Below are 53402 nucleotides of genomic sequence, written 5' to 3' on the forward strand. Positions count from 1 at the left end.
CCCGAACAGGAGCCCATGCCTTGAACACCGCCCAGCAGGTGGGCATAGCCCCCGAGTTCATCATTCTGCAAACCGACCATTGGGTGCTCAATCATCACCTGTCGTCCGCCCTGCCCGGCTACCTGATGCTGGGCTCGCGATCCCGGGTCAATTCACTGGCCGAGCTGCCCGAGAGCGCCCTGACGGAGTTGGGGGGCCTGCTCGCCAGGGTGCAGAAAAACCTGGAGCTGCAGCTCAAACCCAAGTGGCTGTACATCAGCCGGTTCGGCCATGCCCCCGGCTACCCCATCCATTTCCACTTTATTCCGGTGTACCCCTGGGTCGAGGAGCTGTTCTGGAGTGATCAGCGCTACCGGCTGCTTGAAACTTTCGCCCATGAGGAAAACGCCCTGTCACTGACTGACGGGGCGGAACTGACCCTGTTCATCTGGCGCGAATTCGGCGAAAACCCGCAACCGCCGGCCATTCAAGGGCCCTCCATCGAACAGGTCATCAAAGGCTTGCGCAGCGCCTTCAACTAGCAATGGCCCGTGGCGCTGCGCGCTGTTCTCCGCGCCCCAAGGCAAGCCCCCTTACCTGGCGGTTTTCTTCAGGGAAACCGGGATGCCCCACACCAGGTCTTCCATGCCGGTGTCCCCTTGCAGGCGGGTTTTCATCGGTTCGATACGCGCCAGCACCCGGCGGCCTGTGTCGTTGACATTCGCCAGCTCCTTGTCGCTGAACTTCTTGACCAGTTCCACGGGGGCCGGCCTCACGTAGACCTGGATATCCCGCAGTGCGCATTTGATGTTCTGCGGGTCGATAGCCTTGCAAGTCTTCTTGTCGTAGCTCACGGCCGGGGTTTTCAGGTGGAAGCGGTCGCTGAGCAGTATCTGGCCGGGCTGGATACTGAAGGCCAGGGGCGCGTAGGCGTCGGGGATCTGTGCCTTCAACTTGACGGACTGGACATCACGGATCTTGGTGCCTTCGGTCCAACCGCCTTCCGACACCTGCCGGCGCGTGTTGTATTGCTGCTCTTGCCAGGCCACGCACTGGCCGGAGGCGACATGCACGGTACTGCAGACATTCTGGGTGTGGGTGGTATCCGCGTAGGAAGCGTCGCGCCAGTATTGTTCCTTGACGAACTGGCGATACAGCACCGCAGACATGTCCACCGAACCACGGGCACTGCTGGCCGGCTGGCCCTTCGCGGCGCCTACCTGGGCCAGGCTGCTGTCGATCCTGTAATCAATGCCGCCGGACATCAGGTAGGTTCCCGGCGGGACGATGTGCACTTCAAGGAAGTCCCAGAGAAATACGGTTTCCTTGATTTTCTCCAGGTCGTTATTGGCGAAGGACTGCATGTAGCCCTGGCCCGGCTGGTCCTTGTTGCTGAAGATCACGCGATGGGAATAGCTGGAGAGGTCGGTCACGCTCTTGTTGGGCATGAGCGCCGGCACCAGCACCACGGACATACCGTCCCGGGTCGCGCCATCGATGGTTTCCAGGAGCTGGTTGGTCGGGTTCTGCGTGGCGCTGCCATTGAGGTCGGAACTGCCCAGCGGGGCACAGGCACTCAAGAGCGTGACTGAAACCAGAACAGCCAGGGGGCGGAGACGCTTTACCAGGGTCTTCATTGGATATCCTTATCTGTAACGCAGCGAGGGCCAGATCCCTTTGGCAATACCGCTCAGGTCAGGGGCGAGTGCCGGCCAATGGGGGCGAAAGCGGCCTACTTTACTGCGTCGACCCGCCGCAGTAAAAGGCCGGTGCGGCAAGGCCGCACCTTGCTGCCTGGTCCGGAGAAGGCCGCCCGCATCCTAGAACTTCGCCTGCATCCCCACCCGCAGCGTGCGCCCCGGTGCCGGCATGAAGCTCTGCGCCAGCGGGTCCAGGTAGTAGCGGTCGGTGAGGTTCTGCAGCGACACGTTGAGGCTGGCGTCTTCCTTCAGTTTGTAGTTGAGGAACAGATCGAACAGCGCCACTTCGCGGTAGTTCAGTTGCGGCGTGGTGGCGCCGGTCTGCCAGGGCTTGTCGGCGGTAACCGTGGGGCCGGAGGTGTAGGTGATGCGCGTACCGAGGGTCAGGCTCTGGTCGAAGAAGCGCAGGCCAGTGGTCAGGTTGCCGGCAAAGCGTGGCGGGTTCTGGGTGTTGGTGTAGGAGCCCATGAAGCTGCCCGGGGTGCAGTCCGGGGTGTCGGCGGTTTTCTGGTAGGGATTGCTGGTGGCGCGCAGGGTGGCCGCGAAAGCCGCGTCGCAGGTTTCGGTCTTCAGGTAGTAGGTGGACGACAGGTCGGCAAACACCCGCCCGGCATCGTAGCGGGTCTGCAGTTCCAGGCCGCTGGTTTTGTAGCTGTCGGTGTTGCTGAAGCGCATCAGGCCCCACAGGCCCGGGCTCGGGTCGTAGTAGCGGGTGATGTAGTTCTTGATGGTGTTGTTGAAGTAGGCCAGCTTGAACGCCGCCGAGTCGTCATCCACCAGCAGGCCCTTTTGCAGGGTGCTGGCGCCGATCTCCCAGTTGCTCGAACGCTCGGGCTTGAGGCCCTTGCCGGGCATCGTCTGCTGTACGCCCTGGCTGGTTTCGAACAGCGACGGCATGCGAAAGCCCTGGGTGTACGAGGCATACACGAAGGTGTCCGGCAGCACTTCGATATTGATACCGAAGGCCGGGGCAAAGGCGCCACCGCTGTTGCTGTTCTTGCCGGAGTAGTTGTAGCCGGTGACCACCTCGCCGACCTGGGACGGATAGACCGTGGAGTCGGTGGCGCCAAAGTCGTTGTAGCGCACGCCCTCGAAGGGGAAGTTGGTGTTCTGGAAGACGATGCCGTTGTTCAGGCGCGGGTCGGTGGCGTCGGTGTACTGGCCGTTCTGGTCGGGGAACCACATCATGTTGCCGGAATTGTCGCCGTTGGAAACCCGCAGGTAGCGCAGGTCACGTTCCTCGCGACGCGCCGTGGCCGTGGGCACGTGATCCTTGCTGCGATAGTGGGTGTAGCGCCCGCCGCCCCACAGGGTGAGGCTGTCCACCGGCTTGTACTCCAGCTTGCCGTTGAAACTGAACTCCTGCCGCGAACCTTCGCGCAGCATGCGGTTGGCGTTGATATCGTCCTGGGTGGTGGCCACGCTTTTCTGCGGACGCAGTTCCTCCAGCTGGAACGAGCTGCCCAGGTCCAGCTTCAAGTCGCCGTAGCGGGTCTCGAAACGCGAGGTATTGGCCAGGCCACCGCCCACCCGGCGATCGGCCTGGCGGCTCCAGTTGCGGTCCGAACGGTAGGCCTGGGATGCCGGCGCCGAGACGGCGGTCAACTGGCTGGTCTGCGCATCGGTCATCCACAGGTCGGCGCTCAGGTCCACCAGCGGGTTGCCTGCAGGCAGGTAGTTGTAGCGCGCGGTGTAGGTGTCGATCTGGGTGTGGCCCAGGGGGTACTGGTAGATGCCACCAGTGCCGAAACGGAAGATGTCCGAGGGCATGATCTCGCCGATACGTCCGTCGTAGCGCCGGTAGCCCAGGTCGAACGTGTGGCCGTCCGCCGGGCGCAGGGTGGTCTTGAGCAGCCAGGATTCGGTCTTCGACGAGGAGTTCAGCACCTCTTCCCCGGCGTTGTAGGTGGTGGCGACGCTGGTCTCTTCATCGCCGTAACGGTCATAGGTGCGGTAGCGATCCTGGCCCTTCTTGCCGGCGAAATAGTTGCCCTGGTTGCGATGGGCGTAGGCCGCCACCACATCGAAGAATTCATGGGAATAGGCGAACGCGGCACTGCCGGCCTCGGCCTCCGAGCCGAACAGCCCGCCGCGGCTCTGATGCGGCTCCGAGTACAGGTCCTGGGTCTTGGAGTGCGGATCGCGGGAGGCCGGGGCCACACCGTTGTTCCAGACATCACCCTTGAGGCGCAGGCCGATATTCTGACCGTCCTTGAGGATGTCGCCGACCCCGAGGGTGCGCATCTTCACCGTGCCGCCTATGGCACTGGAGGTCAGGCTCGGGCCCTTGTCGATGGCGATGTCGCTGATCATGTCCGGGTCGATGTAGCTGCGTTGCTGGGTCCCGGCATAACCGCGATAGACATCCAGCGCCTGCTGCGAACCGTCCACCGTCACCGCCACCCGGCTCTGGCCCTGGATGCCGCGGATGTTCACATCCAGGCCGCCGCCATTGCGGCTGTCACCGACCTGGACCCCGGGCTGGCCCTTGAGCATGTCGCCCACCGACACCACGCCAAAGCGCTGCATGTCGTCGGCAGAGATGTACACCGATGAACGCGGTGCCCGGTACACCTCTTCCTCGTCAGGATTTTCGCCCTTGACCTTCTGGGTCGGCAGCGACACCGCATCAAGGCGCAGGCGCAAGGCATAGCCGCCGTCGGCCTGGCGCACGTAGCCCAGGCCAGTGCCCGCCAGCAGCTGGTTCAAGCCCGCCTCGGTATTGAAATCCCCTTGCAGGCCCTGGCTGGTCTTGCCTGCGGTGAGCAGCGCACTGCCGGCCATGCTGATGCCCGCCTCGGCGCCAAAGCGCGACAGCACCTGGTCCAGGGGACCGGCGCCGATGCTGTAGTGGCGCTCGCCGGCAGCCAACACCACTTCACTACAGAGCGGCTGCAAACCGAGCAACAGCAGGCCGAAGGTATGGGTACGCAAGACACGAGCAGGGAAAATCATGCAGGGCTCCTAGGGATCGAAACCCACCTGTGCCGGTGGGTAATACCTGAAGGCCAAGCCAGATCGAAAAAACTATCGCGCCGGTGAAAAAAAAGTTTCAGGCCGGCACCACGGTCACCCAGTAACGGGTTCTTCGCTCGATGCGCACCGGCAAGGTATTGGCTACCAGGGCCAGGGCGGCATCGGTGTCGTCCAACTGGAAACTGCCGGTTACGCGCAGGCCCGCCACGGCTTCGCTGCAACGCAAGAAGCCCGGGCGATAGCGCGACAGCTCTGCCAGCAACTGATCCAGGCGCATGCGCTCGGCGGGCAGGATGCCGCGCATCCAGGCCTGGGCCAGAAACGTATCGATGGGGCTTGGCCGCCCTGCTCCCCGGCCATCGACTCGGGTTTGCCAGCCGGCCTGCAACGCCAGCGGTGCTGGGTGCTGCCGTGCGCTCACCTGCACCAGCCCGCGCAACACCGTCACCTGGGTGCCCAGGCGATCGTGACGCACCAGCAGGTTGGCACCACGGCTATAGAGCACCGCATCCGGGGTCGACAGTTGCAGGGATGCAGAGCCCGCCGGGGTGTCCAGGGCCAGTTCGCCCTCGATCAATTGCAGGCTGCGCTGCCGGGCGCTCAGGTCCAGGTTCACCGCACTGGCGGTGTTCAGCCATAGCGAGCCACCGTCGGCCAGGGCCCAATGGCGTCGCTCGCCGACGCCGGTGCGATAACTGGCCAGGGCTGAGCGCACCAGGGTGGAATCCGCCCCCTGCCAGGAAATGCCCCCCAACAGCCCCAGGGCCAGCAGGCACTTGAGCACCTGTCGCCGTCGCTGCGGATCGGCGCCCGCCGCTTGCAATGCCCGGCGCGCCGTGGCATCGGCCAACAGATTGGCCCCTGGCTGCAACATCAGCGGCAGGCTGCTGACCCGCTGCCACGCGTATTCATGCTCGACGCTGGCTTGCCGCCACTGCTGCAGGGCCTGATGGTCCGCGGCGCTCATCAGCCCGGACTGCATCCGCACCAGCCAGTCGATGGCGTTGTCCCGCACTCGGGGATCGACCGCAGCGCCACTCATTCAAAACGGCTCGCGTAACAGACACTGAAGGCCTTGCCCATGGCCCGCTGCACCTGGGCCACGGTCAAGCCCAACTGCGCGGCGATCTGCGGATAGGTCAGGCCATCGAGCTGGGACAGAAAGAAAATCTGCCGCACCCGCGACGACAACCCCACCAGCAGCGAATCCAGCTGCAACAGGGTCTCGATCATCAGATGCCGCTCCTCCGGCGAAGGCTCCTCCCCCACCGGCCGCGCCGTCAGGGCTTCCAGATAAGCCCGCTCGATCGCCTGGCGGCGCCAGCGATTGATCAGCAGGCCGTTGGCAATGGTGGCCAGGAACGCCATGGGCTGGCGCAACTCACGCACATCCTCCTGGGAGCGCAGCACCCGGATAAAGGTGTCATGGGCCAGGTCCTCGGCATCGGCACTGTGCCCGAGGCGCCGGTGCAGCCAGCCCCGCAGCCAGCCGTGATGGTTCGCATACAACTGGGCGACGGGCGAAGAGAGGCTGTGGTTGTGCATGGCAGATTCGCATTAATGATAATGCTTCTCATTTTATGGTTTTGCGATGCACGTTGTACAGGGTGGGAAGCCGGCGATTGCCGCAAGGGAATGGGCCCACCCTCCCACATCCGGCTGCCGGGGACGGGCGCCAAGCGAGCATTTCAGAGCTTTTGCGGGTGCGCCCGGCACTTCTCGCAGGCACATCCCGCCCGCTCTTCGCGTCGCAGAATCAGGAAGTCTGCCGGTCGATGTCGCGCCGAAGCACCACAGCCGTGGTGATGTCCTCGACGGACTCGTGACTGGCTACGGCATCCCGGACTCGGTTCAGATCATCAATGGTGCGTGATTCGATCTCGATCACCAGGTCGAGCTGGCCACTGACCGAAGAGATGCGTCGCACCTGGGAGTGCTGGGCCAGCATGTCCAGCAGGCTGATGGCCGGCGTGCGTTTCAGGCACACCAGAAACATGGCGCGAATCACGTTGGCGTCGATTTCGCCAATATCCGCCCGGTAGCCCCTGATCACGCCATTGCGCTCAAGGTTGAGGACACGCTCGCTGGTGGCGCTTCTGGACAGTCCGATTCTCGCGGCCAGGGCCTTCAGGGCAATCCGCGCTTCTTTAGACAGAATGTCCAGTATTTCGCGATCTTTCACGTCCAGGTCGCGCATCAAGACTCCTCACTTTGACTACCGAATTTGTGCCGGTCGATTCCGACAATATGCAGGCCAACGCCGACCGCATACCTACTGCCGTCAAGGATTTCGCATGCCAAGCTAACTGAAAACAATAACTTGGAAAACCATTACCATGACCAACCTTTCCCATCCCGCCCCGCAGTTCTCGCCCCGCGAGGCCGAACAACTGGCCGAGCAGCTTTTCAATGTCGTCGCCACGGCCTCGCCCCTGGATGGCGAGCGCGACTGCAACTACCGGTTGAACACTGCAAGCGATGCGGGGTGGATTCTGAAGGTGGTCAATTCGAGTGAACCGCGTACTGAAAGCGAGCTGCAGACGGCCATCCTCAGCCACCTCGCCAGCTACAACCCCGAGCTTGCCGTGCCGCAGCTGAAGAAGAGCCTTGCCGGTGGCTTCCTCGCCTCGGCCGTGGCGCCCTCCGGTGAAACCCATGCGGTGCGCCTGGTGAGCTGGCTGCACGGCACTCCCCTGGCCGAGGTCAAGCGCACCTTCGCCCTCATGCGCAGCCTGGGCCAATCGTTCGCCGACATGGATCGTGCGTTGCAGGGCTTCATGCATCCCGGTGCGGTGCGCGACCTGGACTGGGACCTGCGGCACGCCGCGCGCTCCAGATCGCGCCTGCATTTCGTCAAGGACCCTGGCCGACGAGCCATTCTGGAGCGCTTCATTTCCGCGTTCGAAAACACGGTGCAACCCAGGCTTGCGCGGTTGCGCACGCAGGTCATTCACAATGACGGCAATGACTGGAACATCCTCGTCGACCCGCAGACTCATCAGCAGGTCTCGGGCATCATCGACTTTGGCGATGCCGTGCATACGGTGCTGATTGCCGAAGTCGCCATCACCTGCGCCTACTCCATTCTCGACATGGAGGACCCCATCGGCGCGGCCGCCGCCCTCACCGCCGGCTTCCACGAGCGCTACCCGCTGCAGCCGCAAGAACTGGACGTGCTGTTCAACCTGATCGCCATGCGCCTGGTCATCAGCGTCACCTTGTCGGCCTCGCGCCACGAGCAGACCCAGGACAACCCTTACCTGGCCATCAGCGAAGCCCCGGCCTGGCGCCTGCTGGAAAAAATGGACCGCATGAACCCGCGCCTGGCGACGGCGATCCTGCGCAAGGCCTGCGGCTATGACGCGATAGAAGGCGCCGGGGCGGTTCGCCGCTGGGTGGATGAAAACCGCCACGCCTTCGCGGACATCGTGCATCCGGCGGCGGCGACCCTGAACAAGGCCATTGTGCCGTTCGCCGATGCCGCCCATGTGCTGACGGTCGCCTCCGCCGAGCAGCGTCCGGCAGAGGCGGCGAAATGGTGGAACGATTTCGCGGCTGAACATCAAGTGCCACTGGGCATCGGCCCCTGGGGCGAAGAACGGACCATCTACACCGATGCGGCATTTGAATCGCGCTTCATTGCAGGGCAACGTCGGATCATTCACCTGGGCGTCGACTTGATCATGCCGGCCGGAACGCCGCTGTACACACCGCTTGCCGGCGTAGTGCGCAGCGTCGAGGTCGAGCGTGAACCGCTGGGCTATGGCGGCTTGATCATGCTTGAGCATTCGCCTGAGGGCTGCCCGCCGTTCCTGACCCTGTGGGGGCACATGGCCCACGAAGCGCTGACCCGCCTCAAGCCCGGGGACCGTCTTGAGGCGGGTGCCCTGGTGGGCCACATGGGCGCGGACACGGAAAACGGCGGCTGGCTGCCCCATGTGCACTTCCAGATGTCCACCGATACCCAGCTGCAAGCGAGCGAGTTCATCGGCGTCGGTGAGCGCGCCTACCTTGAGGTGTGGGCCGACCTGTTCCCGGATGCATCGACCCTGGCCGGAATCCCTGCGGAAACCTACAGCCAGGAAGGCAGAAGCAAAGCAGAGATCGTGGCCAAGCGTAAACAACTGCTGCTGCCCAACTTGTCGATTTCCTACTCGGACCCGATCAAGTTCGTACGCGGTGATGGGGTCTGGTTGATAGACAACTTTGGCCGGGCCTACCTGGACTGCTTCAACAACGTCTGCCACCTGGGCCACTCCCATCCCGACGTGGTGCAGGCCCTGGCGCGCCAGGCTTCACGCCTGAACACCAACACCCGCTACCTGCACGACAACATCGTGGAGTACGCCGAGCGGCTCACCGCGACCTTGCCCGAAGGCCTGGCGGTGGCCTCCTTCGGCTGTTCGGGCAGCGAAGCCAATAGCCTGATGCTGCGCATGGCGCGCAATCACACCGGGCGCAACGATGCCATCGTGCTGGACTGGGCCTACCACGGCACCACCCAGGAGCTGATCGACCTCAGCCCCTACAAGTACAAGCGAAAGGCCGGCAAAGGCCGTGCAGAACACGTATTCGAGGCGGCCGTGCCGGATGCCTACCGCGCTGCGGATCACTGGCCGGTCGAGGAGCTGGGCAAGCGTTTCGCGCAAAGTGTCGCCGAGCAGATCGATAGCATGCGCAAGCAGGGCCGGGCCCCGGCGTTCTTTCTCGCGGAGTCCATTCCCAGCGTCGCCGGGCAACTGTTTTTCCCGGAAAACTACTTGCAGGAAGTCTATGCAATGGTGCGTGCCGAGGGCGGCCTGTGCCTGGCCGATGAAGTCCAGGTCGGCTTTGGTCGAGTGGGCAGCCACTGGTGGGCCTTTGAAACCCAGGGCGTGGTGCCCGATGCGGTGTCCATGGGCAAACCCATTGGCAACGGGCACCCGATGTCGGCAGTGGTGACCACCCGCGAGATCGCCGACAGCTTCAACAATGGCATGGAATACTTCAACACCTTCGCCGGCAACCCGGTTTCCTGTGCCGTGGGGCTCAGCGTTCTCGATGTGATTGAACGCGACAACCTGAAACTCAACGCACTGACGGTGGGCAACTATTTGCTCGATGGCTTTCGCACGCTGCAGCAGCGCTACGATGCCATTGGCGACGTACGCGGCCTGGGGCTGTTCCTCGGGATTGAACTGGTCACCGATCGCAAGAGCAAGGCTCCCGCTACGCAACTGGCCAGGAAGGTCGCCGATGGTGCCCGGGAGCGCGGAATTCTGATCGGCACCGAAGGCCCCTACGACAACGTACTGAAAATGCGCCCCTCGATGATTTTCAGCCAGAAGAATGCCGACTTCCTGCTTGAGGTCCTGGACGAAAGCTTCAAGGCGGCACTGCGCTAGAGCATCAGGATCGAGGCCGCAGCGCCCCAAACCGGGCTGGCCGACATAGTGTCGGCCAACTCCGGCAATGTGTCCGGCACGCGGACACCTTGCCGGGTGCTTTGCGCAATGACCTGTGCAAAGCTTTTCCCGAGGCCAGGGTGAAGAGCCCACAACAAAAAATAATAATTCTTCAAAGGTGCCATCCCATGCTAACCAGAACGCTCAAGGGTCTGCTTGCCGCATCCACCGTCGCCGCCGCGGCGCTCCTCTGCCCCGCAGCCGCTCAGGCTGATGACTTGCAATCGATCCGGGAATCCAGAGAGATCCGCATCGCCATGAGCGGGCAATACTCGCCCTTCAGCTTTGCCAACGAGCAGAACCAGATCGTCGGCTTCGACGCCTCCATCAGCGAAGCCCTGGCCCAGCGGCTTGGGGTGAAGGTCAGCATTGTCACCACGCCCTTCGACGGGATCATTGCCGGGCTCCTGGCCAAGAAATACGACGCCATCATCGCCTCCATGACCATCACCCCTGAACGCCTGAGGGCCGTGGATTTCGTCGGCCCCTACTACCATGCCGGCCGCACCATCGTGGTGAAGGAAGACTCGCCGATCAACAGCCTGGCTGACCTGAAGGATGTGACGGTGGGCGTCACCCTCGGCGATGCCCACGACAAATGGGCCAGGGCGCGCGGCAACCTGAAGGTCAAGACCTACAAAGGGCTTCCCGAGATGCTGGTCGACCTGGAAGCCGGGCGCCTCGACGCGCTGGTGATGGACAGCGCTCCGGTACTGGTGGCCGTCAAGGAAACCGGGCAGAAAGTGCGCATCATCACGCCACCCGACAGTGACGGTGGGGTTGAAGGCATGGGCATTGCGCTGCGCAAGAACAACCCCGAGCTCAAGGCAGCGATGCAGCAGGCACTGAACGAGATGCTCGCCGATGGCAGCTACGAAAAGATCTCGATGAAGTGGATCGGCAAGGACATTCGCTGACTCCTCTTCAGCCTGGCTCGACCTGGGGTCGGGCCAGTCAACCTGACCTTTTCGAGCCTGCCCATGGATCTGACACTCATACAGCGCACCCTGCCGTTTTTTCTGGAGGCGGCCTGGGTCACGGTGCACGTTTCGCTACTGGCACTGCTGCTGGGCCTGCTGGTCGCCATCGTGCTGGTGGCGGCCCGGCTGTCCGGCTTTTTCCTGCTTCGCTGCCTGGCCAGGGTCTACATCAGCGTTTTTCGCGGCACGCCCTGCCTGGTCCAACTCTTCCTCCTCTACTTTGGCGGCCCGCAGATCGGCCTTGAGCTGGAGCCGTTTTCCGCTGGCGTCATCGGCCTGGGCCTGAACATCGCGGCCTACATGGCCGAATCCATTCGCGGCGCCATCAGCAACGTCGATCCCGGCCAGGTCGAAGCGGCCCGCTCAATCGGTTTCGGCAAGGGCCAGACCCTGTGGCTGATCACCCTGCCGCAAACCGCCAAGCTGATGATCAGGCCACTGGGGGTCAATGCGGTCGCGCTGATCAAGGGCTCGGCCCTGGTGTCGACCATCTCGGTGGTGGAGCTCTCCTATACAGCGCAGCGCTTTATCAGCTCCACCTACAAGCCATTCGAGATCTTCATGGTGTCGGCCATTTTGTATATCGCCATGGTCTACACGGTCAGATTGCTGGTTGACCACCTCGACAAACGCTTCGCGGCAAAGTGAGACGCGTCAATGCAAAGCCTCGATCTCAGTATCCTCACCCCCTATTCCGAGCTGCTGGCAACCGGACTCTGGTGGACCATCGTCTTGTTCCTCTGCTCCAGCGTATTGAGCCTGATAGCGGGCATAGCCTTCGCCCTTATCGTGCTCTACACCCCCAAACTGGTATCCCTTCCCATACGCTTCATGACCTGGCTGCTGATGGGCACGCCCCTGCTGCTTCAGCTGTACCTGATCTATTACGGCCTGGTGCAAGTGGGGATCGATATCCCGGCATTGATGGCTGGCATCATCGGCCTGAGCCTGCACTTCGCCGTCTACAACGCCGACGTCATTCGTGCCGGGGTCCTGTCGGTCGATCCGGGGCAGATTGAAGGCGCGCGCTCCATTGGCCTGAGCCGCAGCCAGGCTCAGCGCTACGTGATTGTGCCGCAAGCCCTGCGCAGTACCCTGGCGCCCCTGGGCAACAACCTGATCGTGCTGCTCAAGGACACCTCCCTGGTGTCGATCATCGGCATTGCCGAACTGGTCTACAGCGCCCAGCGCGCCGTGAGCGAAACCTACAGCCCGTTCGAGTTCTATCTGGCCGTCGCGGTGATTTATTACGCGGTCAATCTTGTCCTGGAAGCCGGCCTGCACCTTCTTGAAACCAAGGTAGAGATGTCACGATGACCACCGAAAAGCTCATGGTTGAAGTCAAGGGCGCGCGCAAGGCGTATGGCGCACTTGAAGTGCTCAAAGGCATCGATCTGTCTGTCTCGCGCGGGCAGATCATCGCCATCATCGGCCCCAGTGGTTCGGGCAAAAGCACCCTGCTGCGCTCGATCAACCACCTGGAAGTGCTGAACGAGGGGGAGATCTGGCTGGAAGGCGAACACGTCAACCGCCCCTTGAAAGGTCGAGCCTTTGAACAGCACATCAATAGCGTGCGCCAGCAGATGGGCATGGTGTTCCAGCACTTCAACCTGTTCCCGCACCTGACCGTGCATGAAAACATCGCCCTCGGCCCGGTCAAGCTCAAAGGGCTGACCAGGCCAGCCGCTCGCGAGCTGGCCATGGAGTACCTGTCGAAGGTCGGCCTGGCCAACAAGTTCGACGAGTACCCTTCTCGCCTGTCCGGCGGGCAGAAACAGCGCGTGGCCATTGCCCGGGCCCTGGCGATGCGCCCCAAGGTCATGCTGTTCGATGAAGCCACCTCGGCGCTGGACCCCGAGCTGGTGGAAGAGGTCAACCAGGTCATGAAGCAACTCGCCGCCGAACACATGACCATGTTGATCGTCACCCATGAAATGCGCTTTGCCGGCGAAGTGGCGGACCGGATCATCTTCATGGACGGTGGCGTGGTGGTCGAGGAAGGCGCGCCACAAGAGATCCTGCAAAACCCCACTCACGAACGAACCCGGTCGTTCCTGAAAAAGCATTTGCATGCATAGATAAGTTGCACGCCCAATTCGCGAACAGGCTGTTGTGCCAAACGAGTACGCTTGGAGTACTTGTTTGGCACCGTAGCAGGCTGGAACCTGCACGCAGCGGCTTGAGCGCTCCCACGGGATGGAAACCATATCTCTTGTACAAAGTCACGGCTGGCATCTGTGCATAGGTGAACCCCAGCCGAATCCTCCCCGTCCCTCGCCCCTCACCCAAGCGATCAATTGCTCGATCAAGGCAGCGCCGACCCCGGTGATTTTTTTGTCCGCGATGGCTTTCCAGCTGTTTGCACCTACTCTTCTCGACGAAACATGGCGCTTTGACAGCATTATGCCCTCCTCGTCCATCGTTCAAATGCAGATTCGACCTAGTCCAACATGTCTTTTCGAAAGGAATTCAAATGTCAAAACATGCAGGTGTATTCAGGGGTGTGTCAGCGGTGCTGGGCACCGCGATATTGCTGGGTTTGCCAGGCACTAGCTTCGCCTTCCTGGGCGAATTGAAAGCGACCCTTGGCTTCGAGGTAACCGCCGGGGTCGACAAGGAGACGCTGGCGGTCATCAAGGCGTTGCCTGCTGACGTGCGCGTCGAAGTATTCAAGATCTTGGATCGTACGGATCGAAGCGTCTACGGCTACCTCGATAAAGTGAACGAAACCGTGCGCAATGCCGTGGACGAGATTTCTTGCGCTGCTTCCGGCGCGACCTATGGTGCGGGAAAGGGGTTGAAACAAGTACTGGGATTCACCCCCGACGATGTCAAAGACATGAAGGAGGCACTGATAAAAATAAGAAAAGGTTTCTCCTACAAGACTTCGGCCGATCAATTCGCAACTGTCTATGCCGACTACGATGCAAGCGCACGCACGGTGGTGTGCTCAGAGGGCAGGACCTCTCCAACCGGCAGGGAGATGGCACGCCTGCGAGGCCAAACCAGCGAGTCCTACATCTTGTGGGCCAGGCTTCGGGACATGTGCTCGCGCTCGGAAGATTGCTATGCCCTGGTCTACGACACCCTCAAGACCAATATGGCCTCCGCGGCGAGACAGGATCTTGCAGTGACCAAGGCGCAAGAACGCTTTGCCGGTTTCAAGCCCAGTATCGAGCGGAAGTCTTCGTTCCTGGGCCTGACCAATACCTACAACGTGCAGGAACACGAGGAAGCACTCGGCAAGATGCTATTCCTGAACGATCAATTGATCCTGGTTTCCACCGCCCGGATCGATAAGGCCAAAGCTCGTTTATCGGAGCATGACAAGTACCTGACAACAGCCGAGGCGGACCTGTCCAGAGCCAGAACGCTTGCCTCGGGCAATACAAACCAGCGCATCCAGTCCTGCAACCTAGGCTACTCGCTGACCGCTCGTGGCCCGGCCCTGGCACAAGGCCTGGCAGAAGTGAAAAGCTTCGAAATGCTCACTCAGCCGCAGCTGACGGAGCTTCAGACACGGCTGGACACCATCGCCTCGACAGCAAAATCACTTCAGTCCTATTCCTCCGACGAAGTGGGCAACAGCCAGTCCAAGTGTTACTTCATCAGGATATGGAACCCACATACCGATCACAGTCCCAATTGAAATGCACAGGTGTGGGCCTGCTACACTCCCGCCCCCAAAACACCTGCCGATGACCACAGCTTCCGGTCGCCCATCGAAAGGACTCTCCCATGAACAAGCTGATCTACAGCCTTTTTGCCTCAACACTGGCCCTGTCTGTTGACATTGCCCATGCCGCCTCCGTGGCCGAAGTCTTCACCGACGACATGCTGGGCACCAATCAGCGTTACTTTGAATCCGTCGCCGGAATCCCTCGGGAATCCTTCGGCGATGAGCACAAGTTCAAAGTCCAGGGCTGCGACATCACCGCCACGGTAGAGGGCGGCAAAGTCAGCAAACTGCGCATGGAGCTGACGCCCAAATGCCAGGCCGACCTGACCCAGTTCGTCGGCACCTACGCCCCGGCGCCAGGCAAACCCCTCACCGTCGGCGCCTTTACCGAGTCGTCCGGTGGCGGCCTGAGCTACAGCGCCAGTTGCCTGAGCATGTGCGGAAACGCCGCCGACCCTTCCGTCTATGCCCACTGGGAAGGCCCCCATGCCGTAGATTTCAAGGAAGTGCTGCTGGAGGTGGTGCTGGCCTCGGATGCCGCGCTCAACGCCGCCGACCAATGGGAATCGCAGATGCGCAAAGCAGAAGGCGAAGACTACGTGATGGAGACCCGCTTCAACTGCGACCAGAAATACGACGCCGCCGCGCAGAAGGCCTTTGAGAAAGTGCAGGTCAACGCGGTCACTATCGGCACCGGGCTCAAAGCGTCCGGTTGCTGACATTCAGCACGAGAAGCCACACAGCAGCCGGAAGTCGATAACGACCGGCTGCGACACTGCCGTCTCCACTCTCAACCCACGCCCCCCCCGCCAAAAATACGCCCAAAGGATGGAGATGAAATTCTGGCCCCTCCATGCAGGCACGCGCCGGCCATGGTACGTAAAGCTGCTCTGGATACCGCTGCTGCTTGGGCTGGTCACTCATTGGGACTTCGCGTTGCCAAGGGTGAATGTTCACTACTCCCAAGCCGGCCGTGATGAACTCAGGTACATCTGGAACGTCCAGGATCGGATTGATAAAGGAGGAATGCTTCCCGGAGGCGGCGCAACCGATCATGGCGCGCTCTTCCCGGACGACGAGTTCTTCATGGAATTTTCCTGGTGGAGCAAGAACACCGGGCGCAATCATTGCATCAGCATCACCCCGCAGTGGCCCAACACCCATATCTACCTGAACGCCGACGGCGACATCGACAGGCGAGAAAAGAGCGGAACCGATGTGCACCGGTTGGAGGAATGTCGCTGGGACCGGGCCAAGCCTTAGGTCGGTATCACGGGCGCAACGGCAACGGCAGCCTGTGTGACCTGTAACCATGGTTTTTTGGCCGGCGATGCCGCGTCATCTATTTGCGGTGACGGCTTGAACTGCAGAATGACCAGGCGCCTGCAAAGGCGAAATTCCCGCCCCTCCACTGGGGTCCGTTCCTCAGCCGAGGCGGTCGATGGCACTTGCAAGATTGACGCGGGCTTGCTGCTCGAATGCATCGAAGTAGGGTGCGGTCGTATAGATGCGCCCGCGTGCCAGGAAGCCCTCCAGGACCTGGCGCCGCTTTCGGCGGTACACAAACAGAGGCACATATCGGTACTCGCGACGGACTTGGCGGTCGTACTCCTCAAACCGCGCGGCCGATGCCCCAAGGATCGCCAGATCCGTGTCCACCAACACGGCCTCGTCTGCCGACGCTGGAGCGCCGTCGTGTCGCGTCACCATGATCAGGCCGTAAAGCCTGCATCGGATTTCATCGCCCAGGCCGCTATCGCGTGCCACGTCGTCCAGCCATTGCGCACTGCGCAGCTCGTTGTCGCTGCGAAGGGGGTCGTATATGGCGTCATGAAACCAGAGTGCGAGGTCGACTTCAGCGGGGGCATGGCAGGCAGCGTTGATGAGCCGGCGCACCTGGAGGCATTCCTGCAAATGCTGGCAGTTGTGGTACGCACGATGGGGCTCGCGGTAGCGTCGAAGGAGCTCTTCATAGGTTGCTCGCGGTGGGCAGCCGGCGCCAAGCTCCGCCCAGAGGCGAGCCCAGGCGGCGAAATCCACACCATCAAGCACCTCGGGGGCGCCGTGCGCGCCGGCCGGAAAGAGGTTGCGCCCTTCTGGCGTTCCCCTCATCGCTCCTCCTCCCCATCAATGTACCGCTCGACCCAGGCGATCAACGTCGGTGCGGCGAAGGCCGTCGGCAGCAGTGGCCGCGCCGTGGTGGACAGCGTGAACGCCCCCTGGATAAAGCAGGTAATGCCCGCCACCAGCGCGTCGAGCCCTCGGGCGCGGCGTCCGCGTTCGGCGAACCGCTGCCGGAGCAGGCCCTTGAGGAGCTTCATCTGCGCCGCTAGCACAGCCTGATAGACCTCACGCACGTCTGGGTCGTGGGCCGACTGCTCGCCGATCATCACCCATGCCGCGACCGCATCGGGCTGCGCGTCCGAACCGTAGGCAAGGTGTGCTGCAATGTAGGCCTGAAGCCTTTGCTCGGCCGTCTGGGCCTCAGCGGCCCGGGACTCGTAGCGCTGATGGGCGTAGCCGGCCAGTGAGTCGACCAGTGCCACCAAGATCTCGCGCTTGTCCTTGAAGTGGTAGTGCACGAGGCCAGGCGCTAGCTCCGCATGCCGGGCGATGGCCGCTACGGTTGCGCCAGCGTAGCCGGCCTTGGCCATGACGGCCTGGAGTGCCGCCACAATCTGGCCGCGTCTTTCATCAGTGTTCGAGCGCCGTGCCATGTCACCTTTCCAATGTTGGTTGCTCGACCAGCTTAGCATTGACATCGACCCCGCCACACCCTAGCTTTCCAAATATTGGTTATCAGACCAACTTTGGAGATCACGATGAATTCCTTCGCTGAAAAACTGATGGCGAGGGCCACTGCTGCGTCGGCCTCGGTCGAGCTACCGCTGGGTGACCGGGTGCGGTGTGTCCTGGTGCACGAGTTTCTTTCGGCCAGCGAATGCGAAGCGTTGATAGAAGCCACGGAGCAGTGCGGGTTCGCCAGCGCAGGGTCGGACTACCCGTCCTCCTACCGCGATAATGACCGGATCGTGGCAGACGACCCTGCTCTGGCCGGGCGGCTATTCGAACGTTTGAAGCACTGCGCCTTGCGGATGCCGAGGCTCGGGACGGTGATCGATGAGGACGGCTGGCGTCCGGTCGGCATCAATGAGCGGCTGCGCTTCTGCCGCTACCGGCCCGGTACCCAGTTCCGTGCCCATCAGGATGGTGTCCACCATCGCCAGCACCAACAGTCACGCCTGACCTTCATGATTTATCTTAACGACGATGCATTCAGCGGCGGAGAGACCGTGTTCTTCGAGGGACGGTCCGCAGCCATGTCGAACCGGGATTCCACGCTCAGGCTGCGCCCCCGAAAGGGCAGCCTGATCGTATTCGACCACACACTCTGGCACGCCGGCGCCTTAGTGGACGCTGGCCAAAAATACGTCATGCGCAGTGACCTGATGTACGAGCCACAGCAATCCTTGCACGTCGACGGCCCCTTCCAGCCGGGCCACCGCGGTTACGTATGGGCGCTTGCCGACCTTGGCGACAGGGGCTTGGCAAGCGCCGGGCGTGACGCAACCATCCGGCTGTGGGATCGCGAGGGCCGGTGCCTGGGCCAGCTTGACGGACATACACAATCCATTCTGGGTCTGGTGGACGTGGCGCCTGGCGAGCTTGTTTCTCATTCGCGGGATCGAACAGTCCGGCATTGGTCCTTGGCGACCGGCAAGTCAAGGTTGGTCGGCACATCGGATTCGGCCGTCCTGTCCTCGGCAAAGTTAGGCGCTGACCGCCTCGTGACCGGGGCTGCTGACGGTCGCGTGACAGTCTGGAACCTGGCGACAGGTGCCACGGACAAGCGTCAGGCCCACGCCTGCTGGGTCTGGGCGATCGCGCCTACGGCCAACGGCGGTTTCGCCACCGCATCGGAGGACGGAACCGTCAGGCTGTGGCAACCCGAGGAGCGGGACTGCGTACAAGTGCTCGATCTGGGCCGCCCCCTGAGAACGCTGGCGAGCTGGATCGACGCCGATGGCAGCGTCACCTTGGCCGCTGGTGATCTCGACGGCGCGGTGCACCTGCTAGCGACCGATCCGATGCTCGCGCTCCTGGATTGCCTTGCCGCTCATGACGGGCCTGTGCGGCGCGTGCGCTTCGAGGCGCGACACATGCTGCTGACCTGCGGCGAGGACGGATTCGTCAAGCGCTGGAACCTGCCCTCACGACAGGGGGTGAGCATCGGCTCACACGACAACTTTGCAACCGATGTGCTCCCCACCCGCTCCGGTGGCTGGATCAGCTGTGGGTATGACGGCCGGATATTGGTGCATGGCGACAAGGGTTAGGACGCCCTACTCCTGCGCTACCCAATACCCGTGCTTTCGAGCGCACATACCGCAGCGATACCCGAAGCGCCCAGCCCGCGAAAAGACGCAACGTAAATAGCGGCATTTTGATGGCAACCACTGGGGCCCGATGTTTATGATGCAACCTATGCTCGGGGCGACAATCTTGGCGATACGCCCATGAACAGCTGGAAATGCCTGCATGAAGACTGCGACACGGATCAAGCCCCTCGATATCACCGGAACGCTTGCGAGTGCCGCCTTCAAAAGCACATCACTGGAGCCTGATTGGACATGTACCCCACTGGAACTCATCTGATTGTTGGTCGAGGTCTCTATACCCACCACGGGATTTTTGTCGGCAGAAATCGCGTGATCCACTATTCCGGTATGGGCTCGGGTCTTCATAAGGGATGTATCGAGTCGACCTCTCTTGAAGCCTTCCTGCAAAACAAGAAAGCGCGAATCAAGACCTACAAAAAGGTCTACTTCCGCGGGCCCGAAATCTGTCGTCGAGCGCGCTCCAGGCTGGGCGAGGATGAATACAATCTTCTGTTCAACAATTGCGAGCATTTTGCCACCTGGTGCGCCACCGACCGGCACTCCAGCGAACAGATCAACGCCGCGACCGAACGCCTGAGTAGCAACCTCGTAACCCATCTGCTGATGCGCCAAGTAGCAAAGCAAACGGCCGAACAAACGACCAAGGTTCTACTCACTAAAGCGGGGACCTCGGCCGCAGGCAAAATACTGGCCGGCCAGGCAACCAAGACCGCAGCCAATCACGTAGCCCGATCATTGGCTGGACAGGCCCTGGCCAAGGGGGCAGTCAGCACCGTTGCCGGTTTCGCGGCTACGGGTGGAGTTTCCAGCATGACGGCTGTGGGATTGAGCACAGTCGGTATCGTCGGAGGCACAGCCCTTGCCCCGGCGGTGGCAACCGCAGCCGTCGCAGTAGGCGCGGCCTATGTGGTCAGTAGCATCTGGGATTTGGTTACGGACTGGTGGTAAGTCGTTGAGACCTCGGCAAAGGCATGCCCCCCTCCAGTAAAAAGGCGACGCATTGCGTCGCCTTTTTCGTATTTTCAGAACTCAGCCGGGGTGTACGCAGGATCAGCCATGCCCCATGGTTCTCTCACCCAAGGCGCGCAGCAGATTGCAGGCATCGCTAGGCAAGTTGCATCGACCGGTTGCATCCGCAGCCAGAAGCGGTCAATCAAAGAATCTACAAAGTGAGAGCTATTCAGACACCATCTCGAGCGCATTGTGGACGTTGGGGCGGTATAAGACGCAGAAAACTTGAGGGTTAAAAACCCACAAAATCACATTAATCTTCACAAGAAAAAATAGGCACAACGTGGAAGATACTTCTGATTTTACCGAAACCGAATTCATTTCCTTCGTCAGAAACATACGGGTGGTCAACAAAGGCGGGACGGACGATGAGCTGGGTGAGTTGCTTGAAAAGTTCAGCAAGCTCTCAGGCCATCCAGATGGCTATGACCTGATTTTCCACCCTGAACCCGGTGCGGATAACTCCGCCGAGGGTGTTACTAAGACAGTGAAGGAATGGCGGAAAGCCCAGGGGCTGCCGGGGTTCAAGAACGACTGATTGCAGCGCTTACCCACATAAAGAGACACGCTCATAATTAAAAACAGCCAATAGCGGACGTTTAGGGTAGAGAAACAAATCTGTCCGTGTTTCTTGGGGCGACCACTCCAGTTCAGCTTTCATGTAGTAACGCGGGTTTCGATTTTTACTTGGGCTCTTCACAGCGCCTGGGCCGGAAGCAGACAACTGTCGAGATGGGATTCGGTAGCCGAGTTAAAGGGCCTCCTTGCCTTTCTGCGCCTTTGGCCAACAGGTCGCTGGTATGATCCGCGTCCGGAGCCGCCTGCTGGAGGCGGTGTGTTTGAGCACAGGAAGTCCCATGAAAAGAATGCTGTTGGGTGTGTGTCTGCTTTCACTGGCCGGTTGTGCCAGCTCGCCCGATACCACCTTCACCCAGGCCACGCCAGGTTGCAAAGCGGCCACCTCTGAGTTCAATGGGAAACCGGTCACTACGCAGTTCTGCATCAAGACCATCGCCTTCAAACCCTCACAATACCGAGTCACTGTTAACGACCAGGTGCTGTTCACCGGTACTGACTACCAACGCGTCGCCTTCGCCAAAACCATCAAGGAAGGTCCGGCCAAGGGCACATGCAAGGAGCTGATCGAGTTGCAGGGCTCCGGCTCGAAGACAGTGCCATTGAGCGAGTTGCCAACCGAATTGGTGGCAGGCTGCCGGATTACGGCAGACGCGGCCGGTAACTCCCAAGCCTTCAGCAAAGACGACGCCTGCGACAAGGCGTTCTACAAGTCGCTGGCGCCGTTGCTGGGCAAGGTGATGCCGGTTGAAGTGGCCCGCCAATGCAGCGTGACGGTAGGCGAGCAGACCGTGTTTGACCAACGTTTCAACTTTTAGAAAAAAGGCACTGGAGCAGAGGCAGGAAAGCGGGCACAAAGCCGATCGTTGGAAAGCGCCCCGTTCAATCATAAAGGCGACGCATTGCGTCGCCTTTTTTGTTGCTTCATTACTCAACCAGGGGTCAGACAGGATCAGCCTGCCCTAAGGTTCTATCACCCAAGGTACGCAGCAGATCGAAGCCATCACTGAGCAACAGGCCGATGGCAAAGCGGATCTGTGAGAGGTCCTGCGGAACAGAAGCGCAGTCGAGGATTTCCAGCAGGTTGCGGGCTGCACCGATGCGTTGCTGAGCGCAGGTATACAGATCGGCCAACGAGGCGTTGGCGTCCAGGTAGAGGACGGGATGGTCAGTGTCGTTGCGGGTGAGCGAGATGGGATTGCAGGTAGGTGTGCGGGTCATTGGTGAAGCTCCATGAGAGACAAGTCTTTACCGCCGTCAAACAGCCAAATGGAATCGGCTAAGAGACGAGGTTTATGCCCATAGTTTTTTGGCCCGCGATGACCAGTCACTTAAGTTGCGGTGACGTGTTGGACTATAGAAGTGGTATTCGCTCGATGACAGTTTCTGGGTAAAAGATCGTTCGGTTTATCGTTTCAAAAACATACAGTGATCAGCTTATGACAGGCTGCCTTTGCCCGGAAGCAGCCTCTTACCAATGGCCGCTTTCGACCCTAAGCTGACGGTGGGCATAGGCAGAAATCGGCCAAAAGGTGCCTCACACGCATCTCAGCTTCGCCCCCATGACCCAGCCCGTCCCAGTGAGCGAAGTGAGCTCTTTGAGCGCGTTGTTAGGAGATAGTGAGGACATGCTGGTAGACAGTGCTTCTTTCGGTATCACAGAATAATTTTTTATGAGCTCCTGTCAAAACGTTTGCCTCGACGTTGCCTGCAATTGCTCTGTAATGAGCTCCCCTCATGTTTTTATAAATATCGAAGAAACCACTTTCGGGGAGTCCAGTGTCTTTTTTTGAAAGCAACGCGCCGTAGATTGCTGTTTTGCTGTCGCAAATACCTCTGCACGCCTCCTCAAAAGTATCCCATACCTCGTTCTTTGGCGTGCCTGTTTTGAAGACATTGTAAATTTTCGGGTAAGAAACAGTTTTCCTGTCTCTTGCAGCTGAGATCAGAATTTCTCGGATTGTCTGAATCGGGTCTTGCATAGTTTGGCCATTTCCTAACTGTAAGTAGACGACACACGCGGGATAAAATTTTCCGCCACTTGTGTCTGATAAAGTTACTTCCCCTTCAGCAGCACCTTAGGTACGGCTATAACGCGACAATAGCGGGGGAAAAGCGACATGAGTCTTCACGGAGATTACGAAGTCGCTAGCAACGTGTCCATGGCCTGTTACTGCTGCTGCTCGTAACGAGCCACCCTCCCCGAGGGTGAAGCTTCTGGCCGAAAACTGTCAGTCAAAGTAGGAAAATCAACCCTGCTCCATTGCTTCCTTCGCTCCCCCCTACCGGCTCACGCCTCCTCAATTTTCCGGTGAATCGCGATTAGATCAGGAAGGAATTTTAGACAATTCCCTGTAAAAAACTCTCGGGACTTATTGATCCGATATTTATCAAACAAACAATGCAAAGCCTGCTCTAGCTTTGAATAGTTTGTGGTTTCAAGTTGGCTTAAGATCGTGAAGCGAAAAGGTACCCCCGTCGTATAGAGCTGTGTGATGCGCTTGTCGACTGACCCACTGGTTATTCCAATCTTTACGATCTCGACTTGCTCAGCGGTATAGAGACCGGTGGAGAGCACGTACAGCGTCCCGATATCCGCCTCTAGCTTGGCAAGGTCCTCCCCCTCAATGAAATCATCAGCCTTGGTGTCCGCTGAGGCGGCGTCTGCCAAGAGAGTCATTAGGTGAGGCTTACGACTTTTATCTGCCGCGATGTCCGAGGCGCCTCTGCAGGCTAAGTAAATTCGGGCAAGAACAGCATGGTCAACATCTTTGTAGTTACCTGCAGCGACGTTTTTCAAATGGCTTGGCGTGCCAACGTACTGAGGGTATCCGGTCTTCACGAACTCTCGGATCTGTTGCGGTGTCAGTCCCTCAGGATGCTGCCGAAGAATCTCCCGTACCACATCGGTGAAGCTTAGTTCGCCCTGCATACTCAATCCTAGAAAATGCTGATTTACGTTGATGGTACCAGCAGATCAACCAATGAAACATAACTCACGCACATCGCAGAAATACGCTTTTCTTCACAACTTGTGACGACTCCTGCTGGCCGATAGGTGCCTCTCGCAAAGGGCAGCTACCGGCCAATAGCGGCCCGTCAGATCCTGCTGAAGTCATCCCTTAGATGCCGGTGAGCAACTGTAGAGTTCTAGTCTCACTTCTCAGTCGAAACTACACAATTCCACTTTGGCCGTTGCTGAATGCTGTTCGCGTGCTGAAAACCATGCTGCCCACAAATAGCGTCCACCGTCTAAAACAAGCAACCCAACCGCAGTCCAGATTGGCACATATGTCAGCCACTGTTCAGGCTTGATCCGCTCACCCAGGATCAACGCTACTGCGACCATCAATATCGGTTCTACGTAACCCAGTAAACCGAACAGGCTGAACGGTAGATGCTTTCCTGCAACGGTGTAGGACATGAATGCCGCCGAACTGATGATTGCCAACAGCGCAAGCAATAGATACAAATTGGGCACCTGAGTGAACACCCCCGGCGTCGACCTGACTCCCATCGCAAAATAGGCGGCAACCGGTAGCGTAAGCCGAGGCTCGCGGTAGAGAGCTTACGCCGCAACATGAAATACAGTGGAAAACCGAAGGCAACCAACAGCGTAGACCACGATATTTTCCCAACCTGATAAAGCTCATTGAGCGCGCCTAGCCCAGCGCAAAGAGCGGCAATTTTTTGGATTGGTGTCAGCTGGTCACCGTAAGCAACTTTGCCGAACAGGAGCATTACGAGAGGCTGCAGGAATTAGCCAAGTGAAACATCGAGGCCATGCCCGTTGAGCGGTGCCCACATGAATAGCCATTGCTGGGTACCCAGCAGAGCGCTGCTCAAGCAAAGTCCGATGAGTAACCGTGGTCTCTGCCTAAGGCGTTGCCAGACGATCTTCACTTGGCACCATGCTCCGCTAATTATTAAAAAAGCGGTGATACAAGGCAGCATCAGCAGCATGCGCCAGCCAAAAATTTCCACTCCAGTGAGTGGGGATAGCAAGGTTGCGTAGTAGTAAAGGATGGCGAAAAGGCAGGATGAAGTGATAGACAGAGCGACGCCTTTGAACAAGGGGCCTCCATTTCTTTGAAGTGAGAATTATCCGACGGCTAAATTGCCCATGGGGGCGCGGGAATAAATTTTGATTCGACCCATTTTTTGAAGGCCGTTACTACGGCGCTGGGAAACTTAGATGAGGGTCTGACCAGATAAACCCCTCCGGCGGTGTCCAGCTGCCAGTCCGGGAGAACATGAAGCAACTTTCCGGCCGCAATGTCATGACGCATCAACCATTCGCCAGCACCCAATATTCCTGAATCAGCGCAAGCCGCGGCGAGTAATGATTCGCTGTCGTTGGCCGTCAGGTTTCCTTTTGGCAAGACGGTCTGGAATTCGCTGCCGCGATAAAGTTTCCACTGCGGAAAAGACGCAAGACCACTGAAGCGAAGACAATTGTGCTCGATCAGGTCGTGTGGGGTTTCGGGCATGCCGTGCTTTTCGATATACGCCGGCGAAGCACAAAGAATCCGGCGATGGTCACTAAGTTGCATTGCTATTAGTCGGTTGTCTTCCAGTTCTCCGATCCGGATCGCAACGTCAAATCCTTCGTCAATGATGTCGACCAGGCGTTCGCTATAGTCTGCGAGAATCGAGACGTGCGGATGATCCCTGAGAAACTCCGGCAACATGGGGCCAAGCCATCGCCGTCCCATAGCTGCCGGCAGAGCGAGTCGCAAGGTACCTCGAACTTCGTTAGCACCTTCCGCCGCCTGCTGCTGAGCTGCATCCATCAGGTCTATGGCTGCGCGCAAACGCTCTTCAAGCTTGGAGCCCACTTGCGTAATTCGGACTTGCCGTGTGGAGCGCTCGACGAGACGGACTCCCAGGCGCTTTTCCATCGCGGCCAGTCGTTTCGAAACGATGGTAGGGTGTCGCTGCAGAAGCCTGCCTGCAGCGACAAAGGAGCCTTGCGAGGCAACGGCCAGAAACGCAGCGATTTCGTCACTGTGCTGATTATTCAGAACGTCAAGATTCATGGTTTTAGAATGATAGCTCCTGAGGACTGCCCCGACTCCAACGCTGTGTGCGCCAGCGATGCATCTTTCAAAGCGTAGCTGGCCCAGATACGAGGTTTGATAATCCCCGACTCTATAGCTGCCAACACATCCTGTGCCCGCTCTTGATATTCAGCCGCGCTGGCGGTGTGCGCTGCAAGCGATGGACGCGTCAGAAACAGCGATCCTTTAGCGTTAAGCGTTGACAACTCAACAGCCGAGGGCGCACCTGACGATGCCCCAAACGATACCATCAGTCCGCGTGGGCGTAGGCTATCCAAAGACGCCTCGAAGGAAGCACGTCCGATTGGGTCATAGACCACATCGACCTTTCGGCCTTGGGTAATACGACTGACCTCGGATGCCAGGTTTTTGGCGTCGAACACCAGTACCTCATCACAACCTGATGTCAGTGCTTTTTCAACACTGGCTTGTTTTGAAACTACACCGATCACTGTCGCCCCAAGGTGTTTGGCCCAGGGCACCATGATCTCTCCCAATCCTCCCGCCACACCATAAATCAGGACAGTTTTGCCGTGGGTTACTGGATAGGTGGTTTTTAGCAAGTACTGCGCTGTAATGCCTTTGAACATGACAGCGGCAGCATCATCGAAGGACAAGGTTTCGGGTATCTTCACCAGCCGCTCTGCCGGATAAAGTCGGGCGGACGCGTATGATCCTATAGGTCCGGTGGCATAAGCGACACGATCGCCAACCTGAACGTTACTGACACCTTCACCAATGATGACGACCCGTCCGGCTCCCTCTAATCCGAGAACGGATGGCAGCGCAACAGGCGTTACGCCCTTTCGTTGAGTCACGTCGAGGAAGTTGACCCCAATGGCCTCCTGTTCAATCCAAACCTCACCTGGCCCTGGCAATTGCTCATTCACTGGTTCCAGTTTCAGAACCTCAGGCGCGCCGAATTGGTTAAAACGGATAGCGGATATCATGGTAATTTTCTCCACAGTCAGAAGCTGTTTCCAAGCCGATGCCGCCAGTGTGAGAACTTAACCTCAGATGAACAAGATGGGCTTAATGCAGAACATTAATGTATTAATTGCAGCAATAGCATCGTTAAATCAACTGCAGCGCAAGACGATGAGGGGCGAACAGAGCTGAGGGAAAAAAGTAGCTGCTACGTGTGCGCAACGAGTCGATTCAATAGTTCAGGAGCGACCGCTTCTGGCCGATTGCGGCCTGTCACGAACGGTAGAAATCGGCCAAATGCAGTCATTGAGTATCAAGAGGCGGTTCAGTAGAACCGCGGCCTGTAGATCCTTTTGCGTTCTTCAGATCAATGCAGTGGCCTTTTTTTCAACTAGCCCAGCTCCCACTACCAGCATTTCAGGCAAGCTTTTTCTATCTTCGTCTGATGCAGCGCCGATATGAACATCACCTTTCCACAGCTCCCCAGCTACAACTCTAAGATCTAGGTCTGTCTGAGTGTTTCTTAAATCCTCGTGCCCAACGTAGTGCCAGCGTTTGTTTTGAATAGGTGCTTTTGATGTGTAAAGCAGGAGATCAAATCTGTCAGGTAACTCGTCCGGAAGTCTTTGTTCAGTAGAAAAAAATTTATATATTCCAAGCAAAATGGTGTCTTTGTGTCGCTCTGATACATACAAAACCTTGGCTGGCTTAAATCCTCCTTCTACAGGGATCAATACGATGTCACCAGCTGTCGTTTTCTTGAGTTTCACAGTCCGAGTCTCTTCAAAGTTTCATTAAATAACTGATCGGTACCGGTTAGCGACGGCCCGTCTTCGGCCGTCGCTATGCATGGTCAAACCTCAGTCTGCTTCGCCCTCTCCAGGGCGTCATCGGTCTCAATACCCAGATATCGAACGGTGCTCTCCAGCGTCGAATGGCCGAGCAGCAGTTGAACCGCCCGCAGGCTCTTTGTCCTGCGATTTGAAGCCTTACTCGGATGGCCGAGATTTCTCTCAGGATGCCGTTGAGTCGATAGCAGCCCCTTCTGCACTCGACCAGAAACTAGCGTTGGAAAACGCTACAACGGATGACTGCCCCGCCTCCCCTCTACCCCTGCGCGACCCAATACCAAACCGCTCCCCCCTCAAACGCCGGCATCACTTCCCCCTGCGCAAAGTAGCGCCGCGACTCCGGCGCCGCCGGGGTAAACCAATAACCGGCCTTACTACAGGTCTCCCCCGCCACCACCGGCGCTACACGTTTCGGGTGGCTCGGCCGAAGGTTCCTCGCATAGGCCAGCAGATCCTTGGGATAGACCCTGTGCTCGACCCCGCTGTCATCGATGCCATACAGAAAGGCGATGGCTGCCGCCTCGAACGCCCAATACCCGCAATAGCTGCCCTCGTCCCCTTGCAGGTGGCTGTCGTGCCAGGGCGCCTGTTCGAACGCGGGGTACCAGTCGTCACAGTACTGCTGCAAAAGGTCGCTGGCCTCGGCCGGGTCGTCGGCGTAGATGGCTTGTATCAGCGGTGTGTAGACGTCGTGGTACCAGTCATCGACGTCATATCGGTCGGGCAGCAGTTTGCTCAGCAGGTCTTCGTAGAGGGTGTCGTCCCCGGCGTAACCCGCGGGGTCGATCAGGGCCACGAAGCGTTTGAGCAGGTCGGTGCGGTGCAGCAAGATGCACAGGCTGAACACCTGGACGCACTCTTGGTACTGGTCGAGCCAGTCGTCGATCGCCAAGGGGGTGATGTTCGGAATCTGGTTGTACTGGGCCAGTTGTCTTTGCAGGTGTTCGTAACTGTCCACCAGGGTTTCCAGCAGGGGAATCAGCAGGTCGATGCTGTGGCCGGCGGTGTAGCGGATGAGGATTTCCTTGAAGATCCACTTCTGGAAATGCCGGGCCCTGAGGGACTTTTCCTGTGCTTCGGAGTCGGACTCAAAGGTGTTTTCGGCAAAGAACTCCACGCTGTGCTGGTAGTTGCTGAAGAAGTTCGCAAGGCGCGCTGCGCTGAGGAATGCTTGTCGTCTGTCCTTGATCATGGGTCTTCCTTACCTGAACGACGCCCGCTCCAGGCGTTGCCGGCAAGCGCGGCAACGCGCAGTCACCGGTCCAAAAAACAAAGCCCGCGACACAAGGCGCAGGCTGGATAGGGTTGCAGCAGGTCGAGCCGGATCAGTTACCCGGCCCCTTAGAAGTTCGCCGGGGTGTTGGCGCTGATGATTTCCGCCTCATCCTGGCCAATGTTGCGGAAGCTGTGGGGCAAGGTGGTGGGGAAGTAATAGCCATCCCCCGGGTTGAGCACGCTGACTTGCCCGTCCACGGTCAACTCCACGGTGCCGCGGGTCACCAGGCCGCACTCCTCGCCTTCGGCATGCACGATGGCTTCTTCGCCGGAGCTGGCGCCGGGGGCGTATTGCTCGCGCAGAAAGCGCATCTGCCGGTTGGCCACCGGGGCGCCGATCATCAACAGGCGCAGGCCGTCGCGACCGAGGTCGGGCTGTTCGTTGGCGCGGAACACGTATTGGTGCTCACGGGGCGGCTGGTCGAAGGTGAAGAAGTCGGCCAGGGACATGGGGATGCCTTCCAGCAGCTTTTTCAGGGAGCTGACGGAGGGGCTGACGCGGTTCTGTTCGATCAGGGAGATGGTGGCATTGGTTACGCCGCTACGACGGGCCAGCTCGCGCTGGGAGAGTTTGTAGCTTTCGCGAACGAGTTTGAGTCGGGTGCCCGTGTCCATAACAGCCTTATGTGAGAAGTACTTAAGGGTATTTTTGCGGCGGTTGGGTCGCGAACGTCGCGATTTGGCTGCCCTGGAGCCTGAAAAGGCGGCTATTTAAACATGTTTGACAGGCAAGCTGTAAAGACTGGCGATGGGCGTGAAGGCCGGGTGATGGAGTGCCGGTTTTCTGGGGCTTTGCGGGGCTTTTCCTGGAGTGGGTCAAGGGCCGGAGCTTCGCGAGCAAGCTCGCTCCTACAGGAGTGGGGGCTGTAGGAGCGAGGTGGCGTCAGATACCGAAGCGGTCGCGCAGGGCGTAGTACGCGGCGCCCATGGCGGTCAACGGGGCCTGGAAGGTGCGCCCGCCGATCATCGGCATGTGCGGCAGGGAGGCGAAGGCGTTGAAGCGCTCGGCGTCGCCGCGGATCATTTCGGCAATCAGCTTGCCCGCCAGGTGCGAACAGGTAACACCGTGGCCGCTGTAGCCCTGCATGTAGTAGGCGTTCTTTTCGATACGGCCGAATTGCGGCATGCGCGACATGGTCAGCAGGAAATTGCCGGTCCAGCGGTAGTCGATCTTCACGTCCTTGAGCTGGGGGAAGGTCTTGAGGATCTTCGGCCGGATCAGTTGCTCGATATCATCCGGTTCCCGGGCGCCGTAGACCACGCCGCCGCCGTACAGCAGACGGTTGTCGCCGGTCAGGCGGAAGTAGTCCAGCAGGTAGTTGCAGTCTTCCACGCAGTAGTTGTTGCTGATCAGGCTGCGGGCCAGTTGTTCCGGCAACTGCTCGGTGACCACGATCTGCGAACCGCAAGGCATGCTCTTGCGGGTCACGCGGGGGTCGAGGTCTTGCTGCAGGTAGGCGTTGCCGGCGATCAGCAGGTATTTGGCGCGGACCACGCCCTTGGCGGTGCGCACCACGTTGGGTTCGCCGTAGGTGATTTCCACCGCCGCCGACTGTTCGAAGATCTTGCCGCCCAGGCCGATGATGGCGCTGGCTTCGCCCAGGGCCAGGTTCAGCGGGTGGATGTGGCCGCCCTGCATGTCCAGCAGGCCTCCGATGTAGTTCTTGGTGCCGACTTCGCGGTCGATCTGCGCCTTGTCGAGCATCTTCAGGTTGTTATTGCCCAGGCGCTCCCAGTTGCGCTTCTGTTCCGCCAGGCCCTTGAGCTGCTTGTTGTTCAGGGCGGCGAAGATGCCACCGGGGCGGTAGTCGCACTGGATGTCGTAGTGCTGGATGCGCTGGCGGATGATGTCGGCGCCTTCGAAGATCATGCTGCCGAGCACTTCGGCGCTTTTTTCGCCGTAGCGTTCTTCGATCACGTCCACGTCGCGGCTGTAGGAGTTGACCAGTTGCCCGCCGTTGCGCCCGCTGGCGCCGAAGCCGACCTTGGCCGCTTCCAGCACGGTGACGCTGTAGCCGGCTTCCGCCAGGAACAAGGCCGAGGACAGGCCGGTGTAGCCGGCGCCGATCACGCAGACGTCGCACTCCACCAACTCTTCGAGTTGCGGGTAGTCGGTGGCCTGGTTGCGGGTCGCCGCGTAGTAGCTGTTCACGTAGGTTTGCATGAGAAATTCCCCAGCGGGTACGGGCCCAGGCCCGCCGCCGCTGTTGTTATAAGAGTTAGAGCTTGATCCAGGTCGCTTTGAGCTCGGTGTATTTGTCGAAGGCGTGCAACGACTTGTCGCGGCCGTTGCCGGACTGTTTGAAGCCGCCGAACGGCGCGGTCATGTCGCCGCCGTCGTACTGGTTGACCCATACGCTGCCGGCCCGCAGGCCACGGGCAAAACGGTGGGCGCGGCTGAGGTTGGCGGTCCAGACCCCGGCCGCCAGGCCGAAGATGCTGTCGTTGGCGATCTGCAGCGCTTCTTCTTCGGTATCGAAACTGATGACCGACAGCACCGGGCCGAAGATCTCTTCCCGGGCGATGGTCATGGCGTTGGTCACGCCGTCGAAGATCGTCGGCTCGACATACAGGCCGCCAGTGCTTTCCAGGGTGCGGACACCGCCGGCCAGCAGTTGGCCGCCCTGCTCCTTGCCGATCTCGATGTAGCGCAGCACGTTCTCCAGTTGGCGCTGGTCCACCATCGCGCCAACCCGGGTTTCCGGATCGAGGGCATGGCCCGGTTTCCAGCCCTTGAGGGCCTCCACCAGCAGCGGGATGAACTGTTCGCGGATCGAGCGCTGCACCAGCAGGCGCGAGCCGGCGGTGCAGACCTCGCCCTGGTTGAAGGCGATGGCCGCAGCCGCTGCTTCAGCCGCTGCGCGCAGGTCCGGGGCATCGGCAAACACCACGTTGGGGCTCTTGCCACCGGCTTCCAGCCACACCCGCTTCATGTTGCTTTCGCCGGAGTACACCAACAGTTGCTTGCCCACGGCGGTGGAGCCGGTGAAGGCCAGCACGTCCACGTCCATGTGCAGGGCCAGGGCCTTGCCGACGGTGTGGCCGTAACCCGGCAGGACGTTGAACACGCCCTTGGGGATGCCGGCGTCCAGGGCCAGCTGGGCGATGCGGATCGCGGTCAGCGGCGACTTTTCGGACGGCTTGAGAATGAACGAGTTGCCCGCCGCCAGGGCCGGGGCGAATTTCCAGCTGGCCATGATCAGCGGGAAATTCCACGGCACGATGGCCGCTACCACGCCCGCCGGTTCCCGGGTCACCAGGCCCAACTGGTCGTGAGGGGTGGCCGCCACTTCATCGTAGAGCTTGTCGATGGCTTCGGCGTTCCAGCGGATGGCGTTGGCCGTGGCCGGAATGTCGATGGCCATGGAGTCGCCAATCGGCTTGCCCATGTCCAGGGTTTCCAGGAGCGCCAGTTCTTCCTGGTGCTCAAGTATCAGTTCGGCAAAGCGCGTGAGGATGCGCTTGCGCTCGGCCGGGGCCTTGCCCGACCAGACGCCACTGTTGAACGCCTGGCGCGCCACCGCCACCGCACGATCGGCATCGGCCTGATCGGTGCTGGCAACGTTGGCCAAAAAGCGTCCGTCCACCGGGCTCAGGCATTCAAAGGTCGCGCCGCTGGCGGCGGCGCAGTACTGGCCGTCGATAAAGGCACGGCCTTCGAGGCTGAGGGACTGGAAGTGCTGCTCCCAGTCGCTGCGGGATTTAGTCATGGCAAATACTCAACGCAGGAAGTGACACGGTCATCAGACCGTGTGCAGGTACCAGTTGTATTCCAGGTCGGAGATGGAGTTTTCGAACTCCGCCAGCTCGCTTTCCTTACAGGCCACGAACACGTCGATGTACATCGGGTCGATGTACTTGGCCATCACTTCGCTGTCGTCCAGTACACGCAAGGCGTCCCGCAGGTTGGTGGGCAGGCTTTGTTCGTTCTGCTCGTAGGAGTTGCCTTCAACCGGCGCGCCCGGGTCGATCTTGTTGGTCAGGCCGTGGTGAATGCCCGCCAGCACCGAAGCCATCAGCAGGTAAGGGTTGGCGTCGGCGCCGGCCACCCGGTGCTCGATGCGCACCGCATCGGCAGAACCGGTGGGTACGCGCACGGCCACGGTGCGGTTGTCGATGCCCCAGGTCGGCGAGTTCGGCACGTAGAACTGCGCACCGAAGCGGCGGTACGAGTTGACGTTGGGGCACAGGAAGGCCATCTGCTGCGGCAGGGTGTCGAGCACGCCGCCGATGGCATGGCGCAGGGCTTCGTTGGTTTCCGGGTCTTCGCTGGCGAAGATGTTGTTGCCCTGTTTGTCGAGGATCGAGATGTGCACATGCAGGCCGTTGCCCGCCTGGCCCGGGTAAGGCTTGGCCATGAAGGTGGTGTCCATTTCATGGTCGTAGGCGATGTTCTTCACCAGGCGCTTGAGCAGTACTGCGTAGTCACAGGCCTTGATCGGGTCGCTGACGTGGTGCAGGTTGACTTCGAACTGCGCCGGGGCGCTTTCCTTGACGATGGCGTCGGCCGGAATGCCCTGCTCTTTCGCGCCTTCGAGGATGTCTTGCAGGCAGTCGACGTACTCGTCGAGGTCGTCGATCAGGTAGACCTGGGTGGAATGCGGACGTTTGCCGGAGATCGGCGAACGGGGCGACTGCGGACGGCCGTTCACGTTGTCCTGGTCGATCAGATAGAACTCCAGTTCAAAGGCCGCGCAGATGGTCAGGCCCATCTCATCGAACTTGCTCACCACCTGGCGCAGCACTTCGCGGGGGTCGGCGAAGAATGGCTGGCCTTCGATCTCGTGCATGGTCATCAGCAGTTGCGCGGTGGGGCGCTTCTGCCAGGGCTCGACGCTCAGGGTGCCGGGGATCGGGTAGCAGATGCGGTCGGCATCGCCGATGTCCAGGCCCAGGCCGGTGCTTTCCACCGTGGAACCGTTGATATCCAGGGCAAACAGCGAGGCGGGCAGGTTGATGCCCTTCTCATAGACCTTGTGCAGCGCGGTGCGCTCGATGCGCTTGCCGCGCACCACACCGTTCATGTCTGCAATCAGCAGATCGACGTAGAGAACCTCGGGGTGTTTTTTCAGGAAGGCATTGGCTTCATTGAGTTGAATGGCACGCGGGGGGACCGACATGATGCACCTATTGTGTTAATTATTATGTTCACTGCTGTGACACGCCAGCAGTCAACCCGAAAGAAAAACCGGAGTCAATAGCCAACAGCAGCCACCATTCGTCAATTATTTTGCCTCACTAAAGGTCGATACGCCGCGCAATCCGCGCCGCCTGCGGGTTTCAAGCAGATAATGTTTAGAATTTTTTACATGGAAGTTGTTAATTAAAATCAACGAGGATAAGCTCTGGAAAAACTCGTTCCAGCGTGAATTTCGAGGTGATAAAAATGGCATTCAAGCCATTGATCGGCGTTACTGCGTGCGTCAAAGAGATCGGCCTGCACCCCTACCACGTCAGCGGCGACAAGTACTTGCGTGCTGTCAGCGTCGCGGCCGAGGGCCTGCCCCTGATCATTCCTTCCCTGGCGGATCTGATCGACATCGACGATCTGCTGCGGCAAGTGGATGGGCTGCTGTTTACCGGCTCGCCATCCAATGTCGAACCCTTCCATTACCAAGGCACTCCCAGCGAGCCGGGCACCGCCCACGACCCGCAGCGCGATGCCACCACCCTGCCCCTGCTGCGCGCGGCGATTGCCGCCGGCGTGCCGGTGCTCGGCATCTGCCGCGGCTTCCAGGAAATGAACGTGGCCTTCGGCGGCAGCCTGCACCAGAAGGTGCATGAACTGCCGGGCTACATGGACCACCGCGAAGCCGACGATCCGCGCATCGAAGTGCAGTACGCCCCGGCGCACCCGGTGGCGATCCAGCCCGGCGGTGTGTTCGAGGCCATGGGCCTGGGCGGTGAGATCCAGGTCAACTCGATCCACAGCCAGGGCGTCGACCGCCTGGCCCCCGGCCTGCGGGTCGAGGCCGTGGCCCCGGACGGCCTGATCGAGGCGCTGTCGGTGGAACACAGCAAGGCCTTCGCCTTCGGCGTGCAGTGGCACCCGGAATGGCAGGTGCTGTCGAACCCGGCCTACCTGCGGATCTTCCAGGCCTTTGGCGACGCCTGCCGGCAACGGGCCGCACAACGGCGCTGAACCACCGGCCGCGGCCACAACCCAGACGATTCATCACGCCCTGCCCCGCGGCGAGCGCGCCTGTGCGCGCCCGTCGTCCAGCGTGAGCAACACACGGCAAGACCACAACAACAAATAGCGTCAGGCCGCCAGGGAGGCAGCGCCGAATCAGCCCGCACTCACTGCGGGCTGGCAATCAACCTTTAGGCCCGGCCGAATTGATCGGGCTGCTGACACCTGTTGGGAGTTTCACATGGCAAACGCCTCCAGCACTTACCGCAAGGCCCTCGAAGGCACTCCGAGCCCGCAGAAGGTCCTGGTCAAGATCGACCGCGTGACCAAGAAGTTCGATGAAACCGTGGCCGTGGACGATGTGTCCCTGGAGATCCACCAAGGCGAGATCTTTGCCCTGCTGGGCGGTTCCGGCTCCGGCAAATCCACCCTGCTGCGCATGCTCGCCGGCTTCGAACGCCCCACCGAAGGCCGCATCCTGCTGGATGGCGTGGACATCACCGACATGCCGCCCTACGAGCGGCCGATCAACATGATGTTCCAGTCCTACGCCCTGTTCCCCCACATGACCGTGGCCCAGAACATTGCCTTCGGCCTCAAGCAGGACCGCCTGCCGGCCAGCGAGATCGACGCCCGGGTCGAGGAAATGCTCAAGCTGGTGCACATGACCCAGTACGCCAAGCGCAAGCCGCACCAGCTCTCCGGTGGCCAGCGCCAGCGCGTGGCCCTGGCCCGCTCCCTGGCCAAGCGCCCCAAGCTGCTCTTGCTGGACGAACCCATGGGCGCCCTGGACAAGAAGCTGCGCTCGCAGATGCAACTGGAACTGGTGGAGATCATCGAGCGCGTGGGCGTGACCTGCGTGATGGTGACCCACGACCAGGAAGAGGCCATGACCATGGCCCAGCGCATCGCCATCATGCACCTGGGCTGGATCGCCCAGACCGGCAGCCCGGTGGACATCTACGAAGCGCCGGTGAGCCGCCTGGTGTGCGAATTCATCGGCAACGTCAACGCCTTCGACGGCACCGTTACCGAAGACCTGGAAGGCTACGCCATCATCGACTGCGCGGACCTCGAGCAGCAGATCTACGTCGGCCACGGGGTCAGCACCTCGGTGCAGGACAAGTCGGTGACCTACGCCATCCGCCCGGAAAAGATGCTGGTCACCACCCTCAAGCCCGATGCCCGCTACAACTGGTCCAAGGGCAAGGTGCATGACATCGCCTACCTGGGCGGCCACTCGGTGTTCTACGTCGAGCTGCCTGGCGGCAAGATTGTCCAGTCGTTCATGGCCAACGCCGAGCGTCGCGGCTCGCGGCCAACCTGGGATGACGAAGTCTACGTCTGGTGGGAAGACGACAGCGGCGTGGTACTGCGAGCATGAGTACATCGACCATGAGCACTTTCAATCAGAAGCTGTTCCGTATGCTGCCCAGCGGTCGCAAGCTGGTGATCGGCATTCCTTTCCTCTGGCTGTTCCTGTTCTTCATGCTGCCGTTCTTCCTGGTGATGAAGATCAGCTTCTCGGAAGCGGCCCTGGCGATTCCGCCCTACTCGGAGATCTACAGCTACGCCGAACAGAAATTCCAATTGCTGCTGAACCTCGGCAACTACGCCATGCTGGCCGGCGACGAGCTGTATTTCTCGGCCTACCTGGGTTCGCTGAAGGTGGCCCTGCTGAGCACCCTGATGTGCCTGGTGGTGGGTTTCCCCATGGCCTATGCCATCTCCAAGGCCAGCAAGGAGGCGCAGAACGTCTTGCTGCTGCTGATCATGATGCCGACCTGGACCGCGATCCTGATCCGCGTCTACGCCTGGATGGGCATCCTCAGCAACAACGGCCTGCTCAACAGCTTCCTGATGTGGACCGGGCTGATCAGCCAGCCCCTGGAAATCCTCAACACCAACACCGCGGTGTACATAGGCGTGGTCTACGCCTACCTGCCGTTCATGGTGCTGCCGCTGTACGCCAACCTGGTCAAGCACGACCAGAGCCTGCTGGAAGCCGCTTCGGACCTGGGTTCGAGCAACTTCAACAATTTCTGGAAAATCACCGTGCCCCTGGCCAAGAACGGCATCATTGCCGGCTGCATGCTGGTGTTCATTCCGGTGGTGGGCGAGTTCGTGATTCCGGAACTCTTGGGCGGCCCGGAAACCCTGATGATCGGCCGCGTACTGTGGCAGGAGTTCTTCAACAACCGTGACTGGCCGGTGGCCTCCGCCCTGGCGGTGGTGATGCTGGCGATCCTGATTATCCCGATCTTGCTGTTCAACCGCAGCCAGGCCAAAGAGATGGAGGCACGGGCATGAAACGCTTCGAATTTTCCAAACTGATGCTGGTGCTGGGCCTGCTGTTCATCTACCTGCCGATGCTGATCCTGGTGATCTACTCGTTCAACGCCTCCAAGCTGGTGACAGTGTGGGGCGGCTGGTCGATCAAGTGGTACGTCGGCCTGCTGGACAACCAGCAACTGATGGGCTCGGTAATGCGCTCCCTGGAGATCGCCTGCTACACCGCCATTGCCGCGGTGGCCCTGGGCACCCTGGCGGCCTTCGTGCTGACCCGGGTCACCCGCTTCAAGGGCCGCACGCTGTTCGGCGGCCTGGTCACCGCGCCGCTGGTGATGCCGGAAGTGATCACCGGCCTGTCCTTGCTGCTGCTGTTCGTGGCCATGGCGCAATTGATCGGCTGGCCCATGGAGCGCGGCATCGTCACCATCTGGATCGCCCACACCACATTCTGCGCAGCCTATGTAGCCGTGGTAGTCTCCGCGCGCCTGCGGGAGCTGGACCTGTCCATCGAAGAAGCGGCCATGGACCTGGGAGCGCGACCGTTCAAGGTGTTCTTCCTGATCACCATCCCGATGATCGCGCCGTCACTGGCGGCCGGCGGCATGATGTCCTTCGCCCTGTCCCTGGATGACCTGGTACTGGCCAGCTTCGTCTCCGGCCCGGGTTCCACCACCTTGCCGATGGAAGTGTTCTCGGCGGTGCGCCTGGGGGTCAAGCCGGAGATCAACGCCGTGGCCAGCCTGATCCTGCTGGCGGTGTCCCTGGTGACCTTCCTGGTCTGGTACTTCGGCCGCCGCGCCGAGGCCGCCCGCAAGCGGGCGATCCAGGAGGCCATGGACTTCACCGCCAACGAATCCTGGCAGCCACCGGCAGCGAAAAAACCTGCGGTACGAACACCTGCGACGGCCTAGCCATCGCCTCTTCGCCAGCAAGCTGGCTCCTACGGATAACCCAAACCTGTAGGAGCCAGCTTGCTGGCGAAAAAGGCTCACCCCGAACCCTCGAGTTGCACACGCAGCAATCTGCACAATAAGAAATGGAGTTGTAGTGATGAAAATGCTTGGCAGGACTCTGCTCTCACTGTCCTTGATGGGCGCAATGGTTACCGGCGCTCAAGCCAACGACAAAGTGCTGCGCGTCTACAACTGGTCGGACTACATCGCCCCGGACACCCTGAAGAAGTTCGAGGCCGAGACCGGCATCCACGTCACCTACGACGTCTTCGACAGCAACGAAACCCTGGAAGCGCGCCTGCTCACCGGCAAGTCCGGCTACGACATCGTGGTGCCGTCCAACAGCTTCCTGGCCAAGCAGATCAAGGCCGGGGTCTACCAGGAACTGGACAAGTCCCGCTTGCCCAACTGGAAGAACCTCAACCCGGTGCTGCTGAAAAACGCCTCCGCCAGCGACCCGGACAACGCCCATGCCTTTCCCTACATGTGGGGCTCGATCGGCATCGGCTACAACCCGGACAAGGTCAAGGCGGCCCTGGGCGCCGACGCCCCGACCAACTCCTGGGACCTGCTGTTCAAGCCGGAGAACGCCGAGAAGCTCAAGGCCTGCGGCATCAGCTTCCTCGACTCGCCCACCGAGATGCTCCCCGCCGCCCTGCACTACCTGGGCTACCCGGTGACCAGCAAGGACAAGGCGCAGATCCTCGAAGCCGAAGCCCTGTTCATGAAGATCCGTCCTTCGGTGACCTACTTCCACTCCTCCAAATACATCTCGGACCTGGCCAACGGCAACATCTGCGTGGCCGTGGGTTACTCCGGCGACGTGCTGCAGGCCCGTTCCCGCGCCGAAGAGGCCGGCAACAAGGAGAAGGTCGCGTTCAGCATTCCCAAGGAAGGCGCCGGCAGCTTCTACGACATGATGGCCATCCCCAAGGACGCCACCAACGTCGACAACGCCTACCTGTTCATGAACTTCCTGATGCGCGCGGACATCATCGCCGAGGTCACCAACAGCCTGGGCTACAGCAACGCCAACGCGGCGGCCACGCCACTGGTGGACGAAGCGATCCGCAACGACCCGGCGTCCTACCCGCCCCAGGCCGTACTGGCCACCCTCTACGCAGTACCGGACCAGCCGATCGCCATCCAGCGCGTGATGAACCGCGGCTGGACCAGGATCAAGCTGGGCAAATGACTCAAGCTGCCCGCCGCTGGCGGGCACCGCTCGCCTTTTTCCGTTCACGTCGCGCCTTACCACCGCGACACTCCTGCGAACGGCTTCACCCGGCTCCCTCGGTTGGGGTGAATCCTTGGCGCCTTCGGGCGCCTTTTTTGCGTTCCCTGCAGCCGCTGGCGCAGGCGCGAATGGCTGAAGCGACATAGGCGATCCCGGCAACAGAGGGTCCTGCGGCCCCTTTCGCAGCCTCGCTAACGCTCGACAGCGGCTACAGCTGGCAGACAGCCATTACTTTGGCTAGATTCAGCCGACACGGCTCCCCTCCCACTTCGTACAATGACCGCCACAGGTCCTTCGACATGCATGCAACCTTACGTGCGCTCTTGCTGGCTTCTGCCTTGTTCCCGCTGTACGCCAGCGCCGCACCACCGGTGCTGGCGCTGGTGGCCCTGCCCTCTACGGCCAAGCCGGCGCCGGGCAGCGAACACTCCATCGGCAACATGCCGCTGGCGACCTCGCAGCAGGGCCTGGGCCTGTGCTTCAGCCACAGCGCGGCGGCGGTATTCAACTATTACCAGTGCCAGGCGGCCAAGGAAGACTGCACCCGCATCGACAAGAACCAGCTGGCGGCGCCCCTGGACATGGCACGCTTTGGCCGCAAACCCACGGGCGAGGTAGACAGCGTCGCCTCCTACGAGGACATCGACGAGGGCGGCGACCCGCTCTACACCCTGGAAACCGCGGCCCTGATGGTGGGCTCCGTGGTGTCCCAGGCGTGCTTTTCCGAAGAGAAACTGTTCAAGGACAAGTTCGTGCCCAGCGGCGCCATCAGCGCCGAGGACGTCAAGGCCCAGCGCGCAGTACTCAAAGCGCTGGAGGACTTCTATCAACAGAACCGGCTCAAGGCCCCCTGTGCCGAGTGTGTCGCCAGCGCGACGCAGGTGGCCGAACTCCAGGCCATCTACGCCACCACCCGCGATCCCCGGGGCATTGCCCAGGCCCTGGGCAAGCCGCACTTCGGCGGTTTTTTCTCGGCCATCATCATCCCCCCCGAATGCCGGCGCCTGAGCCGCCGGGCACTCTTCGAACTCCAGGACAAGCTGCAGATCCGCGCCCTGCCGGAAACGGCCGCGCAGAACAACTTCGCCGGCCTGTACCCGGCGCTGAAACAGGCGATCGATGCCGACAACCCGGTGATCATTGCCAACGTCTGCCTGTATCGCGGCGCCAAGCAGAAAAAATGCCCCGAGCAGTACCGGCACAGCCTGGTGGCCTACGCACATGCCCGTCTGTGTACGCCCCAGGGCCAGTGCCAGGAAGGGCTCAAGGTGCTCAACAGCTGGGGCGAGCAATGGCAGAACCACGAGGGCCAGCAATGGTTCGATGCCCGGCGCCTGCTGGACAGCACCGGCTATGGCAAGCAGAGCATTGGCTGGCTGGAACACAGGAGCGCGGACCAGGACTGAGCAGCCCGGCGGGTCCCGAGGGTTCCTGCTCGCACCGGCCCCCTTCGGGCTGATAACAGCCGAATCCCGGCGCGGCCATTGCCCAGCGGCAACTGGCCGCTACACAACAGCAAGTTCCTCGCCTCAGGAAGTGGTATTTTTTGCGGCTTCTGGCGTGGCTGATCGGCATGAAGCCAAGGCCGCCAACTTTCAGGGAGCTGCACCGATGAAGTCTGCCGTACACCCTTGCCCGTTGCCCCATGACTCCAGCATCGCGGCCCTGGCCCCGGGTGCCACCTTCATCGATTGCCGCCGCACCCTGGCGTCCGACGCCGAGCGCAGCGCCATGCGTCACCTGCTGTGCCTGATGAGCCAGACCCCGGCCTGGATCGACCGCCTGATGGGCCTGCGCAACCGCGTGGTGCAGCTGTTCGGCCTCAAGGACCTGGGGCGCCTGACCCGCATCGACCTGTCGCGCCCCGACGAGGCTTACCAGCCCGGCGACCGGGTGGGTATCTTCACCCTGATTTCCCAGAGCCCCGACGAGGTGCTGGTGGTGGACCGCGACAAGCACCTGGACGTACACCTGTCGCTCAACCGCCTGCCGCTGGACGCCGAGGGCCGGCGCCCGGTGGTGCTGTCCACCGTGGTCCACCCGCACAACCGCCTGGGGCGCCTGTACATGCTGCCGGTGGCGCCGTTCCACCGGATCATCGCGCCCATGACCCTGGCCACTATCAATAACCAATAACTGCTGAGCCTTCCATCCCAAGGATCTTGCCGTGCACACACCGGATTTCGATGTTGTAGTCGTAGGCCTGGGCGCCATGGGCGCCGCCACCCTCTATCAACTGGCCAAGCGCGGGGTAAGGGTGGCGGGCATCGACCGCTTCGCCCCGCCCCACGACCTGGGTTCCAGCCACGGCGACACCCGCATCACCCGCCAGGCGGTGGGCGAAGGTGCGGCCTACGTGCCCCTGGCGATCCGCTCGCAGCAGATCTGGCGCGAACTGGAGGCGGAGCTGGATGTGCAGTTGTTCGAGCAATGCGGGGTGCTGGTGATGACCGCCAGCACCGACCCGCAGCGCCCGGCAGAGGCCCGGGACTTCACCGACAACAGCATCGAGCTGGCCCGGCGCTATGGCATCGAGCACCAGGAGCTGGACGCCGCCGAGATCCGCCGGCGCTTCCCGCAGTTCGCCCCGCTGGATGACAGCGCCCGGGGCTACTTCGAACCCGGCGGCGGCTTTGTCCGCCCGGAACGCTGCATCGATGCGCAACTGACCCGGGCCCTGCAACTGGGGGCAACCCTGATCACCGGCCAGACAGTGCTGGAACTGGACGCCCAGGATGACGGGGTGCACATCATCAGCGACGGCTCGCGGCTGTTTGCCCGACAGGTCATCGTCAGCGCCGGCATGTGGTCGGCGCAGTTGCTGGGGGCGCCCTTCGATTCGCTGTTGCAGGTGTGCCGCCAGCAGCTGTACTGGTTCCGCCTGGATGAGCCCGAGCGCTACCCGGCCCGCTCCCCGAGCTTCATTCTCCACAGCGCCGATGACGTGGACGCCTGCTACGGCTTCCCGCCGATTCCCGGCGAAGGCAGCGTGAAGATCGCCACCGAGCAGTACAGCGCCAGCAGCCAGCCGGACAGCCTCGACCGCCAGCCCAGCAGCGCCGACGCCCAGCGCCTGTTCCACAAACTGATCGCCCCCCATATCGCCGGGCTGGCCCCCGAGTTGGTGAAGGCCAGCGTCTGTGCCTACACCGTGACCCCGGATTCGGGGTTCATCATCGACCGCCACCCGCGCCTGGCCAATGTCACCGTGGTCAGCGCCTGTTCCGGCCATGGCTTCAAGCATTCGGCGGCGATTGGCGAAGCCCTGGCCCAGCAGCACGTGGACGGCTGCAGCGAAATCGACCTGGAAAGTTTCTCCCTGCACCGCTTCAACTGAAGGCAACGGCCCCTTTATCGGCGCCGTGGTGAAAAAAAATCCTCGGGGTGACGTTTTTCGCCGTTTATCTGCCGTTTTCAGCCTTGCTGGTTGGCCGAGTCTCTACGATTCTTTAGAAACCCCTCAGGGCGGCGCATCGCCGCCCCACGTAGAACAACCGGAGCGCCCCATGAAGAGCGTCGCAGAACTGCTGAAACTCAAGGCCAAGCACAACCAGCAAGTGCACACCATCGCCCCGCACCAGATGGTCCTGGAGGCGCTGATGGTGATGGCCGAGAAAAACGTCGGCGCCTTGCCGGTGCTGGAGAATGGCGTGGTGGTCGGGGTCATCAGCGAGCGCGACTACGCGCGCAAGCTGGTGCTCCACGGGCGCTCCTCGGTGGGCACCCCGGTCAGCGCGATCATGAGCTCGCCGGTAATCACCGTGGACTCGCACCAGAGCGTGGACACCTGCATGAACATCATGACCGACAGCCACCTGCGCCACCTGCCGGTGGTGGAAAACGGCCAGTTGCTGGGCCTGCTGTCCATCGGCGACCTGGTCAAGGAAGCAATCGCCGAACAGGCCGACCTGATCCGCCAGCTGGAGCAGTACATCCGCGGCGAATGACCCCATGCCCTGCGCCGCCCTGGCTCACAGGGCGTCACCCGCCGTGAAGAATTGCCGCCCATCGCTCTTGAGCAGATCCAACAGGGCCTGGGCTGCGGGCGACAGGTAGCCTTCGGCGCGTACCAGCACCACGATGCTGCGGCGCATGCAGGTTTGCGCCAGGGGCACTTCCCGCAGGTGGGCGATGCCCTTGAAGTCGTCCAGGGTTTCCCGGGCCAGAAAACTCAGCAGCCCGGTCTTGGCGATCAGCCGCGGCAACAGGGAGATGGTGTTGGTCTCTATCTGCACCGAGGGCAGCGGCAGTTCATGGCTCTGGAACACGTTGTCGATCCAGCGTCGCGCCGACACCCGGGTGCCCGGCAGCACCCAGCGGTAGGCGCACAAGTCGCGCAGGCGCATGGGCGTGGCGAATATCGGGTGGTCGCGGCTGGCCACCACCACCGCCCGGTCTTCGAACAGGGTGTGGTGGCTCAGGTGCGGGTCGCCTTCGAACATCGGGCAGATGACCATGTCCAGGCGCCCGGAGCGCAGGGACTCGCGCAACAGGTCGTCCTGGCCGATCACCAGGTTCAAGGTGATGTCCGGGGCCCGCTCCAGCAAGGTGGCGGTCATCTGCGGCAGCAGGTGTTCGGCCATGCTGGCGGCGCAGCCCAGGCGGATGTTGCCGAGCACGCCGCTGGCGAAGTCCCGCACCTCGCGGTGGGTCTCGGCGATGTTCTGCTGCAGTTGCCGGCTGCGCCGCTGCAGCAACTCACCCACGGCGGTAAGCTTGATGCCGCGCCCTTCACGCTCGAACAGCTTGGTGCCGAAGGACTCCTCCAGGCGCTGGATGCTCTTGGTCAGCGCCGGCTGGCTGCGGTTGAGCTTCTGCGCCGCCCGGCCCAGGTGGCCGAGCTCGGCGATGGTGTCGAAATAGGTCAGGTCGCGCAGGTCCATGATCGATCAACAATAGTTATGAGTTGATCACAATTAGAAACTGGACTTGATCAATCGCGCTATCAATAATTTGCTCCGGCGCAGGTTTTACCGCTCCCGCAACAGGAGTGGCCAGCGTCTTGGAGAGTCGTCCCTTGTCGCCATCGCTTCGTCTATCCCTGAATACCTGGCCCCAGGCGCTGCAATGGCCGGCCTGGCTGTTGCTGGCCGGCATCAGCGGCCAGTTGCTCAAGTACCTGGAGATTCCCGCCGGGCAGTTTCTCGGGCCGATGCTCACGGCGATCCTGTTTGGCGTGTGCGGTGCCAGCATCCGCGTGCCGCGCCTGGCGTTTCGCCTGGGCCAGGGCTCGGTGGGCATGCTCGCCGCCCACTCCATGACCCTCGCCGTGCTCACGGCCATGCTCCAGTCCTGGCACGTGATGCTGGTGGCCACCCTGCTCACCGTCAGCCTCAGCGCCCTGGTGGGCCTGGTGCTGGTGCGCTTCGGCGCGATTGCCGCCAGCACCGCGGCCTGGGGCACGGCGCCCGGTGCGGCCTCGGCCATGGTGTCGATGGCCGACGAGTTCGGCGCCGACTCACGGGTGGTGGCCACCATGCAATACGTGCGGGTGGTGTGCGTGGTGATGGTCGGGGCCCTCGTCAGCCACTGGATCGGCGCTCCGGCCAGCGGCAGCGAGGCCCACGCCAGCCAGATGGCCCTGCACGGCATGAGCCTGCCGAATGTTGGCCTGAGCATCGTGGCGATCGTCTGCGGTGTGCTCCTGGGTTCGCGGGTGCCTGCCGGGGCCCTGCTGGTGCCGCTGCTGCTGGGCGGCGCGCTGCAGGTCAGCGGGCTGTTGCAGATCAGCCTGCCGTCCTGGCTGCTGGCCTGTGCCTACGGCGCCATCGGCGGCTATATCGGCCTGCGCTTCGACCGCCCGACCCTGAGCTATGTGTTCGGCCACCTGCCGGCGATGATCGGCGGCGCCCTGCTGCTGATCTCCCTCTGTGCCCTCTCTGCCTGGGGGCTGGCCCTGTGGATGGGCAAGGACTTTCTCTCGGTCTACCTGGCCACCAGCCCCGGCGGCCTGGACGCCATGGCGATCATCGCGGTGGACACCCATTCGGATGTCGGCCTGGTGCTGGCGATGCAGACCCTGCGCCTGTTCGCGGTGATTGTCAGCGGCGCGTTTTTCGCCCGGCTGATCATCAAGTGGTCGCGATAGGTGCCGGAGCAAGCTCCCCTGCCCCCCCTACACTGCTTGCCCTTGATTGATCGGCATCAGCACCCAAGGCACATTTTTTTTAACAACCTGAAATAGTAAATCCAAGCGGTGTGAAACCTGCCCCTGTTCGCCGCCAGCCTTCCAGGCTGGGGCTTTGCACGGATTCCACCGCCTCTTGGGGGGGATTCGCAAAGCCTGTCCCCAGGTCTTTCCTTGACGATTAAGAAACGTCTTGCCGTCAGCTCTTGTTAAGATCGCGCACATTTGCGTGAAGATTTGATGACAGGCAGGTTATTTGTGAAGTTGATCCGTCGTTGCCTACAACACCCTCTTGCACCCCTGTGTGCCCTGTTCGGCCTGCTGTTGCTGCTGCCCATGGGCGCGCGCCTGGCCCTGGGCTGGTCCAACCCGCTGGGCTATCTGTCGGACCTGGCCAGCGCCAGCCTGCTGACCGTACTCCTGTACCGCCGGCCCTGGTGGCTGGCGCTGCCGGTGCTGCTGGTCTGGGCCCTGCTGACCCTGGTCAGCGCCGAGCTGGTAAGCGCCGTGGGGCGCATGCCCAACCTCGCCGACCTGCACTACCTGGTGGACCCGCAGTTTGTCGGCAACTCCACCGGCGGCGGCCTGACCCACCCGGACCTGGGCCTGGCGCTGTTGCTGGGGCTGGTGCTGTGGCTGGTGGTCCAGCGCGCCCACCGCGGGGTGCGCCCCCCGGCACTGCCGCGCCATAGCTGGAGCCTGCCGGTGCTGTTGCTGGTGGCCCACGGCGGCATCCAGTACCTCAAGCCCAGCGAAGCCGACCAGTGGCAACTGTTCAACCTGCCCCACCAGGCCCTGGCCACCGCCACCGGCCAGGCGCAGATGCAGGTGGAGGACTGGCTGCAAGGCGACGTCGCCGATGTCCCACCGCCCATGGCCGGGCTCACCCGCCTGGACCTGGAAGGCCAGCCGCTGCTGCCCAGCGCAGGCCGCGCGCGTAACGTGCTGCTGATCACCCTCGAAGGTATTCCCGGTGCCTATATCCGCACCAACCGCGAAGCCCTGAACAGCCGCTACCAGGAAGACCTGATGCCCAAGCTCAGCGCCTGGGCCGAGCGCGGCATGAACACCCCGGACTACGTGCTGCACAGCCACCAGACCATCCGCGGCCTGTACGCCATGCTCTGCGGCGACTACGACAAGCTCGACAACGGCACCCCCAAGGGCGTCGAGATGCTCACCCAGAGCCAGCGCAACCAGGCCTGCCTGCCGGCGCAGATGCACAAGTTCGGTTTCAACACCCACTACCTGCAGGGCGCCGGCCTGCGCTTCATGGCCAAGGACAAGATCATGCCGCACATCGGCTTCGATTCGACCCACGGCCTGGAGTGGTTCAAGAACGACAACTACCTGGAGTTCCCCTGGGGCAAGGACGACAAGGCCTTCTTCGAAGGCGCCCTGGGCTACGTCGACCAGCTGAAGAAGAACAAGAAGCCGTGGATGCTCACCCTGCTGACCGTCGGCACCCACCAGCCCTACTCGGCGCCCGAGGACTACCTGGAGCGCTATGAGACGCCGAAGCAGGCCGCCGTGGGCTACCTGGACGACGCCATCGACCAGTTCCTCACGGGCCTGGAGCGCAAGGGCGTGCTCAAGGACACCCTGGTGATCATTACCTCCGATGAGTCCCACGGCATCGACGGCGTGCGCCTGGCTTCGTCCTGGGGCTTCAACCTGATGCTCGCCCCGGACCAGGACCTGCTGCCCCATCTCAAGTCCGGCACCTACGGCCACGTCGACCTCAGCGCCTCGGTGCTGGACTACTTCGGCCTGCCGGTGCCCGCCAGCCTCAGCGGCCGCTCGCTGTTGCGCGACTATGCCCAGGGCCGGGAAATCATGTCCTACACCAACGGCAAGCTGCGCTACCACGATGGCCAGGGCACCTTCACCGAGTGCGACTTCCAACAGCGCTGCCGCTACTACGCCAGCCCCGGTTTCATCGCCGACAGCGCCAGCCTGCAAGGCCAGTACGGCGGCCTGCGGGCCCGGCAGATCAGCGCGCGTGCGGCGAACCTGGACCGCAGCCTGCTGCAGTCGCCGCTGAACCAGCACTACCAGTTCGGCAGCCCGGCGATCATCCCGCTGCAGGCGCAGATCAAGGACGACTGGGCCGACAACCTGATCGGCGCCCAGTACCTGGAAATGCCCAAGGGCTCCCAGACCCGGGTGCGCTTCACCGTGCGCTCCGCCGACCCGCAGCAAAACGCCTACATCCTGCTCAAGGGCAAGGAGCTGGAACAGGACGTGCCCCTGGGCCTGCCGGAAGAAATGCTGGTCACACCCGACCAGCCGTTGCAGATGGACTTCAGCTTCGACAACCCGGAAACCCGCAAGGCCTTCTCCTTCCACCTGCTGGGCTATGGCCTGGGAGCGGTGGAAGTCAGCGACTTCAGCGTGATCACCGAGTTGCCGGGGCAGACCGAAAGCGTCGACCCCGAAGAAGACAGCAACGCCCACTCCAGCTGACCCCTGCCGCACGCCGAGCCGCCCCCCTTGGGGCGATGCTCGGCGCGCCCTTCTGCATGCCCCGCAAAAATATTTTCCTGTACATGAAACTTTTTTTGTACAGGAAAAGTCGGACCGTTGATGTCATTTAAACATCATTGAGCTATCACGCTGCCTCATCGAGGCACGCCCCTGTGAAGCATTCAGTCAACGGTTTAGGAGCGGTCCTTCCTATGTTTTCCAATCTGAGCATTTCGCAAAAGCTCTATGCCGGTTTCGGCGTCGTCCTGCTGATCCTCCTGCTGCTGGTGCTGGCGGCCCTGCGCGGCTTCGATCAAGTCAGCAGCAGCGTCAAAAGCACCATCCACAGCCATGAAGTGCTGAACCAGTCCGACGCCCTCTTGCGCAGCCTGATCAATATCGAGACCGGCATGCGCGGTTATGCCCTGACCGGTCGCGACAGCTTCCTCGAACCTCTGGAACAAGGCGAAAAAGCCTTTACCGACTACTACGCCCGGATCAAGAGCAGCACCGCCGACAACCCCGAGCAGCAGGCGCGCCTGGAGCGACTCAAGGCCCTGCACGACCAGTGGCTGCGCGAGGACATCCAGGGCAACCTGGCCCTGCGCCGGGCGATCAATGCTGGGACTCAGCCGGCCACCGCCATGGCCGAGCAGATCAGCGCCGGCCGCGACAAGGCCAAGATGGACGCCATGCGCCAGCTCACCAGTGAGTTGCGCGAAGCGGAAAAAAGCCTGCAGGACGCCCGCAGCCAGGCCATGGACAACGCCAAGGCTTCGGCCCTGGCGATCCTGCTCGGCGGCGGCATGCTGGCAGCACTGCTGGCCATGCTCGTTGCCTGGTCGCTGTCGAGCAACCTGGTGGGACGCATTCGCCAGTCCGTGGAAGTGGCCGAGGCCATCGCCGCCGGCCACCTGGACAACCGCATCAGCACCCAGGGGCGCGATGAAGTCAGCGAGCTGCAGCAGGCTTTCGCCGCCATGCAGGAGCGCCTGCGATCGATGATCAGCCAGATCAAGCTGGGAGCCGAGCAACTGGTGAGCGCCTCCCAGAGCATTTCCAGTGCCTCGCTACAGCTCTCGGCATCGGCCCAGGAACAGTCCCACTCGGCCTCATCCATGGCCGCCACGGTGGAAGAACTGACGGTGAGCATCAACCATGTGGCGGACAACGCCGGGGACGCTCATGCCCTGTCCAGCGAATCCGGGCGCCAGTCCGAGGAAGGCGGCAGCGTGATCCAGGACACCCTGGGCAGCATGCGCCTGATCGCCGAGACCGTGCAGGCTTCGGCCACCCAGATCGGTGAACTGGGCCAGCATGCCGAACAGATCTCCAGCATTGTCAGTGTGATCAAGGGCATCGCCGAGCAGACCAACCTGCTGGCCCTCAATGCGGCCATCGAGGCCGCCCGGGCCGGCGAGCAAGGCCGTGGCTTTGCCGTGGTCGCCGATGAAGTGCGCCTGCTGGCCCAGCGCACGGCCAATTCGACCCAGGAGATCACCGAGATGGTCGACAAGATCCAGCTGGGCACCCGGGAAGCGGTGAGCAGCATGGACGTCGGAGTCAATCAGGTGAAAAGCGGCGTCGAACAGGCCCAGCAGGCCGGCGAGGCCATCGTCAATATCCGCACCTCCTCCGGCAATGTGGTGCGGGTGGTGGACCAGATCTCCCTGGCCCTGCGGGAACAGACCGCCGCCAGCCAGGATGTGGCGCGCAACGTCGAGCGCATTGCCCAGATGTCCCAGCAGAACAGCCAGGCCGTGGAGGAAACCACCGAGACCGCCCGCTCCCTGCAACAACTGGCGCAGAACCTGGAACAGCAGGTGAACGTGTTCAGGCTGTAGATCTGGTGCCCTCGCCGGGGCGACCGCCCAGCCATCGACGCAAAACCCTGGCATCCCCGGGGTTTTGCGTTTATTCCTGATAACCGTCCCCTCTACAGACGAGCGCAGCCCATGATCGATCGCCCCACTGCCCCGCCGCTCGAACAACTCGCCGCCGCCATGCACGGCAAGCCGTTCATGGTCCTCACCGGCGCCGGTATCAGCACCCCGTCGGGGATCCCCGACTACCGCGACAGCGAGGGCGTGCGCCGTGGCCGCCAGCCGATGATGTACCAGGAGTTCCTCGCCCAGCCCGAAGCCCGTCGCCGCTACTGGGCCCGGGCCATGCTCGGCTGGCCGCGCATTCGCCAGGCCCGGCCGAATGCCGCGCACCAGGCGTTGGCGCAATTGCAGGCCGCAGGCCGGATCGCCGGGGTGATCACCCAGAATGTCGATGCCCTGCACGACGAGGCCGGCAGCCTGGAGGTCATCGAGCTCCACGGCAGCCTGCAGCGGGTCTTGTGCCTGGACTGCGCCCAGCGCAGCCAGCGGGAGGCCATCCAGCAGCAACTGGAGGCGCACAACCCTTACCTGGCCGGCGTTGACGCGGTGCAGGCGCCGGACGGCGACACCCTGCTGGACCCGGCCTTCGAGGAACGCTTCCAGGTGCCCCACTGCCCCTACTGCAATGGCTCGCGATTGAAACCCGATGTGGTGTTCTTCGGCGAGAACGTGGCCGCGGCCACCGCTGCCCGGGCCTTGAGCGCCGTGCACGAAGCCGCAGGCCTGCTGGTGGTGGGTTCGTCGCTGATGGCCTATTCGGCGTTCCGCCTGTGCCGCGCCGTGGCCGAGCAAGGCAAGCCGCTGCTGGCCATCAACTTCGGCAAGACCCGCGCCGACGAGCTGCTGGACCTCAAGCTCGGCGAGCCCTGTGACCTGTTGCTGCCCCAGTTGGCCGAACGCCTGCTGCGTTGAGCCTCAGAGTAGCGCCAGGCGCTGGCCGAGGTTTTCCTCGCGCAGGATGTCGAACAGCGCCTGGGCCGCGGTGGACAGCTCGTCCCCCGGCTTGGTCAGTACACCAATGGCCCGCTCCACCACCGGATCGTGCAGGGTCAGGCAGTGCCCGCCCAGTTCGCGCATCTGCTGGGCGCACAGCGCCGGCACCGCACTCACCCCCAGGCCGCTGGCGACCATGCGCCCCACGGTCGCCAACTGGTGGCTTTCAAACTCCACCGGCAGTTGCACGCCCCGTGCCCGCAGGTGATCTTCGAGCATCACCCGCACCGTGGACGGCCGCTGCAAGGTGATGAAGGGCTCCTGCAACAGCGCCTGCCAGTCGATCTCGCTGCGCCGGGCCAGGGGCGAATCCCGGGGCACCACGGCGACAAAGCGGTCGATGTACAGCGGGGTGAACACCAGCGAGGTGCTGTCCTGGGGCTCGAACGCCACCCCCAGCTCCACCTCGCGATCACGGACCATCTCCAGCACCTGCTCGTTGACCACGTCGTTGACCGTGACGTTGACCTGGGGATAGCGGGCCCGAAAGTGCTTGAGGATCGGCGGCAGCAGGTTGCCGGCAAAGGACGGCATCGCCGCCAGGGTCACCCGGCCTCGCTGCAGGCTGAAACGCTGGCGCAGTTCGTCCTCGGCGTTGTCCCAGTCGGCGATCAGACGCCGCGCCAGGGGCAGCAGGGCCTCGCCTTCCGGGGTCAGGGCCACATTGCGCGTATTGCGCGTGAACAGGCGCCCACCCAGGCCTTCCTCCAGCGCCTTGATCGTCAGGCTCAGGGCCGACTGCGACAGGTGCAGCCGTTCGCAGGCCAGGGCAAAGCTCAAACTGTGGGCCACGGCCAGAAATGCCCGTATCTGTTTAACCGTCATCTGCCATTCTCTTGGGTGTATGCCGCCCTGGATTATGCTGATTTTCAAATCAATCAACCTTAAAAATCAACTTAACAAATCAATCCCGCAGCGCAACACTGGCCCGCAAACGGCTGGCCAGCCGCCAACGAACAAGAAAGAGGAAGGTGCAAATGGCAGGTTTCGACAAGCGCGTGGCGTCCTACGAGGAAGCCCTGGAAGGTCTGCAAGACGGCATGACCGTGATCGCCGGCGGCTTCGGCCTGTGCGGTATCCCCGAAAACCTGATCGCCGAGATCAAGCGCCGCGGTACCCGCGACCTGACCGTGGTGTCCAACAACTGCGGGGTCGACGGTTTCGGCCTGGGCGTGCTCCTGGAAGACCGCCAGATCAGCAAGGTGATCGCTTCCTACGTGGGTGAAAACGCCCTGTTCGAGAAGCAGTTGCTCAGCGGCGAGATCGAAGTGGTACTGACCCCCCAGGGCACCCTGGCGGAAAAAATGCGCGCCGGCGGCGCCGGGATCCCGGCCTTCTTCACCGCCACCGGCGTCGGCACCCCGGTGGCCGACGGCAAGGAAACCCGCGAATTCAAGGGCCGCACCTACCTGATGGAAGAGTCCATCACCGGTGACTTCGCCATCGTCAAGGGCTGGAAGGCCGACCACTTTGGCAACGTGGTCTACCGCCACACCGCGCAGAACTTCAACCCCCTGGCGGCCACCGCCGGCAAGATCACCGTGGTCGAAGTGGAAGAAATCGTCGAACCGGGCGAGCTGGACCCGACGCAGATCCACACCCCCGGCATCTACGTCGACCGGGTCATCTGCGGCACCTTCGAGAAGCGCATCGAACAGCGCACCGTGCGCAAGTGATCGCCCTTCCCCAGCCCGACTAAAAGGACAACAAACATGGCTCTTACCCGCGAACAAATGGCTCAGCGCGTCGCCCGCGAACTGCAGGACGGCTTCTACGTCAACCTTGGCATCGGCATCCCGACCCTGGTGGCCAACTACATCCCCGACGGCATGGAAGTCATGCTGCAGTCGGAAAACGGCCTCCTGGGCATGGGCGCCTTCCCCACCGAGGACGAAGTCGACGCCGACATGATCAACGCCGGCAAACAGACGGTGACCGCGCGCATCGGCGCCTCGATCTTCTCGTCCGCCGAATCCTTCGCGATGATCCGCGGCGGCCATATCGACCTGACCGTGCTCGGCGCCTTCGAAGTGGACGTGCAGGGCAACATCGCCTCCTGGATGATCCCCGGCAAGCTGGTCAAGGGCATGGGCGGCGCCATGGACCTGGTGGCCGGTGCCGAGAACATCATCGTCACCATGACCCACGCCTCGAAAGACGGCGAATCCAAATTGCTCAGCCGTTGCAGCCTGCCGCTGACCGGCGCCCAGTGCATCAAGCGCGTGCTCACCGACCTTGCGTACCTGGAGATCGAAAACGGTGCCTTCATCCTCAAGGAGCGCGCCCCCGGGGTCAGCGTCGAGGAAATCGTCAGCAAGACCGCCGGCAAGCTGATCGTGCCGGACCACGTGCCTGAAATGCAGTTCGCCTGAGGAGCCCCATCATGCAAGACGTCGTAATCGTTGCCGCCACCCGCACCGCCGTGGGCAGTTTCCAGGGCTCCCTGGCGAACATTCC

The 53402-nt window shown here is 61.6% G+C and carries 50 protein-coding genes and 1 pseudogene (1 of these 51 running past the window's edge); 30 read left to right on the top strand and 21 right to left on the bottom strand.

Translation table 11 applies throughout. From position 1 onward, the window contains the following. Together AC1RCO_RS26635 and AC1RCO_RS26640 are read left to right on the top strand one after the other, a co-directional pair. Window positions 1-24: the end of a hypothetical protein gene (locus tag AC1RCO_RS26635; protein ID WP_019095014.1), read on the top strand. 192 nt of this gene lie to the left of the window's left edge; only the last 24 of its 216 coding nucleotides appear in the window; the start codon falls outside the window, past its left edge; it ends in the stop codon at window positions 22-24. A gap of 14 nt (window positions 25-38) precedes the next feature. Next, window positions 39-521, top strand: coding sequence for an HIT family protein (locus tag AC1RCO_RS26640; RefSeq protein WP_492618218.1), 483 nt, complete (start codon window positions 39-41; stop codon window positions 519-521). A 51-nt stretch (window positions 522-572) separates the two neighbouring features. Here the strand turns inward: AC1RCO_RS26640 and AC1RCO_RS26645 are convergent, their stop codons facing one another. The 5 genes from AC1RCO_RS26645 to AC1RCO_RS26665 form a co-directional block, all read right to left on the bottom strand. Next, window positions 573-1616, bottom strand: a complete 1044-nt coding sequence (locus AC1RCO_RS26645) for a hypothetical protein (RefSeq protein WP_103291264.1) — start codon at window positions 1614-1616, stop codon at window positions 573-575. 183 nt (window positions 1617-1799) lie between these two features. Next, window positions 1800-4634, bottom strand: a complete 2835-nt coding sequence (locus tag AC1RCO_RS26650; RefSeq protein ID WP_492618205.1) for a TonB-dependent receptor — start codon at window positions 4632-4634, stop codon at window positions 1800-1802. Window positions 4635-4731: 97 nt separating this feature from the next. Further along, window positions 4732-5697 carry a FecR domain-containing protein gene (locus tag AC1RCO_RS26655; RefSeq protein ID WP_053157719.1) on the bottom strand — a complete coding sequence of 322 codons (966 nt, stop codon included), beginning with the start codon at window positions 5695-5697 and terminating at the stop codon, window positions 4732-4734. Further along, window positions 5694-6200 (bottom strand): sigma-70 family RNA polymerase sigma factor, encoded by a 507-nt coding sequence (locus AC1RCO_RS26660; protein ID WP_220224158.1) that lies wholly within the window; start codon window positions 6198-6200, stop codon window positions 5694-5696. Before AC1RCO_RS26660 ends, AC1RCO_RS26655 begins: the two co-directional genes overlap by 4 nt. Window positions 6201-6411: 211 nt before the next feature. After that, window positions 6412-6852, bottom strand: coding sequence for an Lrp/AsnC family transcriptional regulator (locus AC1RCO_RS26665; protein ID WP_011060662.1), 441 nt, complete (start codon window positions 6850-6852; stop codon window positions 6412-6414). Window positions 6853-6991: 139 nt separating this feature from the next. Between AC1RCO_RS26665 and AC1RCO_RS26670 the strand changes: the two genes are divergently transcribed. The 8 genes from AC1RCO_RS26670 to AC1RCO_RS26705 all read left to right on the top strand — a co-directional run bounded on the left by AC1RCO_RS26670 (window position 6992) and on the right by AC1RCO_RS26705 (window position 16021). After that, window positions 6992-10039 (top strand): aminotransferase class III-fold pyridoxal phosphate-dependent enzyme, encoded by a 3048-nt coding sequence (locus AC1RCO_RS26670; RefSeq protein ID WP_492618206.1) that lies wholly within the window; start codon window positions 6992-6994, stop codon window positions 10037-10039. Window positions 10040-10227: 188 nt separating this feature from the next. Next, window positions 10228-11016, top strand: coding sequence for an ABC transporter substrate-binding protein (locus AC1RCO_RS26675; RefSeq protein ID WP_492618207.1), 789 nt, complete (start codon window positions 10228-10230; stop codon window positions 11014-11016). A gap of 63 nt (window positions 11017-11079) precedes the next feature. Next, on the top strand, window positions 11080-11727 hold the full coding sequence (locus AC1RCO_RS26680; RefSeq protein WP_011060659.1) for an amino acid ABC transporter permease: 648 nt from the start codon (window positions 11080-11082) through the stop codon (window positions 11725-11727). 9 nt (window positions 11728-11736) lie between these two features. Further along, window positions 11737-12396 (top strand): amino acid ABC transporter permease, encoded by a 660-nt coding sequence (locus AC1RCO_RS26685; protein ID WP_065363697.1) that lies wholly within the window; start codon window positions 11737-11739, stop codon window positions 12394-12396. Further along, complete coding sequence (locus AC1RCO_RS26690) at window positions 12393-13157, top strand: amino acid ABC transporter ATP-binding protein (RefSeq protein WP_011060657.1); 765 nt, start codon at window positions 12393-12395, stop codon at window positions 13155-13157. The genes AC1RCO_RS26685 and AC1RCO_RS26690 overlap by 4 nt, the downstream gene beginning before the upstream one ends. 395 nt (window positions 13158-13552) lie before the next feature. After that, window positions 13553-14728, top strand: coding sequence for a hypothetical protein (locus tag AC1RCO_RS26695; RefSeq protein ID WP_065363696.1), 1176 nt, complete (start codon window positions 13553-13555; stop codon window positions 14726-14728). Window positions 14729-14817: 89 nt separating this feature from the next. Then, window positions 14818-15477 (top strand): hypothetical protein, encoded by a 660-nt coding sequence (locus AC1RCO_RS26700; RefSeq protein ID WP_065363695.1) that lies wholly within the window; start codon window positions 14818-14820, stop codon window positions 15475-15477. Window positions 15478-15592: 115 nt separating this feature from the next. Then, window positions 15593-16021 carry a hypothetical protein gene (locus AC1RCO_RS26705; protein WP_065363694.1) on the top strand — a complete coding sequence of 143 codons (429 nt, stop codon included), beginning with the start codon at window positions 15593-15595 and terminating at the stop codon, window positions 16019-16021. 162 nt (window positions 16022-16183) lie between these two features. Here the strand turns inward: AC1RCO_RS26705 and AC1RCO_RS26710 are convergent, their stop codons facing one another. Next, entirely contained in the window at window positions 16184-16870 is a 687-nt protein-coding gene (locus AC1RCO_RS26710; protein WP_492618208.1) for an HD domain-containing protein, read from the bottom strand. Continuing rightward, window positions 16867-17475: a TetR family transcriptional regulator gene (locus tag AC1RCO_RS26715; RefSeq protein ID WP_019095023.1), complete on the bottom strand. Its 609-nt coding sequence runs from the start codon at window positions 17473-17475 to the stop codon at window positions 16867-16869. Before AC1RCO_RS26715 ends, AC1RCO_RS26710 begins: the two co-directional genes overlap by 4 nt. Window positions 17476-17580: 105 nt before the next feature. Here AC1RCO_RS26715 and AC1RCO_RS26720 point away from each other — a divergent pair, with 105 nt between their 5' ends. The 4 genes from AC1RCO_RS26720 (at window position 17581) to AC1RCO_RS26735 (ending at window position 21563) form a co-directional block, all read left to right on the top strand. Further along, a complete protein-coding gene (locus AC1RCO_RS26720) occupies window positions 17581-19095 on the top strand; it encodes a 2OG-Fe(II) oxygenase (protein WP_492618209.1) in 1515 nt (504 codons plus the stop codon). A gap of 294 nt (window positions 19096-19389) precedes the next feature. Beyond that, window positions 19390-20106 carry a lecithin retinol acyltransferase family protein gene (locus AC1RCO_RS26725; protein ID WP_073698956.1) on the top strand — a complete coding sequence of 239 codons (717 nt, stop codon included), beginning with the start codon at window positions 19390-19392 and terminating at the stop codon, window positions 20104-20106. A gap of 346 nt (window positions 20107-20452) precedes the next feature. Beyond that, on the top strand, window positions 20453-20707 hold the full coding sequence (locus AC1RCO_RS26730) for a bacteriocin immunity protein (protein WP_053157707.1): 255 nt from the start codon (window positions 20453-20455) through the stop codon (window positions 20705-20707). A 319-nt stretch (window positions 20708-21026) separates the two neighbouring features. Continuing rightward, entirely contained in the window at window positions 21027-21563 is a 537-nt protein-coding gene (locus AC1RCO_RS26735) for a hypothetical protein (RefSeq protein ID WP_145714070.1), read from the top strand. A gap of 124 nt (window positions 21564-21687) precedes the next feature. Here AC1RCO_RS26735 and AC1RCO_RS26740 read toward each other — a convergent pair whose 3' ends face one another. From AC1RCO_RS26740 to AC1RCO_RS26795, 12 genes and pseudogenes are all read right to left on the bottom strand, one after another. Next, the gene (locus tag AC1RCO_RS26740) at window positions 21688-21966 is read right to left on the bottom strand and encodes a hypothetical protein (protein ID WP_492618210.1); all 279 of its coding nucleotides are present in this window, start codon (window positions 21964-21966) and stop codon (window positions 21688-21690) included. A 389-nt stretch (window positions 21967-22355) separates the two neighbouring features. Continuing rightward, window positions 22356-22727, bottom strand: coding sequence for a hypothetical protein (locus AC1RCO_RS26745; protein ID WP_139187207.1), 372 nt, complete (start codon window positions 22725-22727; stop codon window positions 22356-22358). Between the two features lie 308 nt (window positions 22728-23035). Continuing rightward, window positions 23036-23677, bottom strand: coding sequence for a GIY-YIG nuclease family protein (locus AC1RCO_RS26750; RefSeq protein ID WP_492618211.1), 642 nt, complete (start codon window positions 23675-23677; stop codon window positions 23036-23038). Window positions 23678-23908: 231 nt separating this feature from the next. Then, window positions 23909-24819: pseudogene (rarD, locus tag AC1RCO_RS26755) on the bottom strand (EamA family transporter RarD). Window positions 24820-24857: 38 nt separating this feature from the next. Continuing rightward, entirely contained in the window at window positions 24858-25784 is a 927-nt protein-coding gene (locus AC1RCO_RS26760) for a LysR family transcriptional regulator (protein WP_011060645.1), read from the bottom strand. Then, a complete protein-coding gene (locus tag AC1RCO_RS26765; protein ID WP_492618212.1) occupies window positions 25781-26755 on the bottom strand; it encodes a quinone oxidoreductase family protein in 975 nt (324 codons plus the stop codon). The genes AC1RCO_RS26760 and AC1RCO_RS26765 overlap by 4 nt, the downstream gene beginning before the upstream one ends. A gap of 339 nt (window positions 26756-27094) precedes the next feature. Beyond that, window positions 27095-27502: a hypothetical protein gene (locus AC1RCO_RS26770; protein WP_492618213.1), complete on the bottom strand. Its 408-nt coding sequence runs from the start codon at window positions 27500-27502 to the stop codon at window positions 27095-27097. Between the two features lie 337 nt (window positions 27503-27839). After that, complete coding sequence (locus AC1RCO_RS26775; RefSeq protein WP_492618214.1) at window positions 27840-28775, bottom strand: PoNe immunity protein domain-containing protein; 936 nt, start codon at window positions 28773-28775, stop codon at window positions 27840-27842. A 149-nt stretch (window positions 28776-28924) separates the two neighbouring features. Next, a complete protein-coding gene (locus AC1RCO_RS26780; protein ID WP_011060642.1) occupies window positions 28925-29473 on the bottom strand; it encodes a cupin domain-containing protein in 549 nt (182 codons plus the stop codon). A gap of 268 nt (window positions 29474-29741) precedes the next feature. Next, on the bottom strand, window positions 29742-31022 hold the full coding sequence (locus tag AC1RCO_RS26785) for an NAD(P)/FAD-dependent oxidoreductase (protein ID WP_401019434.1): 1281 nt from the start codon (window positions 31020-31022) through the stop codon (window positions 29742-29744). Between the two features lie 55 nt (window positions 31023-31077). Further along, a complete protein-coding gene (locus AC1RCO_RS26790) occupies window positions 31078-32568 on the bottom strand; it encodes an aldehyde dehydrogenase (RefSeq protein WP_492618215.1) in 1491 nt (496 codons plus the stop codon). Between the two features lie 33 nt (window positions 32569-32601). Continuing rightward, entirely contained in the window at window positions 32602-33978 is a 1377-nt protein-coding gene (locus AC1RCO_RS26795) for a glutamine synthetase family protein (protein ID WP_011060639.1), read from the bottom strand. Between the two features lie 266 nt (window positions 33979-34244). On the opposite strand from AC1RCO_RS26795, the gene AC1RCO_RS26800 reads away from it, so the two are divergent. The 9 genes from AC1RCO_RS26800 to AC1RCO_RS26840 all read left to right on the top strand — a co-directional run bounded on the left by AC1RCO_RS26800 (window position 34245) and on the right by AC1RCO_RS26840 (window position 43420). After that, the gene (locus AC1RCO_RS26800) at window positions 34245-35000 is read left to right on the top strand and encodes a gamma-glutamyl-gamma-aminobutyrate hydrolase family protein (RefSeq protein ID WP_011060638.1); all 756 of its coding nucleotides are present in this window, start codon (window positions 34245-34247) and stop codon (window positions 34998-35000) included. A gap of 232 nt (window positions 35001-35232) precedes the next feature. Continuing rightward, window positions 35233-36375 (top strand): ABC transporter ATP-binding protein, encoded by a 1143-nt coding sequence (locus AC1RCO_RS26805; RefSeq protein WP_011060637.1) that lies wholly within the window; start codon window positions 35233-35235, stop codon window positions 36373-36375. Between the two features lie 44 nt (window positions 36376-36419). After that, complete coding sequence (locus tag AC1RCO_RS26810) at window positions 36420-37301, top strand: ABC transporter permease subunit (protein WP_162865010.1); 882 nt, start codon at window positions 36420-36422, stop codon at window positions 37299-37301. Beyond that, complete coding sequence (locus tag AC1RCO_RS26815; RefSeq protein WP_011060635.1) at window positions 37298-38194, top strand: ABC transporter permease subunit; 897 nt, start codon at window positions 37298-37300, stop codon at window positions 38192-38194. The genes AC1RCO_RS26810 and AC1RCO_RS26815 overlap by 4 nt, the downstream gene beginning before the upstream one ends. A 139-nt stretch (window positions 38195-38333) precedes the next feature. Further along, a complete protein-coding gene (locus tag AC1RCO_RS26820) occupies window positions 38334-39431 on the top strand; it encodes a polyamine ABC transporter substrate-binding protein (RefSeq protein WP_015635115.1) in 1098 nt (365 codons plus the stop codon). 341 nt (window positions 39432-39772) lie between these two features. Next, on the top strand, window positions 39773-40879 hold the full coding sequence (locus AC1RCO_RS26825; protein ID WP_401260945.1) for a hypothetical protein: 1107 nt from the start codon (window positions 39773-39775) through the stop codon (window positions 40877-40879). Window positions 40880-41084: 205 nt separating this feature from the next. Next, window positions 41085-41609, top strand: coding sequence for a DUF2867 domain-containing protein (locus AC1RCO_RS26830; RefSeq protein ID WP_492618216.1), 525 nt, complete (start codon window positions 41085-41087; stop codon window positions 41607-41609). 31 nt (window positions 41610-41640) lie between these two features. Further along, entirely contained in the window at window positions 41641-42810 is a 1170-nt protein-coding gene (solA, locus tag AC1RCO_RS26835; RefSeq protein ID WP_492618217.1) for an N-methyl-L-tryptophan oxidase, read from the top strand. A 169-nt stretch (window positions 42811-42979) separates the two neighbouring features. Continuing rightward, entirely contained in the window at window positions 42980-43420 is a 441-nt protein-coding gene (locus AC1RCO_RS26840; RefSeq protein ID WP_011060630.1) for a CBS domain-containing protein, read from the top strand. 24 nt (window positions 43421-43444) lie between these two features. On the opposite strand, the gene AC1RCO_RS26845 is transcribed toward AC1RCO_RS26840, so the two are convergent. After that, window positions 43445-44356, bottom strand: a complete 912-nt coding sequence (locus AC1RCO_RS26845; protein ID WP_011060629.1) for a LysR family transcriptional regulator — start codon at window positions 44354-44356, stop codon at window positions 43445-43447. Window positions 44357-44490: 134 nt separating this feature from the next. On the opposite strand from AC1RCO_RS26845, the gene AC1RCO_RS26850 reads away from it, so the two are divergent. The 4 genes from AC1RCO_RS26850 to AC1RCO_RS26865 all read left to right on the top strand — a co-directional run bounded on the left by AC1RCO_RS26850 (window position 44491) and on the right by AC1RCO_RS26865 (window position 50864). Then, window positions 44491-45561: an AbrB family transcriptional regulator gene (locus AC1RCO_RS26850; protein ID WP_145714087.1), complete on the top strand. Its 1071-nt coding sequence runs from the start codon at window positions 44491-44493 to the stop codon at window positions 45559-45561. Window positions 45562-45840: 279 nt separating this feature from the next. Then, window positions 45841-48066 carry an LTA synthase family protein gene (locus AC1RCO_RS26855; RefSeq protein WP_145714090.1) on the top strand — a complete coding sequence of 742 codons (2226 nt, stop codon included), beginning with the start codon at window positions 45841-45843 and terminating at the stop codon, window positions 48064-48066. Window positions 48067-48278: 212 nt separating this feature from the next. Further along, window positions 48279-49910, top strand: a complete 1632-nt coding sequence (locus tag AC1RCO_RS26860) for a methyl-accepting chemotaxis protein (RefSeq protein WP_019092913.1) — start codon at window positions 48279-48281, stop codon at window positions 49908-49910. A gap of 111 nt (window positions 49911-50021) precedes the next feature. Beyond that, on the top strand, window positions 50022-50864 hold the full coding sequence (locus AC1RCO_RS26865; RefSeq protein WP_011060623.1) for an NAD-dependent protein deacetylase: 843 nt from the start codon (window positions 50022-50024) through the stop codon (window positions 50862-50864). 3 nt (window positions 50865-50867) lie between these two features. Here the strand turns inward: AC1RCO_RS26865 and AC1RCO_RS26870 are convergent, their stop codons facing one another. Next, window positions 50868-51770: a LysR family transcriptional regulator gene (locus AC1RCO_RS26870; protein ID WP_011060622.1), complete on the bottom strand. Its 903-nt coding sequence runs from the start codon at window positions 51768-51770 to the stop codon at window positions 50868-50870. A 152-nt stretch (window positions 51771-51922) separates the two neighbouring features. Here AC1RCO_RS26870 and AC1RCO_RS26875 point away from each other — a divergent pair, with 152 nt between their 5' ends. The 3 genes from AC1RCO_RS26875 to AC1RCO_RS26885 all read left to right on the top strand — a co-directional run. After that, a complete protein-coding gene (locus tag AC1RCO_RS26875; protein ID WP_011060621.1) occupies window positions 51923-52621 on the top strand; it encodes a CoA transferase subunit A in 699 nt (232 codons plus the stop codon). Between the two features lie 36 nt (window positions 52622-52657). Next, window positions 52658-53317, top strand: a complete 660-nt coding sequence (locus tag AC1RCO_RS26880) for a CoA transferase subunit B (protein WP_011060620.1) — start codon at window positions 52658-52660, stop codon at window positions 53315-53317. Window positions 53318-53328: 11 nt separating this feature from the next. Next, window positions 53329-53402: hypothetical protein (locus AC1RCO_RS26885; protein WP_237149867.1), on the top strand; the 74-nt coding region annotated here is incomplete at its 3' end.

The organism is Pseudomonas sp. GW823-FHT03E05, from assembly GCF_058796855.1.

Excerpts from the sequence above, each read along its gene's own strand:
- AC1RCO_RS26720 (WP_492618209.1), top strand. The coding sequence starts at position 17,581 with ATGAATTCCTTCGCTGAAAAACTGATGGCGAGGGCCACTGCTGCGTCG.
- AC1RCO_RS26870 (WP_011060622.1), bottom strand. The coding sequence starts at position 51,770 with ATGACGGTTAAACAGATACGGGCATTTCTGGCCGTGGCCCACAGTTTG.
- AC1RCO_RS26815 (WP_011060635.1), top strand. The coding sequence starts at position 37,298 with ATGAAACGCTTCGAATTTTCCAAACTGATGCTGGTGCTGGGCCTGCTG.
- AC1RCO_RS26685 (WP_065363697.1), top strand. The coding sequence starts at position 11,737 with ATGCAAAGCCTCGATCTCAGTATCCTCACCCCCTATTCCGAGCTGCTG.
- AC1RCO_RS26875 (WP_011060621.1), top strand. The coding sequence starts at position 51,923 with ATGGCAGGTTTCGACAAGCGCGTGGCGTCCTACGAGGAAGCCCTGGAA.
- AC1RCO_RS26745 (WP_139187207.1), bottom strand. The coding sequence starts at position 22,727 with ATGCAAGACCCGATTCAGACAATCCGAGAAATTCTGATCTCAGCTGCA.
- AC1RCO_RS26660 (WP_220224158.1), bottom strand. The coding sequence starts at position 6,200 with ATGCACAACCACAGCCTCTCTTCGCCCGTCGCCCAGTTGTATGCGAAC.
- AC1RCO_RS26820 (WP_015635115.1), top strand. The coding sequence starts at position 38,334 with ATGAAAATGCTTGGCAGGACTCTGCTCTCACTGTCCTTGATGGGCGCA.
- AC1RCO_RS26780 (WP_011060642.1), bottom strand. The coding sequence starts at position 29,473 with ATGGACACGGGCACCCGACTCAAACTCGTTCGCGAAAGCTACAAACTC.
- AC1RCO_RS26800 (WP_011060638.1), top strand. The coding sequence starts at position 34,245 with ATGGCATTCAAGCCATTGATCGGCGTTACTGCGTGCGTCAAAGAGATC.
- AC1RCO_RS26860 (WP_019092913.1), top strand. The coding sequence starts at position 48,279 with ATGTTTTCCAATCTGAGCATTTCGCAAAAGCTCTATGCCGGTTTCGGC.
- AC1RCO_RS26655 (WP_053157719.1), bottom strand. The coding sequence starts at position 5,697 with ATGAGTGGCGCTGCGGTCGATCCCCGAGTGCGGGACAACGCCATCGAC.
- AC1RCO_RS26695 (WP_065363696.1), top strand. The coding sequence starts at position 13,553 with ATGTCAAAACATGCAGGTGTATTCAGGGGTGTGTCAGCGGTGCTGGGC.
- AC1RCO_RS26700 (WP_065363695.1), top strand. The coding sequence starts at position 14,818 with ATGAACAAGCTGATCTACAGCCTTTTTGCCTCAACACTGGCCCTGTCT.
- AC1RCO_RS26765 (WP_492618212.1), bottom strand. The coding sequence starts at position 26,755 with ATGATATCCGCTATCCGTTTTAACCAATTCGGCGCGCCTGAGGTTCTG.
- AC1RCO_RS26705 (WP_065363694.1), top strand. The coding sequence starts at position 15,593 with ATGAAATTCTGGCCCCTCCATGCAGGCACGCGCCGGCCATGGTACGTA.
- AC1RCO_RS26785 (WP_401019434.1), bottom strand. The coding sequence starts at position 31,022 with ATGCAAACCTACGTGAACAGCTACTACGCGGCGACCCGCAACCAGGCC.
- AC1RCO_RS26670 (WP_492618206.1), top strand. The coding sequence starts at position 6,992 with ATGACCAACCTTTCCCATCCCGCCCCGCAGTTCTCGCCCCGCGAGGCC.
- AC1RCO_RS26715 (WP_019095023.1), bottom strand. The coding sequence starts at position 17,475 with ATGGCACGGCGCTCGAACACTGATGAAAGACGCGGCCAGATTGTGGCG.
- AC1RCO_RS26645 (WP_103291264.1), bottom strand. The coding sequence starts at position 1,616 with ATGAAGACCCTGGTAAAGCGTCTCCGCCCCCTGGCTGTTCTGGTTTCA.
- AC1RCO_RS26710 (WP_492618208.1), bottom strand. The coding sequence starts at position 16,870 with ATGAGGGGAACGCCAGAAGGGCGCAACCTCTTTCCGGCCGGCGCGCAC.
- AC1RCO_RS26790 (WP_492618215.1), bottom strand. The coding sequence starts at position 32,568 with ATGACTAAATCCCGCAGCGACTGGGAGCAGCACTTCCAGTCCCTCAGC.
- AC1RCO_RS26775 (WP_492618214.1), bottom strand. The coding sequence starts at position 28,775 with ATGATCAAGGACAGACGACAAGCATTCCTCAGCGCAGCGCGCCTTGCG.
- AC1RCO_RS26735 (WP_145714070.1), top strand. The coding sequence starts at position 21,027 with ATGAAAAGAATGCTGTTGGGTGTGTGTCTGCTTTCACTGGCCGGTTGT.
- AC1RCO_RS26825 (WP_401260945.1), top strand. The coding sequence starts at position 39,773 with ATGCATGCAACCTTACGTGCGCTCTTGCTGGCTTCTGCCTTGTTCCCG.
- AC1RCO_RS26740 (WP_492618210.1), bottom strand. The coding sequence starts at position 21,966 with ATGACCCGCACACCTACCTGCAATCCCATCTCGCTCACCCGCAACGAC.
- AC1RCO_RS26675 (WP_492618207.1), top strand. The coding sequence starts at position 10,228 with ATGCTAACCAGAACGCTCAAGGGTCTGCTTGCCGCATCCACCGTCGCC.
- AC1RCO_RS26680 (WP_011060659.1), top strand. The coding sequence starts at position 11,080 with ATGGATCTGACACTCATACAGCGCACCCTGCCGTTTTTTCTGGAGGCG.
- AC1RCO_RS26665 (WP_011060662.1), bottom strand. The coding sequence starts at position 6,852 with ATGCGCGACCTGGACGTGAAAGATCGCGAAATACTGGACATTCTGTCT.
- AC1RCO_RS26805 (WP_011060637.1), top strand. The coding sequence starts at position 35,233 with ATGGCAAACGCCTCCAGCACTTACCGCAAGGCCCTCGAAGGCACTCCG.
- AC1RCO_RS26880 (WP_011060620.1), top strand. The coding sequence starts at position 52,658 with ATGGCTCTTACCCGCGAACAAATGGCTCAGCGCGTCGCCCGCGAACTG.
- AC1RCO_RS26795 (WP_011060639.1), bottom strand. The coding sequence starts at position 33,978 with ATGTCGGTCCCCCCGCGTGCCATTCAACTCAATGAAGCCAATGCCTTC.
- AC1RCO_RS26840 (WP_011060630.1), top strand. The coding sequence starts at position 42,980 with ATGAAGAGCGTCGCAGAACTGCTGAAACTCAAGGCCAAGCACAACCAG.
- AC1RCO_RS26865 (WP_011060623.1), top strand. The coding sequence starts at position 50,022 with ATGATCGATCGCCCCACTGCCCCGCCGCTCGAACAACTCGCCGCCGCC.
- AC1RCO_RS26690 (WP_011060657.1), top strand. The coding sequence starts at position 12,393 with ATGACCACCGAAAAGCTCATGGTTGAAGTCAAGGGCGCGCGCAAGGCG.
- AC1RCO_RS26725 (WP_073698956.1), top strand. The coding sequence starts at position 19,390 with ATGTACCCCACTGGAACTCATCTGATTGTTGGTCGAGGTCTCTATACC.
- AC1RCO_RS26830 (WP_492618216.1), top strand. The coding sequence starts at position 41,085 with ATGAAGTCTGCCGTACACCCTTGCCCGTTGCCCCATGACTCCAGCATC.
- AC1RCO_RS26760 (WP_011060645.1), bottom strand. The coding sequence starts at position 25,784 with ATGAATCTTGACGTTCTGAATAATCAGCACAGTGACGAAATCGCTGCG.
- AC1RCO_RS26845 (WP_011060629.1), bottom strand. The coding sequence starts at position 44,356 with ATGGACCTGCGCGACCTGACCTATTTCGACACCATCGCCGAGCTCGGC.
- AC1RCO_RS26855 (WP_145714090.1), top strand. The coding sequence starts at position 45,841 with ATGACAGGCAGGTTATTTGTGAAGTTGATCCGTCGTTGCCTACAACAC.
- AC1RCO_RS26750 (WP_492618211.1), bottom strand. The coding sequence starts at position 23,677 with ATGCAGGGCGAACTAAGCTTCACCGATGTGGTACGGGAGATTCTTCGG.
- AC1RCO_RS26650 (WP_492618205.1), bottom strand. The coding sequence starts at position 4,634 with ATGATTTTCCCTGCTCGTGTCTTGCGTACCCATACCTTCGGCCTGCTG.